Genomic DNA, 57,671 nt, shown 5'->3' with positions numbered 1-57,671 from the left:
GCGCTGCAGTTCCTGCCATTTCCCCAAAATACACCCCTAACCTTACACCCATCTTCAAACAAAATGCACTAAACCCCTTTTTTACTGTAAAAAACGCAATAGTTTAGTTTGCATAATTCAGATTTAAAAAACTATCTTTGCACTCGGAAAAAACAGGTTTTTCCGCAATCGATAAATAGCTGTTTAATAAATACATAAGCAATGTCTAAAGTAGCAGGAAAAGTTGCACAGATTATCGGGCCGGTGGTAGACGTGGTGTTTGACACCCAAATTGCCGCGCTTCCTAAAATTTATGATTCACTTGAAATCACTAAACATGACGGTTCTAAATTAGTACTTGAAGTACAGTCTCACGTAGGACAGGATACTGTACGTACTATATCTATGGACTCTACTGACGGTCTTAGCCGCGGCCAGGAGGTTACCGCTACAGGTGCACCTATCCAGATGCCGGTAGGCAACGACATCTACGGACGTTTGTTTAATGTTGTGGGTGATGCTATCGACGGCCTTGGCAACCTTCCTAAAGAAGGTGCGGCAGGTCTTCCTATTCACCGTTCAGCACCTCGTTTCGACGAACTATCTACATCTTCTGAAGTACTTTTTACAGGTATCAAAGTAATCGACCTTATTGAGCCTTATGCAAAAGGTGGTAAAATTGGTCTTTTTGGTGGTGCCGGTGTAGGTAAAACAGTACTTATCCAGGAGCTTATTAACAATATTGCAAAAGGCCACGGTGGTCTTTCAGTTTTCGCCGGTGTGGGCGAGCGTACCCGTGAGGGTAACGACCTTATGCGTGAGATGCTTGAATCAGGCATTATCAAGTATGGCGAAGACTTTATGCACTCTATGGAAAACGGCGGTTGGGACCTTAGTAAGGTTGACAAAGCCGGTATGAGGGACAGTAAAGCTACCTTTGTGTTCGGACAGATGAACGAACCACCAGGAGCACGTGCACGTGTTGCGCTTTCGGGCCTTACTATTGCAGAGTACTTCCGTGATGGTGCCGGAGACGGACAGGGTAAAGACGTTCTTTTCTTCGTAGACAACATCTTCCGTTTTACACAGGCGGGTTCAGAGGTATCGGCACTTCTTGGCCGTATGCCATCTGCGGTAGGTTACCAGCCTACGCTTGCAACTGAAATGGGTGTTATGCAGGAGCGTATTACTTCAACTAAAAAAGGTTCAATTACTTCAGTTCAGGCGGTATACGTACCTGCGGATGACTTAACTGACCCTGCGCCTGCTACAACTTTTGCCCACCTTGATGCAACAACGGTACTTAGCCGTAAAATTGCTGAGCTTGGTATTTATCCTGCGGTAGACCCTCTTGACTCTACTTCAAGGATTCTTACCCCGCAAATTCTTGGTGATGAGCACTACAACACAGCACAGCGTGTTAAAGAGATACTTCAAAAATACAAGCAGCTACAGGACATCATTGCCATTCTTGGTATGGAAGAACTTAGCGAAGAAGATAAGCTTGTGGTATTCCGTGCACGCCGCGTGCAGCGTTTCCTTTCTCAGCCGTTCCACGTTGCTGAGCAGTTTACAGGTATACCGGGCGTTCTTGTAGATATTAAAGATACCATCAAAGGCTTTAACATGATTATTGATGGCGAGCTTGACCACCTTCCTGAATCGGCCTTTAACCTTAAAGGTACTATTGAAGACGTAATCGAGGCCGGCCGTAAAATGTTAGCTGAAGCGTAATCAGTTTTACTGTTCAGGGTTCAGTGTTCATGGTTCAGAGTTGGGCCGCCCGAAACACTGAACTCTGACATTGAACTATAAACAAAAAAAAGCATGTTATCATTAGAAATCGTATCGCCTGAGGGGCACCTTTTTAAAGGCAATGTAACATCGGTTACGGTGCCGGGTGTTGACGGCGAATTCCAGATGCTTAACAACCACGCCAATATAGTATCTATACTGGCTAAGGGCAATGTAAAAATTGCCGTGCCTGATTTTAAAACCATTGAAGTTGGTGCACGTTTTGTAAAATCTGATAAAGACCAAAAGATCCTCCTGCCTATTAACAGCGGCACGCTGGAGCTTAAAGACAACAAGGTTATTATACTTGTTGACTAATTTTCATCTATACTTAAAAAGAAGCCCTTCACAGCAATGCGAAGGGCTCTTTTATTATTGTATCAAATTTGTTATCTCAAGAAGTTCAAGTGTTGCCAGTATAAATGCAGCTACGCCAATTGCAATAAACAACCAGGGAGAGAAAGCCATTGCCGAAGCTGCTTCAGCCTCACGAGGATTAGCCGGATCATAAAGCAATTCAATTTCCCCGCCCTCACTCATAGGTGGATACCTCCCGAAATTAAGCTCCTTAGTAATAATGTCGCCACTTTCGGTAGTAAACCTCACAACAGGATAATAATATCCCTTGTTAACACTGCCATAAGACGTGTTTTTCTTATAATTATTACGCATTACAATAGCCACCGCCGTTTTGCCCACTTTTTTAAGATGCCTGACTTTTAGTAAATATTTGTTACCAGCCAAAATAAAAGCACAAGCGAATATTAAAAGTATAATATCAGTTATCATAAGTGAAGCTAAGGAGAATACTAATGTATAAAATTATTCTTAATCTAAAATGAGTTGAATTTACTCCTCTACAAACTCCATAATATCGCCGGGCTGGCAGTCGAGCTCACGGCAAATGGCCTCAAGGGTACTAAAGCGAATGGCCTTTGCCTTGCCTGTTTTAAGTATACTGAGGTTGGCCGTAGTAATGCCTACCTTATCGGCCAACTCATTGCTGCGCATTTTGCGTTTGGCCAGCATTACATCAAGGTTAATAATAATGGGCATGGCTTAAATGGTTAGTTCGTTTTCCTCGCGCAAAAAAGCACCTTTCTCGGCCATGTGGTATAATACCAGCACCAGTTTTCCAACAAAATAAAACAGTAAAAATACCGGTATTTCGGTAACAAACAACTGTAAGGCCTTAAAACAAATAGCACCAAAGGCACACATAAGCAGGTAGCGGCATTTGGCAAATATAATAATGCCCCCACCCGCACGCCTAAACTCGCGCGCCTGTTCTTCATAAAAAATATCGCCTTTTTTAAGCCTTGCAAAACATTTGCGCAGGGTTATTAAAACACGTGTAAGATATATTAGCAATAAACCGTAAGTTGCCAGGTAATAAGGCATAAACTGTGCTTCATAAACTGAGTATTTATATCCGGAACCAATCGGGCTAAAGCTTTGGTTTAAAAACACCAGGCCTGTTTCAGTATCATAAACCGAAACCCCCGCACAAATAAAGTTGTAACCGGCCATGCATGCGGCAACTACAATCATAATGCGCAGCGCCAGTAATATAATATTTAAATGATGCTTCATAATTTATACGGTTAAGTCATTTTCTTCCTTAAGTTGTTTTGCCATGGCAAAAACATCGCCAAGCACTATAAAAAACAGGCCAAGCCCGAGGATTAACAGCGTAGAATCAAGCATATTTTCAATACTCGATTCAAAAGAGCCTTCAACAACGGCATCAAATACTATTATGCTCACAGCATCTATAACACAGCCTGCAACAATGGCTTTACCTGTTTTGTTTAGCAATGCTATTACTTCAACACTAAATATGCGTTTCTTTTCAAAAAGCACGAGTGTTTTCTTAAACAGGTACAAAGCATATACAAAACACAACATAGCAACATACTCGGCCAGATAAAGCAGGATTTCTGCCAACCCAGCCTCGGTAGCCGGGCGGTCATCTATTGGGAACGGAATTTTTTCAGGGAAAAGGCCCAGCATGATTATAAGCGGCAGGCCAAAAAAGAGCCCCACCATACAAAGCACAAAAAATATTGAAACAATGTTTTTTAGCAGAGATAAGCGTTTCATAGAATTGGTTTAAAGTTTCGACAAATATATAAATTATTGTTTATCGATAAATAAATACCGAAAAAAAATATTTAACAAATGTAGTGCTTTAACATCTGTTTGTTAAATTTGATATATGCAACAACTGCCCCCACACCTTTTAGAAAAACTTGAAGAGCGAAAAGCCGCAAATGCTTTACTTGAAACCCGCGCCTCCAATAGCCTTGTAGACTTTAGCAGCAGCGATTACCTGGGCATGGCAGCATCGACAGCATTGTTTGAGGCCGCTAACCAATACCTGCTTGACAAAAACATTACAGCCAATGGCGCTACGGGCACACGCATAAGCACCGGCAACTATAGCCTTTATGACGAAGCAGAGGCCATGCTGGCAACTTTTCATAAAACAGAAAGCGCACTGATATTCAATTCGCGTTATGACGCAAATCTGGGCTTTTTTAGCAGCGTTCCGCAAAAGGGTGATGTGATTGTATATGATGAGCAGGTTCATGCCTCTATACGCGACGGGATACGGCTTAGCGGGGCAGCATCGTTTAAGTTTCCGCATAATGATGTAAAGGCGCTCTATAAACTGGTAGAAAAACACCGCAGTAAGGCTGCCGAGCTATATATAGTAACCGAATCGGTTTTTTACATAGACGGCGACTGCCCTAACCTGCTGGGCATGGCCGGGGTGGCGCGCCGCTATAAGTGCCGCCTGGTGGTAGACGAAGCCCATGCAGTGGGTGTTTTTGGCGAACAGGGCGAAGGCCTTGCCCTTACCCACCTGCAACCGGATGAGATTTTTGCAAAAATTGTAACCTTTGGCAAGGCTTTGGGCTGTCATGGGGCTGCCGTTTTGGGCAGTAACGGCCTGCGCAGCTATCTTGTAAATTTTGCACGCAGCTTTATATATACCACTGCCCTGCCCCCGCATGCTTTGGCTACGATTATCTGTGCCTATAAGATGCTTTGGGAAGATGAAGAAAACCGCACGGCATTGCACAACACCATTATGCATTTTAAATGGGAAACAGAAAGGCTAAAGCTTACCAGCTTTATACTGAGTTTTAGTGGCATACACAGCATTGTAATTCCCGGGAGCGGGAATGCGAAGAAAATTGCCGCCGTATTGCAGCGCGATGGCTATGATGTAAGACCCATACTCCCCCCCGCTGTGCCTGAAGGCCAGGAACGCCTGCGTTTTTGCGTACATACCTTTAATACCCGCAGCCACATAACCCACGTGCTCGAAATATTGCGGGCTACCCTTTTTTCTTTAAAACTCGTTTAGCCTCGGCATCTGCCTTTTCGGTACGCTCCTTTTCGGCCGCAGGTTGTTTGGATTTTCGTTCGCGCCGTTTAAACCAGTTATTGTCTTCTTCGCCAAAAAGGTAGGCATAAGGCTGTGTATCTGGGCTTAACTCAAACAGCTGTTTCATTATGGCAATAGTAGGTATAATAAGTATCATGCCCACAACACCCCATATAGCCCCGCCTATAAGCAGGCCTATAAATGTAACCAGCGCATTGAGGTTTACATTGCTGCCTGTGATTTTTGGGGTAAGGAATGCCCCCTCCAAAAGCTGGACAAATGTAAAGGCCACCACCACTGCAAACGGGTAAAACAGGTTGTCTTTGGTTATGAGCGCAAATAAAAACGGCAGTACTGCACCCAGCGTTGGCCCCAGGTAAGGAATGATATTAAGCATACCGGCCAGCACTCCAAAGAAAATAGCATGCTCTATACCAAGGGCAAATAAAATGCCTGTATTTACTACTGCAAGTATGGCCATTACCTTACCGGCACCCGCTATATAGGCATGTACAATTTTGCGTATTGAAGTAAGCTTTTGCAACAGGAAATCGTTATCCTGCCTGCGGAACACCTTGGTTACAAACACCGCAAGGTGGTCTCGGTATATAAGCAGGAAAAACACAAATACCGGCAGCAGCAGTATATCGGCCACAGTATCTAAAGCCGAGAAAATCAATTTTGTAGGGCTGGTATTTTCGGGGCCGACTATTTGTACGGCCCGGCTCATTTCAAAGCCGTTTGGCATACCCAGGTCAAACCCAAAGGTTTCCTTGCTCCACTTATTGGCTGTAACCACAAAAGTGTTTATTTTGGCAGAGAGGTCGCCACCAAGATCGGCCATAAAGCTGCGCACCTGAAGATAAATAAACAGCAGTACCCCACCTATAATTAAACAGAAAACCAGCACACAGATAGCGGCACTAAGCGAGCGCGGAATCTTTCGCCTTTCGAGCGCGTTGCACGATGAAGTAAGCAGCATGGCTATAAAGCCTGATATCAATAAAGGCACGAGTATACCCTTGGCTATTATCATAAAAAAAACGATTATGATAATGAGCAGCGATATTATGAGCGACTTAATATAGGGTGGTACTTTTAGTTCCATGCTGTTGAACGTGCGTTAAAAATTTTAGGCTACGTTCAAAATTAGTAAGAATAAACCCCTGTAACTGATAACGTTTTATTAAAATAACGATAATATGCACGCATGGATTTTAACTAAAACCTATCATTCTCTTGGTGCTCGTTTACTCTCCGGAATGTTAACAATGCCGCAACCGTCTACCAGCCACTTGCCGTTTTCCTGCTTCAGCTTCATTACCAGCTCAAAATCAGCCCAGTCTTTCCCTTTCAAAAGAATATAACCGTTTTTATCTACAGATTTCAGTTCCATACGTTCCGGCGCGTCCTGTCCATCGATAAGAGGGTCAAAGCCAAGCCCCAACTCAGGGTCGGCCTTATAGGCTTCATCAATTATCCTTTTCACTTCAGTTTTAAAGCCTTTTGTTGCATCAGTACGTGCAGAGAGCCATTCGGTAAGGCCTGTAGCCTCATTCATTTTATTGATGTTATCAAGGTAATCGTTAATAAACGTTAGCGCCACCTTAGCATCTGGTTGAGAATTTGCAGATACAGCCGTCTCTATACCTTCAGGCTTAACTTCAGTAACACCGGTATCGTTTTTACAACTTGTAAACAGGGTTAATGCGCTTACTAATACAAGGAAATATTTCATATTTGGAACAATTGGATTTTTGAATGCCAAAACTACTAAAAAACAAAAGCCGCAGGAATAATCCTGCGGCTTGTAATATATAATTTTACTGTAATTTATTCTACCGTAACTGATTTTGCAAGGTTCCTTGGCTGGTCTACATTACAGCCGCGCATTACAGCAATGTGGTAAGCCAGCAGCTGTAGCGGTATGGTAGTAATAAGCGGGCTAAGGGCATCGCTGGTTTCAGGGATTTCAATAACGTAGTCGGCCAGTTTTTTAACCTGAACGTCGCCCGCGGTAACCACGGCAATAATTTTACCGTTACGCGCCTTTATTTCCTGTATGTTACTTACAATTTTGTCATAATGCTCCTGCTTAGGCGCAATAATAACTACCGGCATGTGCTCATCTATAAGCGCAATAGGGCCGTGCTTCATTTCGGCAGCAGGGTAGCCCTCGGCGTGTATGTATGATATTTCCTTAAGCTTAAGGGCACCTTCAAGCGCTACAGGGTAATTGTAGCCCCTGCCCAGATACAGGCAGTTAGGTGCATCTTTATATTTAGAAGCTATAGCCTGTATTTCAAGGTTGTGCTCCAGCGCCTGCTCAACTTTTTGCGGCACGTGGTCAAGCTCCTGCAGGTAACGGTGAAAATCTGCCCTTGAAAGGGTTCCTTTAGCCTGGCCTATGCGCAGCGCCATAAGGGTAAGCACCGTAATTTGTGTGGTAAACGCCTTTGTAGAGGCAACACCAATTTCCGGCCCCGCGTGGGTGTAAGACCCCGTATGTGTTTCACGCGAAATAGACGAACCCACAACATTACACACACCATAAACAAATGCACCCTGCTCTTTAGCCAGCTTAATGGCTGCAAGGGTATCGGCCGTTTCGCCGGATTGTGATATGGCTATTATAATATCGTTTTTACGGATAATAGGGTTACGGTAGCGGAACTCAGATGCATATTCTACCTCTACCGGTATTCGGGTAAATTCTTCAAGAATATATTCTGCCACAAGGCCGGCGTGCCAAGAAGTACCACAGGCCACTATAAGGATCCTGTCGGCATTTAAAAACTTTTGCAGGTTTTCTTCCACACTGCTCAGCTTTACAATACCTTCATCGGCCCTAAGCCTGCCACGGAACGTATCTTTAATGGCGTTAGGCTGCTCGTATATTTCCTTAAGCATAAAGTGGTCAAAACCGCCTTTTTCAATCTGCTCAAGGTTCATTTGCAGCTCCTGTATGTAAGGGTCTACAATAGAGTCGTCTTTTATTTTGCGGATGGTAACCGGCTTGTCAAGGCTTACAATAGCCATTTCTTCATCATCAAGATATACTGCATTGCTGGTATACTCAATAAACGGAGAAGCGTCTGAAGCCACAAAAAACTCGCCTTCGCCCACACCTATCGCAAGCGGGCTGCCCAGGCGGGCTGCCACAATTTCATCAGGATTTTGCTTATCAAACACCGCAATGGCATAAGCGCCCACCACCTGGTTAAGGGCTATTTGCACAGCCTTGCCCAGTTTAATGTGCTCCTGCTTTTTAACCTCTTCTATAAGGTTAACCAAAACCTCGGTATCGGTATCGCTATGAAAAACATAACCACGCTTGATAAGTTCTTTTTTGATAGGGTCGTAGTTCTCTATAATCCCGTTGTGCACAATAACCAGGTTACCCGAGTTACTAACGTGCGGGTGCGAGTTTACGTCATTCGGCACACCGTGGGTAGCCCATCGGGTGTGGCCTATGCCTATGCTGCCGTTAAGGGTTATTTCTTTTTCGGCACGTTCTTCAAGATCAGAAACTTTGCCTTTGGTTTTACTCAGTTTAAGATTACCGTTGTCATACAGCACCACACCGGCGCTGTCATAACCGCGGTATTCCAGCCTTTTAAGGCCTTTTATTATAACAGGATAGGCCTCTCTGTGGCCTATGTAGCCTACAATTCCGCACATAAATTAATCAGGTTTTGTGTAAAAAATTTCAAGCCTGGCACGTTTTTCCTCGGGCACAGCCGGGTTTGTACCATATAGTATAATACCAAACGGATGCGTTACAGAGCCTACCGGCAGCCTACTAACGTTAGTGCTGGTTGGGTCTACAATTCCGCTTGGGTCTGTACGTGCATATTTAACCTGCTCCGTAAAGCCGGTTTGCAATGCAGCGTTGCCTGTTTCGCCAATGTTTTCGGTTACCACAAGGGCAAGTTTAACATTGGTAGAATCTTTGGTTATAATGTTATTAATATGGTTTGTAAGCCTTATTTTATACTGAACGGTGCGCCCATCGGCACCTTTCTGGGCTATACCACCATGAATATACTTTGCATATTTGTTACCTAACAGTGTGTTTGTGGTAATATCTGTACTATAGTCATACAACGGGCGCTTGTTGTTTACATCATACAGGTAAACCCTTAGCGGCTCTACAGCCTGCCTGCCGGTTGTACCTGTTGCTGCCATGGCGCTCCTGTCTACATAAAACACAAGGTTAGCCTCGTTTATCAATGCATTTTCAGATTGCAGCTGGGCAATATCTGCCGGGCTAAGAATATCTATAAATGCCATTGAGCCCTGGCCGCCTTTAATGTATAGCTTTTCATCGCCCTCATCAAGGTTAGTGGTTGCAAGGGCAGTAGCATAAGGCTGTGTGGTTGTGGTTTCAAGCAGGTTAATGCTGTTACCGCCAAGGCTTATGGTAAGTTCTTTGTCTTCCCTTAAAATGGTTGTACCATCATCTTCATACTGAAGTTCCCCATCGCTGTCAAGGTCGTCCTGGCTGTAAATAAGCTTTATTTCGCCTTCGCTCCAGTTAGGCACACCCATAACACTCTGGCTGCCTATTTGCTCTACCTCAAAATAAATACCCCTCAAAAAGTTGTGGAACACGTTGTTGTTAACAAGGTTGCCCGTGCCGCCCTGGTCGAGTATATTTTGCTGGAAGAAAGCCCTGTCAAGGTATAAAAATATACCCGGGGCCATAAGCTCTACTTCGGCATTGGTTTGTACCTCGCCCTCATCATTAGTATAAGTGGCAGTACGCCTTATCTGGGCAGCGCTATACCTAAAATCAACATAAGGCACATCGGCAAGCAGGTTTCCTGTGGCCTGATTGTCTATCATTGCCTTATCGGTATTGTAGTATTTTTGCCCGTCTGCACCACCGCTACCGGCATCTGCATCGCGCAGGTAGTAGTTGTTTTTCTTAAGCCTCAGCCTGAATTTATGCACGGTATCGCCATAAATTGAGTCAAGGGTATATTTACTGTGGCCGTCAGAATCAGTTTCAGTAAGCGTATTGTAATACGGTATGTACAACCAAACCGAGTCTAACTGCGGGTTGCTCGTTATAGTAGGGTTTGGGCTGTCAAGGTTAAGCTGCGTAACATAATGCGCTATGGTCTTGCCAAAAACGGGGTTATCATACACCCCCAGCACGTTTACATCAAGGTTATTGGCCTGCACGGCACCTGTTGCCCTGTCATAAGCCACAAGCGAACCCTGTTTCCTTATAATACTGCTGTGCTCGTCTCCGCCTATTATATCAGAACCTACTTCGTTGTAATCATCATCGCACGAAACAAGGCCTACAAAACTTAAAGCTATAAGAAATCTCGTAAAGAGGGAAAAATTATTCATTTAGCGTTTTTATTAGATTTACTATAAAACCTGCGTTTTATAGAATTTAGTATATGCCTCTGCAAAATTATCTTTTGATACATAAGGCAAAAACGGCTTACCTGTAGCTTCGGCAAACTTTATAAGCTCGGCATCAGTATCTTCAGAAGCTATAATAACAGCATCTGAATGTGCCATGGCCACCTTCATAAAGTTATTGTAATCAGGTACCGAAAGCAGGTTTATATCGCCCTCGGGCACGTTGTCGAACAGCACCTTGCCCAGCATATTGCTGTCAAGCGTACCTTCATAGCCCTGGCTGTAAACAGAAGTAACAATTTTAGTATCGGCAAAAAGGGCCTCGTTTTTATAGTAGTGCTTCATGTACACCGGCAGCAGCGATGCCAGCCAGCCGTGCACGTGTATAATATCGGGCACCCAGTTTAGCTTTTTAACGGTTTCTACCACGCCTTTTGCAAAAAATATGGCGCGCTCGTCGTTATCAGGATACAGGGTTCCGTCTTCGTCGCTAAACGTAGCTTTGCGTTTAAAATATTCGTCGTTATCAATAAAGTAAACCTGTATGCGCTCTTTAGGAATACTGGCTACCTTAATAATAAGGGGCATATCCATATCATTTACCACAAGGTTCATACCGCTAAGGCGTATTACTTCGTGCAGCTGGTGCCTCCTCTCGTTAATATTACCATAGCGCGGCATAAATATGCGTATCTGCCCGCCCTGGTCATTAATCATCTTAGGCACTTCATACGACATTAACGATACTTCATTCTCAGCCAAATAAGGCACTAGTTCAGATGATACATACAATATCCTCTTATCCTCCATCTTCAGTTTTTAATTTTGTTTGGGTATAAAAACATGCAAAATTAAACATTTTTGCTCATTTTATAACTATATATTACTTTTGCCTGCTCATAATAACGGTATTAATGCCTATTTTCACTAAAAAAGATGCCCTGAAAGCGCATTTGCAGCACTACCGCGACAGTGGTAAAGCTATAGGGTTTGTGCCCACCATGGGCGCACTGCACCAGGGCCACCTTGCCCTTGTAAAACAGTCTGTTGCACAAAACGGCGCAACGGTTGTAAGCATATTTGTAAACCCCACCCAGTTTAACAATCCGGATGATTTATTAAAATATCCGCGTACGCTGGATGCCGATGTACAAAAAATTGCAACGGTACACCCAGATGTGGTTGTTTTTGCACCAGAGGTTGACGAAATGTATGATGGCAACACCCAATCAAAGCATTATGATTTTGACGGGCTTGAAACCAAAATGGAAGGTGCACACCGCCCCGGCCATTTTGACGGCGTGGGCACCATAGTAAAAAAACTGTTTGATATTGTGCAGCCCACCAATGCCTATTTTGGCGAAAAAGACTTCCAGCAGCTGCAGATTGTAAAAAAACTGGTTGAAAAAGAAAGCCTTGGCATTAACATTGTAGGTTGCCCTATAAGCCGTGAAGAAAGCGGCCTGGCCATGAGCTCGCGCAATGAGAGGCTTACCGAAAAAGAACGCAAAGACGCCGCCATAATATACCGGATATTACAGGAAGCGCGCGAGCATTTTAAAACCGAAAGCATAGCCGAAGTTAGAGAGCACGCCCTTGAGGCTTTTGAAACACATCCGGAATTTAAGCCGGAGTATTTTGAAATAGCTGAGGAAAGCACCCTTGAAACCGCAACTTTAAAAGAAAACAGGAAATACAGGGCTTTTATTGCGGTTTTTTTAGGTAACGTTAGGTTAATAGACAATATTTCATTAAATTAATTACCTTTGCGTCATGCAAATTCAAGTTGTCAAGTCAAAAATACACCGCGTGTCGGTTACGGGCGCCGATTTAAATTATATCGGTAGCATTACTATTGACGAAGCCCTTATGGAAGCGTCTAATATTATTGAAGGTGAAAAGGTTTCTATAGTTAACATTAACAACGGAGAGCGTTTAGAAACTTATGCTATTAAAGGAAACAGGAACAGCGGCGATATAACCCTTAACGGCCCTGCTGCCCGCAAGGTGCAAAAAGGCGATATAATTATTATTATATCTTACGGAATCCTTGATTTTGAGGAAGCCAAAACTTTTAAGCCGGCTATAATCTTTCCTAACGAAAAAGACAATTCTCTTACCTAAACGCCTTGAAGCAAAAAATAACACGGTTATTAAGTATAATACTCCCGCTTGCGCTGGGAGTTTTTTTAATTATATACAGTTATAACCAGTTTACCCCACAGCAGCTTAACGATGTGTTTTCGCACTTTAAGAATGCTGATTATACCTACATATACATATCGCTTTTTATAGGCCTTAGCAGCCACATGTCGCGCGCATACCACTGGAAATATACCCTGGAGCACATGGGCTACAAAACCCCGTTTGGCCTGCGCTTTTTTGCCGTGTGCATTGCTAACTTTATGAACATGACTATACCCCGATCGGGCGAAGTGGCGCGTGCACTGGTAGTAAAAGAACGCCGCGATGTTCCGCTTGATGAGGGTATAGGAACTATAGTATCTGAAAGGGTTATAGACCTTATAATTATGCTGTTTTGCACATCGGTAGCCGTATTGCTGCAATTTGGCACCCTTAAAGACTACCTGGTAAAGCAAATACCGCTTGACAAGCTACTTATTTATGGCCTTACCGGACTGGCTTTTTTTATTGCTGCAGTGCTTATGTTTTTATACAGCCGCATGCAGTGGGTGCAAAAACTTAAGCTAAAAATTTCGGGCTTCACAAAAGGCGTACTCAGCGTGTTTAAAATGCGTAATAAATGGCCGTTTTTGCTGCACTCTGCCTACATCTGGACCAGCTATGTGCTTATGTTTTATGTAACCATTTACTCACTGCCCGAAACCGCAGGCCTAAGCTTTGGCGTTGTGGCCATTGCCTTTGTTGTGGGCAGTTTTGCCGTTACCTTTAGCAACGGTGGTTTTGGCGTATACCCCATTGCCGTAGGGGCTATATTAAAGCTTTATGGCATACCTGCCGAGGCCGGTACCGCCTTTGGGTGGATAGTGTGGGCATCGCAAACAATTATGGTTGTTTTGCTGGGTTGTTTGTCATTTTTATTACTCCCTTTACTTTACAGAAAAAAATAATTGTTATCTTGCTAAGCATTTTTCTCCCTACCCAAATGTAACGCAATGAAAAACAAACTATTACTAATCGCTTTATTGCTGGCAACATCATTACTGGCCCAGGTAAAGCATGAAGAAGTAGCATCACGCAAGCTTGGCGGCCCAAGAAGCATATCTGTAGCGCTGCCCGAGTTTTACAACCAGGACAAAAACAAAAAATATCCGCTAATCATTTTACTTGACGGCGAATATATGCTATACCCCTTTGAAGGGGCTTTGCGTTATGCCAATTACTGGGATGACCTTCCGGAGGCTATTATTGTGGCCGTTGATGAAGAAGGCCCCGAACAGCGCGATAAAGATACCGAGGTTAGCGAGCTTGATAATATGCCCACAGGTGCAGGGTTACAGTTCTTTGAATTTATAAAAGACGAGCTGCTGCCCCACCTGCAAAAAAACTACCGTGTTTCGCCTTTTAAAATAATAGCAGGGCATGATGTTACTGCGGGCTTTATTAACTTTTTCCTGTACCAGAACGACCCTGTTTTTAACGGGTTTGTGTGCTTTAGCCCTGAGCTTTCGCCGGAAATGGATGAAATACTGCCACAGCGTATTGCAAGCCTTAACAAGCCCGTGTTTTATTACCTTGCCACAGCAGGCGGCGATGTAGAAAAACTGCAAAAAAGCACTAAAAAGCTTGACGAAAGCATTAAGGCTGTACAAAACCCTAACTTTAGGTATTTTTTTGAAAACCTGGGCGATGCATCACATTACTCATTAGTAACCTATGGTGTGCCGGGTGCATTGTACAGTATTTTTTCTGCCTACCAGCCTATCAGCAATATTGAATATAAAGACAATATTGTTACCATGCCATCGGGCTATGTAGCGTATCTTAAAACAAAATACGACATTATAGAGAAAGACCTTGGGGTAAAAATGAAGGTGCGCCTTAACGACTTTAGGGCCATAGAAGCCGCCATACTTAAAAACGCCATGTATGACGAATTTAAAGACCTGGCAGATGTGGCACGCAAAAACTACCCCAAAACCACTATTGGAGAATATTATGAAGGCATGTACTATGAAATGACAGGCGAGCTGCGTAAGGCTAAAAAAACCTACCTTAACAGTTACAGTTATGAAGGTATAGGCGACTGGACTAAAGATTTTATGATAAGTAAGGCAGAAAGCCTTAATGTTGATTGATGGCAAAACTTAAAACGGCTTTTTATTGCCAAAATTGCGGCACGCAATATGCCAAATGGCAGGGACAATGCAACGCATGCAAACAGTGGAACACCATTGTTGAAGAACTAATACAAAAAGAAGATAAACCGGCCTGGAACACCTCAGCGCCTGAAACAAAGAGGGCCAGTAAACCACTGCTTGTCGCCGAGATAGACTCTGCACAAGAGATAAGGCTTAATACCGGCGATGGCGAACTTAACCGCGTGCTGGGCGGCGGGCTTGTGCCCGGGTCATTAACGCTGCTGGGCGGTGAGCCGGGCATAGGCAAAAGTACACTGCTGTTGCAAATATCATTGCGCCTGCCCTACCGCACACTTTACGTTAGCGGCGAGGAAAGCCAGAAGCAGATAAAAATGCGGGCAGAACGCATTGATAAGTCGGCCAGCAACTGCTACATCCTTACCGAGACCAAAACGCAGAACATCTTTAAGCAAATACAGGCGCTGGAGCCCGAGGTGGTTATTATAGATTCCATTCAAACCCTGCATTCTGATTATATAGAGAGCAGTGCAGGCAGCATAAGCCAGATTCGCGAAACCACGGCAGAACTTATTAAGTTTGCCAAAGAAAGTAACGTTCCGGTAATACTTATAGGCCACATAACAAAAGATGGCGCTATTGCAGGCCCCAAGATACTGGAGCACATGGTTGATACCGTACTGCAGTTTGAAGGCGACCGCAACCACGTGTACCGCATACTGCGCGCACTTAAAAACCGTTTTGGCTCTACCGCCGAACTGGGCATTTATGAAATGCTGGGCAGCGGCCTGCGCGAAGTGGCAAACCCCAGCGAGATACTTATATCACACAAAGAAGAAGAACTTAGCGGTACTGCCATTGCCACTACCCTTGAGGGCATGCGTCCGTTATTGGTAGAAATACAGGCCTTGGTAAGTACGGCAGTGTATGGCACACCTCAGCGCAGCACCACCGGCTACAATGCCAAGCGCCTTAACATGGTGCTGGCCGTGCTGGAAAAACGCGCGGGTTTCCGCCTGGGGGCGAAAGACGTGTTCCTGAACATAACAGGCGGCATAAATGTAGACGACCCTGCCATAGACCTTGCTGTTGTGGCCGCCATACTAAGTAGTAACGAAGATATACCGGTGCCAAAAGGCTACTGTTTTGCCGGCGAAATAGGCCTAAGCGGCGAGGTGCGCCCCGTAAACCGGGTAGACCAACGCATACTGGAAGCGGAGAAGTTAGGATTTTCTGCTATTTTTGTATCTAAATACAACAAGGTTTCGCTTAAGAATACAATGATTGACATAAAACTGGTGGCAAAGATTGAAGATGTTGCGGCCCACCTTTTTGGTTAACACATGCAAAAAATAAAATTCAATACTAAAAAAATACTGCGCTGGGGGCTCATCTCTGTCGCAACTATTGTTGTGCTTGCTGTAGTGGGCTTTTTCGGTTTCCGTAATATGGTGCTGCAAAAGGTTATTGCAAAAGTACAGCACAAAATGGAGGCCGACTACAACAGCACCTTTACCGTTAAGGAAGCCAAATTCAGCGGGCTTAACGGCATAAGCGTTAAAGGCATTACCCTTGTGCCCAAAGGGGCAGACACCCTGCTTAACATACAGGAGCTGAATACCAGCGTAAGCCTTGGCAAAATTATTTTTGGCAATGTGCAGCTGGGTACCCTTACCATGAAAAACGGCTATGTGCAGATTGTAAAAAAAGACAGCCTGGGCTGGAATTTCAGGGCGTTTTTAAAATCACCAAAAAAAGACGAAGACTCATCTGACACCGAACGCGATTATGCCGACCGCGCCTACAACATTATCAACAAAGCACTAAACCTTATCCCTACCGATATGGTGCTGCAAAACCTGGCGCTGCGCGTAGACGATATGGGCCGCAAGGTAAACCTTAACCTCAGCACCCTTAAGCTGGCCGATGAACAGCTGGAAAGCAGCATTACTGTAGTCGAGGACAGCCTTACCCAGCATTGGAAGGTTAAAGGCCTGGCCGACCCGCGCGGACACAAATGCGACCTTAAATTTTTTAATACCGACACCACCCGAATAATGGTGCCCTACATTAGCCAGCGCTACAACCTTAAATCAGGGTTTAAGGCCATACAGCTAAAGGTAGACGGCATAGAAATGGACGGCGGCGAACTGCACGTAGACGGCTTTGCAGCCATTGAAAACTTTATGGTAAACCACCCGCGCGTGGCACAGAAAGATGTGGTTATAGATAACGCCCGTTTTGACTACCACATACTTTTTGGCGGCGATTTTATAGCGCTCGACAGTACCAGTACCGTGCAGCTCAACAAGCTTAAGGTGCACCCGTTTGCCAAATACAGCGTTGAAGAAGACACCATATACCAGCTTAAGGTAAACATACCCAAAACCGCTGCGCAGGATTTTATAGTATCGCTGCCCCGCGGATTATTTACCAATTTTGAGGGTATGGAGGCCGAAGGCAGCTTTAGCTACCGCCTTGACTTTTTATACAATAAGAACAAACCAAGCGCCCTTGTGTTTGACAGCAGCCTGCAAAAAGACGGGCTTAAAATTACAAAATATGGCGAGGCCGACCTGGGCAAGCTGAACGGCACCTTTACCTATCGTGCCATGGAAGACGGCCGTGCACAACGCGCCGTGCTTGTAGGGCCTGAAAACCCTAACTACACATCGTTTGACCAGATTCCGGAGGCTATGCGGGCGGCAGTACTTACCAGTGAAGACCCGTCGTTTTTTAACCACCGTGGGTTTATAACCGAGGCATTCCGACAGAGTATTATCAAAAACATAAAGACCAAGAAATTTGCACGCGGGGCGAGTACCATAAGTATGCAGCTGGTTAAAAACGTATTCCTCACCCGGGAGAAAACCCTTTCGCGCAAGCTGGAAGAAATACTGTTGGTTTACATTTTAGAAAACAACCGCATTGCCAGCAAACAGCGCATGCTTGAAGTGTATTTTAACGTAATAGAATGGGGGCCTGACGTGTATGGTATTGGCGAGGCTTCGCACTACTATTTTGAGAAAGCACCAATGTCCCTTACGCTTGATGAATGCATTTACCTGGCCAGCATTATACCCAGCCCGAAGAAATTCAACTGGAAGTTTGACACTGCCGGCGACCTGAAACCCTATGCCGTTAAACACAACAAATACATACGGGACCTTATGCTACGCCGCGGCCTTATTACCCCGGAAGATACCTTAGGCCAAAACGGGCAGGTAGCCATTACCGGACCCGGAAGGAGCCGCATAAAAATTGACTATGAAAACCTTTTTGCCGCCGACTCGATTGATATGGACGAGTTTTTCTTTGACCTGGGCAAGAAGGTGTATTAGGATGATTTGGTTATTCGGAAATCCGGTGATTTGTGAGCTTCGCTAAAGCTAATCGAAAAAATCCGTAATTATCCGTTAAATCCGTGTCATCCGTGTTCCCCCACTATTAAAAACAAACAAATGGAATTCGCAAAAGTTATATTAAATAAAGGAAAAGAGAAATCAGTATTGCGCAAGCACCCGTGGATTTTTAGCGGGGCGGTGTATGGCGTAAGCGAGGAGCTGGAGGACGGCCAAATGGTTAACGTTACAGACCACAGCGGCACGCACCTTGCCACAGGCTTTTACAGCGATAAAGGCAGCATTGCTGTGCGCGTACTTACCTTTGGCGATGAAGCATTTGATGGGGCTTTCTGGGCCAACCGCCTTAAAGCCGCATGGGAACTGCGCACCAAACTGTTTTCTTTTGAAGATACCAACGCTTTCCGCCTGATACATGGTGAGGGCGACGGTATTCCAGGGCTTATAATTGATTACTACAACAAAACGTTTGTAATACAGGCGCACAGCACGGGGATTTACCTTAAGGTGCGCGAAATTGCCGATGCCCTGCAGGCTGCCTTTCCGGAGTATTGCGAAAACGTATACTGCAAGAGCGCGCAAACGCTGCCTAAAACGGGTACGGATTTTCACCTGATTGGTTCAGCTAATGAAACCATTGCTAAAGAGAATAACATACAGTTTCATGTAAACTGGGTTGAGGGGCAAAAAACAGGCTTCTTTTTAGACCAGCGCGAAAACCGCGATTTACTGAAACGCTATTCGGCAGGTAAAAAGGTGCTGAATACTTTTTGCTACACGGGCGGTTTTTCCATCTACGCCATGAGTGCCGGTGCACAGCTGGTTACATCGGTAGACATATCAGACAAAGCCGTAAAACTGGCCGATGAAAATATGCAGCTTAACTTCCCGGGGAGTAACCACCAGGCTGTGGCCGATGACGTGTTTAACTTCCTTAAGGAAAACAAAAACCTGTATGATGTTATAGTGCTCGACCCACCTGCTTTTGCCAAGAACATAAAAAGCAAGCACACCGCCACACAGGCCTACAAGCGCCTTAACATTGCGGGGCTTAAAACCATAACCAAAGGCGGCTTTTTGTTCACGTTTTCGTGCTCGCAGGTTATTGATGATGTGCTGTTTTACAACACCGTTTCGGCGGCAGCCATAGAATCAGGAAGAAAAGTACGCGTGCTGCACAAGCTCTCGCAGGGGCCGGACCACCCGGTAAATATTTTCCACCCAGAAGGGTCTTACCTTAAAGGGTTGGTACTTTATATAGAAGAATAGTTTTCAGTCGCAGTCACAGTTTTCAGTAAACAGCCAATCATGCTCATTTTTTTTGCCATACTCGTTGTATGCATCATACTTGTAGTGGTGCTGTTGCCCCGTAAGGAGCTAAAAGAAGACTTTATTCCACAACAGGAGTACATACCTTTTTTGTGGGAAGACGCTTATAACCAGAAAGAAATACTGCCTATTGCCAATAAGCCCCACATTTTAAATGAATTCAGGGAGATTGAAGCGTTTGCCAAAGAGCACAACACGGGCATGGGCTATAACGGCATCTATGTAAGAACGGAAAAGCCTACTACCATACAATCGCTTGGAATCAGTGTGGATGCGTTTTCGTCGATATTTGATGAGTACGGCTTTAAACGCGCCGGCTGGATAAATTATTGGGGCAACATTATAGCTACGGGCAGTACGCTGGCTTTTGGCAAATCGGTTTTTACGGTATTTGCAGAACAAGAAAATGGATATATAAAAGCGATATGTGTGTTTTTGTTCGGTATTATTGGTAAGGAACAGGATAAGAAATCTATTGCAGAGGCACTGCATTTTTTGGGCACACAGTATAATTTGACCCTTACCGACTGGGATACCCTTACATTTTTCAACCTTTCTGAACCGGCTGATATCGAGGCATTTTTAAGCGAATACTGCCCATGAGGTAGTTTTCAGTCGCAGTCTCAGTTTTCAGTTTAGATTCTGAAAATCGTCACCCTCTGAAAACTGAGACTGCGACTGAAAACTAAAAAATTTTACTTCCCTTCCAACCTTTACCCCAACATAATGCTCTTTATATAAAAAGAGACGTATGAAAAGAGCATTTTTATGGTTGGTTTTACTTAGCGGGGCGCTGTTTGCACAAAAGCCTGCGTTTACATCGGCCAAGCCTACTGCTGCCACCGTATATTTTAACGCCGCTGAAATTACCCAGCGTGCCACCGTTACACTTCCGGCAGGTACGAGTGAAGTGGTAGTAAAAAACGTGGCCGACTATTTGTATGAAAGCACGGTGCAAATAGGCGCACCCAGCACACTAACCGTACTATCGGTACAATTTACAAACAACTACATATCAGAATTTGAGGTAGACGAGTCATCGCCCGCCCTTAAAAAAGTGCGCGACAGTATTATCATCGTACAGAAAGAGCTCGAAAAAAACCGCACGCTTCGTGTTGCCGAGCAAAACACACTGCAAATGCTGGACAAGGCATCGCAGCAATACGGCAGCCAAACTGGGCTTAGCGTGGCAGAGCTTACCAAGATGGTTGATTACTACAAGGTAAAGCGCAACGAGTGCGCACTGGCTATAAACACCTTTAACGAGAAAGAACAAAAACTGAACGAAAGGCTTACCGACCTCAACGGCAGGCTTACGGTTACTGAAAAGAATACCGAAAAAACGTCATCGGGCAAACTGGTATTGCAAGTGATGAATGATGTGGCGGGGCCGGTAGAGCTCAACATTACCTACCTGACCAACAACGCATCATGGACACCTTTTTATGACCTGAGGGCCGAAGGCACTGCACAGCCTATTGATATGCTGTATAAGGCACAGGTGGTACAAAATACCGGCATAGACTGGAAAAAAGTAAAACTAACCCTGAGCAGTGGTACCCCTAACCAAAACAGCCAGGCGCCCCTCCTCAGTGCGTGGCTGCTACGGTTTGGGCAGGCTATGATGGGATATAACAATAGTAATAGGGTAATGAATACCCTTCAGGGCAAGGTTGCAGGAGTAAATGTTGAAGCAGCGGAAGAGTTAGAGGAAGTAGTTGTAGCTGGCTATGGCATTAGGGACAAACAGGGTATTGATGATTTTACCTCTATATCAGAAAACCAGCTGGCCGTTACGTTTGATATTGATATTCCGTATGATATACTGAGCAACGGCAAGCGCCACAGCGTTACCCTTAAAGAAATTAAGCTGCCGGCCACCTACAGGCACTACAGCGTACCTAAAGTTGAAAAAGAAGCCTTTTTGTTAGCTGAACTGAGCGACTATTCTAAATACAACCTATTGCGAGGAGAGGCCAATATTATCTTCGACGGTATGTACATTGGCAAAACCTACATAGACCCTAACCAGGTTACCGATACCCTAAACCTGAGCATGGGCAGGGATAAGAAAATATCGGTGAAGCGTGAGAAGATTGTAGACAAGAGCGGCACTAAATTCCTTTCAGGATTTAAGGAGCAGACGTTTACATACGAGATAACTATACGTAACAATAAGAAAGATGCTGTAGAAATTATGGTGAAAGACCAGTACCCTATAAGCACCGATAAAGAAATTGAAGCCGAGCTGCTGCAAAGCGACAAAGCCACGGTAAATGCCGAAACCGGCATACTTACCTGGCAGCTGAAGCTGGCACCGGGCGAAACTAAAAAGGTACGGATAAGCTACCGTGTAAAATATCCTAAGGACAAAGTGATTGATAACTTATAATATCCCTCGCAAACCCTGAAATCTCCTCACAAATGTAATTCCTCACAAACCCCGAAGGCGCCGCTACTGATTATAGCGGCGCTTTCATTTTGTATAATTTTTTGTTAACCAAAAAGTTACACAATCGTTTTATAAGTAACTTTATACTAACAACTTATACCAACCGCTATGAAAAAAACTTTACTTAGTGCCCTGTTGCTGTGTGGCAGCATGGCGTTTGCACAAACCATTGCACTTCAATCATTCGCTACAGGCTTTACCAATCCTGTTGAAATTACCAATGCCGGAGACGGCCGCCTGTTTGTGGTGCAGCAGGGCGGGCAGATTAAAATACTTAACGAAGACGGCAGTGTAAACAGCACCAATTTTCTTGATATTTCAACCCTTATAACTGAAGGCGGCGAGCAGGGGTTGCTTGGCCTTGCCTTTGCGCCTGATTATGAAACTTCGGGCCATTTTTATGTGTACTATAATAATACCGATGGCGATACCGTAGTGGCGCGCTACTCCCGCAGCAGTACCAATGAAGATGTTGCCGATGCAGCAAGTGCAGAAATAGTACTTACTATGGACCAGCCACAAACCAACCACAACGGCGGCTGCATACGCTTTGGGCAGGACGGCTACCTGTACATAGCCAAAGGCGATGGTGGCGGGGGTGGCGACCAGGACAATAATGCCCAGAATGTAAACTCGCTGTTGGGCAAACTGCTACGCATTGACGTGACGGGTACCGATACCTACACCATACCCGAAGACAACCCATTTGTGGGCGTAGACGGCGAAGATGAAATTTGGGCTACAGGCCTGCGCAACCCATGGAAGTTTTCATTCAACAGGCTTAACGGCGATTTATGGATTGCCGATGTGGGCCAGGAAGAAATTGAGGAAATAAACAAGGTGGCGCCAGATGCAGCAGGCATTAATTATGGCTGGCGCTGCTTTGAAGGCAGTGAGGTATACAACAGCGATGGCTGCTCGCTGGTTGAAATGTACACCCCGCCCTTTGCCGAATATACACATAATGAAAGCGATGGATGCAGCATTACCGGCGGTTATGTATATACCGGCGACACCTACACCGCGCTACAGGGCAAGTATGTTTTTGCCGATTATTGTAATGATAAAATAGGTATTGTGGCTACCGATGGCACCATTAGCTGGTCTGCTGAATTTAGCGGCAGCCTGGCTACTTTTGGCGAAGACATAGACGGCGAACTGTATGTGGCCGGAAAAAACAACGGCACCGTTTATAAAATTACCGACAGCACCGCAGGCCTTGAAAACGTAACTAATGCTGTATTTAGCCTGTATCCTAACCCGGCAAAAAACCAGGTAACCGTTAACCTGAATGCAGAGAGCGCCACACTTGCCGTGTATGACCTGGGTGGTAAAATACTTATGCAGCAGGAACTACACAATGCTGAAAACAGTGTAGATACGGCCGCATTGCAACAGGGCATATACTTTGTGCAGGTAAGCCACAACGGAGGCAGCACCCTGCAAAAGCTGGCCATAAACTAAAAAAACACCCTTCTGAATATAAAGCCATGCCTGCGGGTATGGTTTTTGTGTTTAAAAATGGCTAATGACATTACAAACCAACATTAACGGCCACAGCTTTGTGCTGCATTGCAGCGGTGCGCTGTACTGGGCAGAGCGCCGGATGCTGCTTATTGCCGATGCGCACCTGGGCAAGATATCGCACTTCCGCAAGTTTGGGGCGGCACTGCCGGATAATGCACTATTCAGCAATTTCAGGAAGCTTGATGCCGCCGTAGATTTTTTTAGCCCCGAGAGCATCTGCTTTTTGGGCGACTTATTTCACAGCACGCTCAATAACGAGTGGCAGCTGTTTGCCGAGTGGGCAGAACGCACGGGTATTCCCATAATATTAATAGCAGGCAATCACGATATTATTGCGCCACAGCAGTATCATAATATTAACATAACGGTTGTGAGTGAATGGGTTACGGGCGGTTTTTTGCTTACCCACCACCCCGAAGAGCGTGAGGGTTTGTTTACGCTATCGGGCCATATACACCCTGCGGTGCGCCTTATGGGCATGGGGAGGCAAAGCATGAAGCTGCCGTGTTTTTTTCGCACGCAACATCAAATGATACTGCCTGCCTTTGGCGAATTTACCGGCACTTATGTTATGGAAATGCAGGAAAATGACATTGCCTATGCCATAATTAAAGACGATGTGGTACAAATAAACGCCCGCCCCCGGGTACACGCCAAGTAACGTTGCACATAACAGGGCGTTACGGCAAAAGAAGTGTTAATTCAATAAAAAAAACGGCAAAGGTTAACGTTTAAGGATTATTGTTATCTTTGTTTTCCGCCGAAACACGATAATGTAGATGAGTTTAGTTACCCCTAAAGAGGTTGCAAAAGCAATTAAGACAGACAAATACGGTTTTTTAGGGACATTCTCAGGATGGCTCCTGATGAAAATCCTCAAGATATCTACAATGAACAAGATATATGACCGTCAGAAACACCTGAGCGACCTGGAGTTTCTAAACGCCATACTTGATGAGTTTGAGATAAAGTTTGAAATACCTGAAGAAGACCTGAAGCGCCTGCCTAAAAGCGGTGCTTATATAACCGTTTCTAACCACCCCCTTGGTGGCATAGACGGTATTCTCCTTTTAAAGCTAATGGTAGAAAAGGAGCCTAACTTTAAAATTATAGCCAACTTTTTACTGCACCGCATAGAGCCGCTTAAGCCTTATGTAATGCCCGTTAACCCGTTTGAAAACCACAAGGATGCCAAGAGCAGCGTGGCCGGTATTAAAGATGCCCTGCGCCACCTGAGCGACGGCAAGCCCCTGGGGATTTTTCCGGCCGGTGAGGTTAGTACTTACAAAGACGGCAAGCTTATGGTAGACCGCCCGTGGGAGGAAGGTGCCATAAAGCTGATTAAAAAGGCTAAGGTTCCGGTAGTGCCCATTTATTTCCACGCTAAGAACAGCAGGCTGTTTTACTGGCTGAGTCGTTTAAGCGACACCCTGCGCACGGCCAAGCTGCCCAGCGAGCTGTTAACACAAAAAAAGAGGGTTATAAAGGTGCGCATTGGCAAACCCATATCGGTTGCAGAGCAGGATGAATTCCAGAATGCTGAAGAGTATGGCGAATTCCTGAGAAAGAAAACCTATATGCTGGCCAACCCGTTTGAGAAAGAAACCAAGCTTATAGATACCAGCAACCTTAACCTGAAGCTAACCACTACTAAAGAGCCCAAGCAAATTGCAGGCCCTGCACAGGCAGACAAGATTCTTGAAGAGATTGCAAAATTACGCAAAGGCGATTCGAGGCTGTTACAAAGCAAAAATTATGAGGTATTTTTTACCTCTGCCGATAAAATCCCCACCATACTGCATGAACTGGGCCGCCTGCGCGAAATTACCTTCCGCGAGGTAGGCGAAGGCACTAATGAGAGCCTTGATATAGACCAGTATGACAGGTATTACCACCACATGTTTTTATGGGATGATGATGCCAAGCAAATTGCCGGTGCCTACCGCATGGGCCTTGGCAGCGAGATATACAAAAAATATGGTATAGACGGGTTTTACCTGCACGACCTTTTCCGTTTTGAGCCTGAGCTGTATGATATGATGAGCAAGAGCATAGAAATGGGCCGTGCCTTTATTATAAAAGACTACCAGCAAAAGCCCATGCCGCTGTTTTTGCTATGGAAAGGCATTGTGCATTTAACGCTACACTACCCTGAACATAAATTTCTTATAGGTGGCGTAAGCATAAGCAACCAGTTTAGCGATTTTAGTAAATCGCTTATGATTGAGTTTATGAAATCGCACTACTATGACCCTTACATTGCGCAGTATGTGCACCCTAAAAAGGAATATAAGGTAAAGCTTAAGGATGCCGATAAAGATTTTGTGTTTGAAGAGGCTGAGGCCGACCTGAACAAGTTTGACAAGTTTATTGAGGAGGTAGAGCCGGGCAACCTGCGCCTGCCGGTACTTATTAAAAAATACATTAAGCAAAACGCCCGCGTTATTGCCTTTAACGTAGACCCGCTGTTTAATAACGCCATAGACGGGCTTATGTATATACGAATTGCCGACCTGCCGGAGAGCACTGTGCGCCCCGTTATGGAGGAGTTTCAGGCTGAGCTGGAGCGCAAACTGGCCGAAAAGGGAGAAGCGCTGTAAAAACAAAGAATATAAAAAAGTCCCGCCATGTGGCGGGACTTTTAGTTTATTAATATACATCGGGCCTGCCGATATCGTTAAGCTCGTTATATGGGTTAACAGGGTCAGGGCCAAACTCGTTAGGGCCGTTTTGGCCTTCGGTGGCTAACAGTACAATATTATAAATAGGTATCAGCACGTACCATCCGCTTTTACCAACATCATGTATCCTTCTCACTGCTGCAGCAATACTTGGCACCAATACTGCTAATGAATATAAATAACTTACGTACATAACAATGGGCACTATAGCACCTATAAAGCCTAAAATAAAGCCTACAAGAAAGTTAGCTAAAAAGAAATACCAGTACTCCGGCCTTGAAGCGCGGCCTTCAAAATTGGCATAATTGTCTCTTACTGCCTTTAAATACCATTCAATCATAATTGTAAAATTTAGTTGGATTGGCCCTACTCTTTTAAGGATTTTCGGGTAATACTCCTGTTTTGAGTATTCTAAATTAACCAATCTGTATTTTACAATAATGTTTTATAACACTTCTATAACAAATGTTTGTCGTTTGGTTCCCAGAGTTCTATCTTGTTTCCTTCGGGGTCGAGCACCCATGCAAACTTACCGTAATCGTAGGTTTCGGGTTCGCCCGCAAGGGTAACGCCTTCTGCTGTTAGTTTTACCAGCAGGCTGTCTAAATCCCTTACACGGAAGTTTTGCATAAACTGCTTTTCAGACGGGGCAAAATAGGTAGTATCAGCGGTAAAGGGCGACCACTGTGTACTGGCGGCGTTGCCTTTTTCGTCTGTCCACCAAAAGGTACTGCCGTAATTATCGGTCTTAAGCCCCAGGTGTTTGCTGTACCATTCGCGTAAAGCGGCCGGGTTAGCCGACTTAAAGAAAAACCCGCCAATACCGGTAACGCGTTCTTCGGCTACATCGCTTGCTGTATTGCCAAAGTATACTGCCTTAATTTTATCTACAATAACCTGTGCCAGGCCGCGGTGGCTTTCAAATGTCCACCCTGCCACGTGTGGGGTTAATAGTACATTTTGTGCATTGAGCAGGTATTGAAATGCTTCCGGGATTCCGCCATCGGTAAACAGGGTTTCAAAAGACAGCTTTTCATACTCCAGCACATCGAGTGCCGCACCTAATACCTTACCATTCTTAAGCGCTTCGGCCAAATTGGCCGTTACCACGCTTTTACCACGGGCGGTATTAATAAGCCAGAACGGCTTGGCAAATGCGTTTATGAAGTCGGTGTTCACCATTTTATCAGTCAGTTCCGTCCACGGGGTGTGCAGGCTCAGCACATCGGCCTTTTGCTGTAGTTCTTCAAGGGTAACCTGTTTTGCATTGGCATCGCCCACAAAAGGCTTTATATCATAGCACAGCACCTCAACGTCAAACCCGCGCAATTTCTTCGCAAAGCTTTTGCCCATGTTGCCATAGCCTATAATGCCCACGGTTTTACCGTCGAGCTCGTGCCCGCGGTTGCCCTCGCGCACCCACTGCCCGGAGCGTATTTCCCTGTCGGCCTTGTTCAGGTTGTTGAATAAAGACAGCAGCATACCCAGCGCCTGTTCGCCCACGGCATTGCGGTTGCCTTCGGGCGCGGCTATAAGGTGTATACCCTTGCTTTCGGCATAATCGCAGTCAATGCTTTCGAGGCCGGCCCCTACGCGTGCAATAAACTGCAGGTTGGTGGCGGCATCTAAAAACGTATGGTCTATTTTAAAACGGCTGCGGATAACAATGCCGTTGTACCCGGCTATTTTTGCCTCTACTTCTTGTTTTGTAGATGTATAATCGGCTTCATTGGTAAACCCGGCGTCTTCCAGCTGCTGCCACAGCGTGGGGTGGTTAGAGTCTATATGGAGGATTTTAACTGTTTGCTGTTCGTTGTTCATAGTTCAGTGTTGAAGTACAAAGTTATGCATTACAGAATTTTTCGGGCAGATATTCGTTACTTTAGTATAAACCAACCCTTATGAAACAACTACTCCTCATACTGCTTTTCGGCATTACCTGTTTCGGACAGGAAAAAATGCACCTGACAGCTTATCGGCTTATTGATGAACTTACCGATGGTCCCTGCTCAGTTGTAACCTTTGTGAAATATCCGTCTGAAGCATTCTTGTTTACTTATATTACTGCCGAAAGCAGTAACCAGGATTTTATAAATAAATTACTTAATTTAAAAAAGGCGGCGTTAAAGTGGAAATCACGCGAATTTTATTGTGAGGAAGGTATACTGGGCGGCGAAACAATTCCACATATGTTTGTAATTTCAGGAACTTTTACTGATACCATCTTTACAGACAAAACCAATCAATGGATTATATTTCCAGATAAACAAAAAGCCTACTTCAACAAAGACCGGTTATTAAACAATGCTTTTACCGGTAGCTGCAAAGATCTTTTTGGAGAATTTTTGAACAGGCAAATCAATGCAGTTTATCGTGATGATTATGAGCAAGATTCAATACCTGCAAATTCTATTTCATATCAAGGTAAACCTTTAGATATGTTTATTGATAATTTTAATAATGACCACGGTACTTTTAAATTATTAGAACCGGAAGCTAATAAATGGGCAGCTTTTGATACTGCATATTATTCAGAAAGTGATACTATTTATTTTAGCCGAGACCTTATTGCAGTTGTGATTACCAATCCTGATTCTGGTTGGGATATAAACGGTATTAAACAAGGAGACGCAGAAAAGAAACTGATTGACAAATATCCCGTTTCAACACAAATCCCATTGTTTTCTTTAAGCACAATACGTATTGAAGACATAAAAAGGCTTTATTATTACCGAATAAGGCTTAAAGATGAATTTGGCAGCCTGATATATGATATTAAAGATAACAAAATCGAAAAAGTTACTATTTATATTTGGCATGGTATTTAATCCTTATATAGCTTAAAACCCAAGTATCATTTTGGCTATCGTAAAATAGATAAGGATACCGCAAATATCGTTACTGGTGGTAATAAACGGCCCGGTGGCAAGGGCGGGGTCTATGCCAAAACGGTTGAGCAATATGGGCACAAACGTACCAATGAGCGAAGCAATTATAATAACCGAAATAAGCGATATGCTTACGGTAATACCCACATCATAGCCCATATCGAGCAGCAGGTGGCTGCCTATGATGAGTATAAGCGCCAGTATGGTTCCGTTTAGCAGGCTCAGCAAAACCTCTTTAATAAGGCGGTTCCACAACGAGCCGGAGATGCTGTTGTTTGCCAAACCCTGAACGATGATTGCGCTACTCTGTACGCCCACGTTACCGGCCATCGCGGCAATAAGCGGGGTAAAGAAAAACAGCTCTTTATGGTTGTTCATAGCGCCGCTAAACCCGTTGAGCAGCTTTACACTGATAAAGCCCCCCAACAGCGCTAAAACAAGCCACGGAAGGCGCGCACGGGTAAGGTCTAATATGCTGTCATCGGCCTCTACGTCCTGGCTGATACCCGCTGCCAGCTGGTAATCCTTGTCGGCTTCTTCCTTAATTACGTCTACAATGTCATCAATGGTAATACGGCCCACAAGCCTGCCCAGTTCATCTACCACGGGTATGGCTTCAAGGTCATAACGCTGCATGATACGCGCCACCTCTACACCGGGGGTATTTACCTTTACAAAATCTACCTTGCGGATGTATACCTCGCTAATGGGCGTTTTGGTACTGGTAACCAGCAGGTCTTTTAATGAAAGGCGGCCCTTAAGGCGGTCTTCATCATCAATAACATATATGGAGTGTACGCGCTGCACGTTTGCTGCCTGTTCGCGCATTTCGCGCACGCAGGTAAGCACGTTCCAGTTTTCGTTAACTCTTACAAGCTCCTTACCCATCAAACCACCGGCGGTATCTTCGTCATAACGCAACAGGTCTACAATGTCTTTGGCGTGCTCAACGTCCTGGATTTCGCTGATTACCTCCTCCTTCACTTCGGCAGGAAGCTCGGCTATAATATCGGCCGCGTCGTCGGTACTCAGCTCATCAAGCTCTTCGGCAATTTCCTTGGGCGAAAGGTTGCGGAGTATCTTTTCACGCACCTCTTCGTCAAGCTCCAGTAGTATTTCGGCCGTTTTCTCACTGTCGAGGATGTGGAAAATGTATGAAGCATCAGCGTCATCCAGCTCGCCCATAATTTCGGCAATATCGGCATAGTGCAGCTCGTTGAGAAGCTGGTACAGCTCCTGTTCACGGTTTTCGCTAACCAATTGCTCTATCTGGGCAAGAAAGTCCCTGCTGATTTTAAACTCCATAGGCGGCTGTTTTTAAGGGTAATGTCTATAAAGTGCCTACACGCAAAAGCACCGTAAGGCAGCCCAAAGATACTACCTTCTGTTAAATTACAGCCTGCCTGTATTTAAAGAAAATGTGGTTTTAGGATTTAATTATAATCTTTTGCGTTTCAACCTGCTGCCCGCTTACAAGCTTAACCAGGTAGGTACCGGTAGCAATACCCGACAGGGAAACAGACTGATTAACGTTATGATACTGGCTTACCACCCTGCCTGAAAAATCTATAATTTGAAGCGATGCCCCTTCGGGTGCATTTACGTACAAAATACCGCTGGCCGGGTTAGGATATATTGATATTTTGGCAGCTATATCATCAATACCCATAATACACTCGGCAGCATAATTATAAGACCTGTTTATGTGTTGTATGGTCCATTCAGAATAAGGTGCACCGCCATTTTGGGCTGTTGGTGCATCATCAACTTCAATACAGGTATTGCCTACAATTACTTCCGGAGGAAGGCCCCATCCGCCAGCGCTTACGTTAATGAGCATATCGGGATTGTTGTTTCCGTTTCTCAGGTCAATCTTACCAATGCCAATAGCAATTATTTGTTTAATAAGCGGATTATTACTAAGATCAATTTCACTTATGGAATTAAGCGGCAATACATCTCCACCCCCGTTAACCATTATTATTTCAAGCAGCGGGTTATTGGAGACATCTATGCTTTCCAGCATATTATCGGCACAATTTAGGTCTTTTAACTTTACAAGCGCACTTACATCAAGATTATCTATCATAGTTCCGCGTATTGTAAGGTTTTCCAGGTTTACAAAAGCTTCAAGGCCGGTTACATCCTGAATATAATCTTCCGGATTGCCAGACCATCCAAACAGATAGCTAATATCAAGCGTAGTTACCGCTTCGGCATCTGCTGTTGCTATTTGCCCGTTTACCAAACCATCTGTATCAATTTCCATATCTACAAGTGCCTGTTCAAAAAGCGGATCAGGTACTAAGGTGGTTTGGGCTATGGCAGTAACACCTGCAAGCAGGGTAAGGGAAAGGAGTATTTTTTTCATTGTGTAAGGATAATTAATTTGGTGCACTAATGTAGGAAAATTTCTCAACCTGTATTAGTTAGCGCTTGTTATCTTTACTGTATACTATATGTACTCTGCTTCTGCATAAGAAACAGAGTAGACACCTAAGCTTTTGAGAAATCCGATATAATTGTCGTTTATATGCCGTCCCTACGGGACTCAAGCCTCTAACACAGACATTATTATGCTATAGATATGTCGCTCCTACGGAGCTTAAACCGGTTATGAGTTTTTAAGAAACAATCCGTTAAAACCTTATGCACTATTGCTGCGAATGCGCTGCTATTTTTTGCGTAAGTTCTAAAAACTGTTCCACTGATAGCTGCTCAGGGCGCAGGTCGAAAACCGGGTCGGCTTTCAGTTCCGGCGTGTGCAGGTGGGCTTTTAGGCTGTTGCGCAGGGTTTTGCGGCGCTGGTTAAAGGCTTCTTTTACCACACGGAAAAACAGTTTTTCGTCTACCGGAAGGGTGTAGTTTTCTTTACGGCGCAGGCGCAGTACACCGCTTTTTACCTTTGGCGGCGGGTTAAATACATGCTCAGGCACGGTAAAAAGATATTCGGCATCATAAAACGCCTGGGTAAGCACCGAGAGGATTCCGTATGCCTTGGTGCCTTTCTTTTCGCAAATGCGCTCGGCCACTTCTTTCTGGAACATACCGGCAAACTCCGGTATGCGGTCGCGCAGCTCTATAGCACGGAATACTATTTGCGACGAAATGTTATACGGGAAGTTGCCGATGATGGCCAGGGGTTCCTGCCCGAAATCTTCGGCTATGTTGTATTTTAAAAAGTCTTTGGATATAATGTGCCCGTGCAGCTTGGGGTAATGCGCATTGAGGTAGTCTACCGATTCGGTATCGATTTCAATAACAAATGTTTCTACATCCTTATCCAGCAGGTACTTGGTAAGCACACCCATACCGGGGCCTATTTCCAGTACTTTAGTGTACCCGTTAAGGGTAAGTGTATCGGCAATATCGCGGGCTATGCCTTCGTCTTTTAAAAAGTGTTGCCCCAGGTGCTTTTTGGCTTTAACTTTATCCATTGTGCAAATATCGGGGTTTTTTATGGTTTTGCCACTAACTCTAAAAATTAGCGTTTTTTGCCACGAATTACACAAATTTACACAAATTAATAACCTTGATAACCCACCTTAAGCACAGGCCATAAATAGCTAACCATCAATAAAATAAACAATACAATTAGTGTGAATTTGTGAAATTAGTGGCTAATGTAGTCTAAACCATTTTAAATTCCTGCACCACTTCAAGCTCGGTGCGGAACTGCAATACCTTCTCACCAAATTTGGCATACGATTCTGCACGGAAACCCGGTGCGTGGTTGTTATAATACTCCTCAAGCTTCTCGCGGTTTTCGGCGGTATACTGAACCGAGTAGGTTGTAGTACCGGGATGGTGGTGGTCGCCCAGCACTTTTACAATCTTGATTTTGTAGAACTTGCCCGTTTGCATAATGGCCGGTATGTGGCTGTCCATCATCCAGGCCATCCAGGCATCGATTATGCTGTCGTCTACATTGCTGGTTACGTTATAGATTATCATTTTTGGTTTGATTGTTAGATTTTTCGATTATTGGATTTTTCGACGAAAAAACCATAACAAAGGTAGTGCGAAGCGGGGTTAGGGCGTTATAATTTTGTGGTAAATTTTTATGGGCTAAAGCTGTAATCAGCAGCCGTATAAAATACTTATTACAACATACTTTGTCTCAACCTTTTTACCTTTACTAAACCGTTCAATTTTAAACAAATACGCATCATACATATAGCCATACAGCTTTTTGTTCCGGGTTAGGGTAGCTACGGTATCATACTCGCCCGGAATAACCACAAGGGTGTCGTTAAGTGCGTACTTATACTTAATTCGTGCCACCTCATCTTCCCATTGTTTTTGTTCCTGGTTTACCTGTTCTTTGGTATTGGGCTTGTTAACCGGTTTTACAGCGCCATTTACCACGGTTACAGCCTGCATATCGGCCGTGTGGGGCAACGCCCTGAAGTATAGTCCTAATGAATCTTTTATAGTAACATAAGGGGTTTGCTCTTTAACCATGTGGCTTTCTGCCGCCAGGTACAAAGCCTCCAGTTCTTCATCTTTATAATTCCTCCTGTCAACTATTTGGTTAAGGGTAGAAAGGTAGCAAAACGAGACTTTAAAGGTGTCTTTCCTGTTGCCGGGCAGTATTTGTATCAGGGTGTTGTTTATACGGCTGTCGTTAGGATCACCAAAGTCTTCGTTAAGGCCAATGGTATCTTTAAGTACAATGAGGGTTTCTTTATAATTTGCCGAATCGCGCTCGCCTATGTTAAGCAAGGCGTGGGCATTACGGCGGTTTTCTTCCTGATCATCAGAATAAAAAGGATAGTACAGGTTTTCGCCTTCAGGATATACCTGGCGCGCCTCATTAAAGTCGAAATCATGTATAACTACCGTAAAGTTTTTATAGCGCAGGCGGGTTTCTTTGCGCGGAAGGCTATCGGGTTCAGATACTTCACTACCCTCTCCTGTATCTGCCAACAGAACCGAATCTGCAACCTCACGCTGATGCAAGGCTACCGCTTTTTCACGGCAAGATGAAAACAGCAATACAAGCAACAGGAGGTATAGGCTTTTCATGTTAAGGGCTAAGGGTTAACTGTTAGTATCGCCCCTTAGTGCACGGAACTGCTTGCGGGCTTCAACAAAGTAAATACTGTCTTGGTGCTCAAAGATTACCTTTTCGTAGAGTGGCTTGGCCTTCTCCGGGTCGTTTAGTTTTTTGTTGTAAATCTCTGCCGAAAAATACAACGCCTCGTCTACATAAATACCTTCTTTATACTTTTCGATAATCTCGGCATAGTTTTTAAGTGCCAGGTCATACTGGCCCTGTTTTTCGTAGATTTCGCCAATGCGGAGCAGGGTCACATCCTGTATGCTCTCGGTTTTATCCGTCGCCAATAGCTCCTGGAAATCGGCCAGCGCCTCTGCCCTTTTGTTTTGGTACAGCTTAAAATCGGCCTTAGCGAATTTTTTAAGTGCGGTTTGCAGGCTGTCTTCGGCGGTGTTGTCTATAATGAGGAGGTAAATTTCGAGCGCATCATTAGCAATTAGCTGCGATGCATTGCTTTTAAGCACCTTAAGCTGTTTGCCCGCCCAGTCGAAATCGCCTTTAAAGTAGCTGCTGCGCGCCATTTTAAAGCTGGCCTGGTGGCCTACGGGGTCGTTTTTAAGGTCTTCCTCTACCTGGGCGTAGTATATTATGGCCTGGTTGAATTTTTGCTCCAGCAGCAGTACATCGCTAAGTTTCATCTTAACCTCTGCCACCTGGTATTTGTTAAGCTGCAGCTTAAGCGCGGCATCGAGCGTGGCAATGGCGCCCTTGGTATCTTTTAGGTAAAACGCCTGGAAATCGGCTTTCATAACCTGCACATCAAGCGAATACGGGCTTACGCCAAAATCGGCCAGGAGGCTGTCTATGCGCTGCTGTATGGCGGGGTAGTCTTTTTCCTGTGCGGTTTTAATATCCATAAGCAGCAGGCTGTAGTTGGCATCCATAAGCACATCTGCATTGGTGGTATTTTGTAAAACAAAAGCATAAATTTCGCGGGCGGTGGCATCTTCGTTTTCATCGGCTGCCATTTTTGCCAGGTTTACTATGTTGCCAAACAGCTGGGGTTCGCGCTTAAAGATGGCCTTTTCCTGTATGAATGCCTTGCCGTAGTCTTTCTTCTGCACAAAATACCAGCTTAAAAACTGGTTCCAGAAGATGTCCTGCGTTTTTTGGGTGTTGACCAGCAACGCCTTGCGCAGTGCATCGTTAAACGCGTCTGACCCATCCTCCTCCATAAACCGGGAAAGCTGGTTTTGCACCATCATGAGGTTTTGCGGGTTGGCATAAGCATAGGCCAGTAGCTTGTCTATCATTTTAGCCATGTTGCCCTGCTGGCCCTCAAGCAGCGCCGTTTGGTAATCGAAATTCATTTGCGGGTTGGCGGCGGTGGCGGTTTCATAGGCCTTTAGCGCCTGTGGAAGCAGCACCTTTTGCTCAAACGCATTGGCCACGCTATACACGTGCGATGCGTTTTTCTTTATCTCGTCTATGGCCAGGTTGTAGTATTTCTCGGCATTCGGAAGGTCTTTTTGCAGCTGGTAGTTATAGCCCAGTTCCACCAGCAACAGCGGCTGCGGGTTTTTATCTACGCGTGCCTTAAGGGTTGCCGCAGCCTTATCATACTGCTGCATTTGCTGGTAGCAGGCGGCTACCTTTTGCGTAAAAAAGGTATTGTAAGGCTGGGCTTTTTCAAGGTCCTGATAGATTACCAGGGCTTTTTCATACTCGCCTTTTTCGAAATAGTTATAGGCCAGCTGCTCGTTTTGGGCAAAGGCCGCAACCGAGAGCAGGAAGGTTATATACAGGAATAGTTTTTTCATTTAGCAACACTCATAGAACGCGGATGCCGCGGATTGGGCGGATTTACGCAGATTATTATCTTAATAACGCAAAGTACGCAGATTTACGTTTGTGTGCTGCATTTTTAGTGCCAAAATTTGTATGATGGAACGCGGATAACGCGGATTGGGCGGATTTACGCAGATTAAAAGTGCTATATATTCAGAATGAGGTATCGTGCAGGATAAATACACAACGCGGATGAAACAGATTTTTATGGATTACCCGGATATAAAAATCCGTGAAAATCCGCCCAATCCGCGTCATCCGCGTTCCAAAAATATCGCTTAAAAACTTAGTCTATAATATCAAAACCGGTATATGGCCTTAGCACCTCGGGTATTACAATACCCTCCGGGGTCTGGTAGTTTTCTATGATGCCTGCCAATACGCGCGGCAGTGCAAGCGAGCTGCCGTTTAGGGTGTGTGCCAGCTGGTTTTTGCCTTCTTTATCACGGTAACGCAGCTTAAGCCTGTTGCTCTGGAAGGTTTCGAAGTTTGACACCGAGCTTATTTCAAGCCAGCGGTCCTGTGCGGTTGAGAACACCTCAAAATCGTAGGTTAATGCCGAAGCAAAGCCCATATCGCCACCGCAAAGGCGCAATACACGGTATGGCAGCTTAAGCTCGTCAAGAATGCCTTTTACGTGTTCTACCATGCCGTCAAGGGCTTCGTAAGAGTTCTCAGGTTTTTCTATGCGAACGATTTCTACCTTGTCAAACTGGTGCAGGCGGTTAAGGCCGCGCACGTGCGAACCGTAAGAACCGGCCTCGCGGCGGAAACACGGCGTATAGCCTGTGCACAGCACCGGAAGGTCTTTCTCTTCTACAATCACATCGCGGAACAGGTTGGTAACCGGAACCTCGGCCGTTGGGATAAGGTACAGGTTGTCTTCGCCCACAAAATACATCTGGCCTTCTTTATCGGGCAGCTGGCCTGTGCCATAGCCCGAAGCTTCGTTTACAAGGTGCGGCACCTGGTATTCTTTATAACCGGCGGCTGTATTTTTATCTAAAAAGTAAGAAATAAGCGCGCGTTGCAGCCTGGCCCCCTTGCCTTTGTATACCGGGAAACCCGCACCGGTAATTTTGGTGCCCAGCTCAAAATCTATAATATCATACTTGCTTACCAGCTCCCAGTGGGGCTGTGCGCCTTCGTGCAGGGCAGGTATTTCGCCACTTTTAAACACCTCAAGGTTTTCCTCGGGCGTTTTGCCCACCGGCACAATATCGGCCGGGGCGTTAGGCAGCTTGTACAGCGCCTGCAGCAGGTCGTTTTCAAGAACGGTTATCTTTTCCTTTAGCGATGCCTCATCGGCCTTAAGCTGTACGGTTTTCTCCTTAATAATAGCCGCTTTTGCTTTTTCGCCGGCTTTCATGAGTTCGCCAATGTCTTTGGACAGCTTATTGGATTCTGCACGAACGGTATCAAGCTCCACCTGTGTGTGCCTGCGCTGCTCATCGAGCGCTATGACCTCATCTACAAGCGGGGCAAAATCAACGTTGCGCTTGGCAAGCGCCGCCACTACTTTGTCCCTGTTTTCTCTAATAAATGCTGTTTGTAACATTGTTATGGTTTTTATAAGTCGGGCAAATTTAACGGTTTTGATTTAATTTGTTAAGGGTTTACGGTTTAAAGTTTAATGGCAGCCCGTGCTAATAAGTGGTTATATCAAACATAGGGTTTTACCTTTTATAAAAAAGGCATTTACCTGGCTTTAATAATTTAAAAATTACTATTTTAGTTTTTACTCAACCTTAAAATACTTGGAGTAAGCTGCACTGTAGTTATTGATGCAGCACAATGGTATATCATAAACTTTGTTAGTATGTTTCCTCAATAGTAATAAATATGAAATATTGCCTTTTTTTATTATCTCTGTTTTTATTTTCAAGTGCCTATTCACAGGTTAAAAATGATTCTCTGCCGCCGGTAAAAAAAGACCTGACAGCGGAAGAATGTAAAATTGCCGCAAAGCGTTATGCCGAAATGACGGACACAGAAACGTATAAACAATTTACCAGTCACACCATAAAAATGGTAAAAATGTTGCATGGCGCAACACCTCCTGACTTGCACATAAGCGACAAAGAAGCTGTTAGAACCTGGCTAACCACCAACATAGCACAAACAGATTTTGCTTCTGTAGACGAAGGTGTTGAGATGATTCATGACCAATATGTATTGATGGAGAAGGTTTATAGTGAAAATGCTGACGTATACACATACATGCGCAGGGCAACACGCAGGCAGTTAGGCCAAATAACTGCTGCCCATAAACAAGATGCCTTTGACCGATTATATGAGGAAAGCGACAAACAGTAAAACAAGATAATTTTAGATACATCCCGCAATACGGTTATTGCGGGATTTTTTATATCATAGTACGAAACCCGGGCTATACGCAGTCCATTCAGGATTGGGTTTTTAAACTATTTCCCATATAAAGCTGCACTGGCTTATTTTTTGACACCAGGGACACCAAGATTTTCACTAAGGGCACAAAGTCTTTAGTGTTATAGGCCACACCCGAGGGCGAAGACCGAACTGACGAAGTAAAGATTTGTGTTGCTTGTAGTTAGGCTACATTTTTTAAAACACAAAGGCACAAAGGACACAAAGCCTTTGACAACCAATAGCTTGTGACCTATAAAAATCTTTGTGTTTTTCCCTTTGTGGACTTGGTGGGCTTTGTGTTTAAAATTATTCTCAAAAACAGGCATTTACCTCACCGCGCCCTACGTCCCGATAGCTATCGGGACCTCCGAGGGAGGGGAATCCTCACTCTGGCGTGAAAAACGGAATCTACTGCATACGCCCCTGTCGAAAAATCTAACCATCCAAAAATCTAAAAATCCTTTCTTAAACCAGTTTAAGAATATTGTGGTGTAGCGAAACGAAATTTGTATCAGACAATTAGAGATAACAAATCAATACATTTTTCAAACTAATAACTTTTAAATTAATACACCATGGAAACCAGATTCAACCTACAGCAAACCCAACCCGAAGCGTTTAAAGCCATGTTTGGCCTTGAAAAATACCTTGGCGGCACGGCGCTTAGCCATACCCACAAGGAGCTTATTAAAATTCGCACCTCTCAAATAAACGCGTGTGCCTACTGTCTTGACATGCACACTAAAGATGCCCTTAAGTATGGCGAAACCCAGCAGCGCATTTTTGTACTGCCCGCCTGGCGCGAAACCACCCTGTTTACGCCTGAGGAACGCGCCATACTGGCCCTGGCCGAAGAGGTTACGCTAATAAGCAACGGCGGTGTTAAAACCGAAACCTACCAAAATGCCGTGGGCATACTGGGCGAAGAATATACTGCACAGGCGCTGATGGCCATAATAACCATAAATGCATGGAACCGTATTGCCATAAGCACCCTGCTACAACCGGGACAGTGATTTTAGAATTTTAAATTGGTTAACTATGGAAGGGCCGCACGCAAGTGTGGCTTTTTCTTTTTACATTAGCGTATGGACTCAATACTGACAGACAAAGTGCAGCTGGCCTGGAACATGGCTTCTGCGGCGCACAACGGCCAGTTTTACACTAATAACGATGGCCTTGAGCTGCCTTACCTGAACCATATAGGCGCGGTTGTTAATGAGGTGTATGCTGTGCTTATGGGCAACCCGGAGGTGTATAATGCCGAGCTGGCACTGCTGTGTGCCATACTGCACGACACGGTTGAAGACACCGCCCTTACGCTAACCGATATAGAAACGGCTTTTGGCACCCCTGTAGCCGATGGTGTGGCGGCACTGACCAAAGACAGCACCATTGCCGATAAGCAGGAGAAAATGGCACACTCTATAACCCGCATATTAGGGCAGCCCCGCGAGGTAGCCATGGTTAAAATGGCCGACCGTATTGTAAACCTGCAACCGCCACCCAAACATTGGCCCATTGAAAAGGTGCAAAGCTACCGTGGCGAAGCAGCTTTTTTATATGAAGCCTTACGCAACCTGTGCCCCACCCTGGCCGAACGGCTTTATAAAAAGATTGAAAACTACAGCCTGTATTGTTAAGGCATGATTGATGATGAACCTCGCTGCAAAGTTACGAATAAAATTTAATATACTAAGAAAATAATCTTAATTATTTTTTTGATACATTTTTGCGCAAAAAAAACCCGGACAAAAAACTTCATCCGGGACTTTATGACTTTCGACTTTTACACTTTTGACTTTAAAATTGAATTTCAAACTCCAAAAGTGAAAAATTAGCCCTTTTTGCAATTATTGTTGTAAGATATTTTTTACGACTTTAATCAGGCCATTGGTGTCTGTTTTGTTTGTGTCAACCGCAATATTTTTTCCGCCATAGGGCCCAAAACGGTTTGGGTCGGTTGGGTTAAAAAGGCCCACGGTGGGCACGCCGCTGGCCGCTGCCAGGTGCATAATGCCGCTGTCAGCCCCTATAAACACTGAGGTACAAGCCATTAGGGCTCCTATTTCGCGCACATCGCGGCTGTAATAGGTAGGCGCTGCAAAGCCTATTTGCGAAACGTTCTCGGCAGGCAATACCTCTACGATATTATATCCTGAAAATTCAGCCATAAGTTGCTCATATACAGGATTCCACCACTCAGGCGGGTAGCATTTACCACCCGTTGCAAAGGTAAAGATGCAGATAGTAGGCTTGTCGTTTTTAACCAGTTCCTGAAGGTCTGATTTACCCTTAACCAACTCATTATCATCAAGTTTAAGGTTTAGTTCAGGCATAGGAACATTGGCATCTATATTAAGGAAATGGCGCAGGTTGTACACCGGATACTTACCAAGATGCAGGTAGTCAGGGTGTTGTGCTGTGATTTCGGCAGGAAGTTCACCAAAAACCTTGTACTTACCGCGGGCTATGCCGGTGCTTAACTTGCCTGATGATGAGCTGGTTGCCACGTTGATTACCAGGTCATAACGGTGTTTCTTAAGGCCTACCCAGCTGCCCAGGTATTTGCCCAGCTGCTTAAAATGCTTCTTGGGCAACGCAAGTACCTGACCTATAGAGGTATAGTTCTTAAAAACAATGGGGCCAAGACCGCCTTTTATAAACAGGTCTACTTTTGCATCGGGGTAAAGGCGTTCAATTTCCTGCACTAATGGCGTGATTAGCAGCAGGTTGCCCAGCCTGTGGTTGGGGCGCGACACTAAGACACGTTTTACCGGGTGGCTTGGGTTAAACGGCTTTTGGTTACTGCCTATGTTTTTGGTAAGGCCATGGGTAATGGCGCGGCGCAATACGTTGATTTTGCTCTTAAATCCCATTGGTTCATTAGTTTACTAAAGGGCAAATGTAGTAAATATGCGGGCTATACGCACAAAAAAATCCCCAATGCAACCATCAGGGATTCAAACGAATAAACTAAAAACGGAAAATTAAAAAGCAAAATTAAGGCTAATCCCGGAGTGGAACGGGTTGTATTTCAGGCGTTTCTTCTCCGGAAAAAGGTTAAGCTGGCCCAGGTGGTAGCTCATGTGGGCAGTGCGTGCCAGTAGTGCCGTTAGCCTGTTGCGGTGAGGTTCGGCGGCAAAGGCGGCCTCGCTCACGGCGGTATGGCGCTCCAGCCACTGTTGCGGCTCAAGGCTGTTAAAGTGCTTGTTTAGAATACCTTGCTGGGTTTCCCACTTTTGGCGCAGCTCTAAAAGCGATGGCATTGCAGCATGGGGGTTATCAGCATTGGTAATAAACTGTTCCTCAAGCTCAGGGAACAGCTTCTGGCCAAAGCCCAACAGCGGCATAAGTACATCATTAGCAGCTATTAAGTGGCCCAGTATGTATATGGGGCGGTTACGGTTAGGGGCTATAGGCTTAAGGTAATCGGCATCGGTATATTTTTCAAAGAAGGCCGTTATGCCTTTAACCTGTGTATGCCAGGCATTTATAAAACCACCTGCAAGCAGGGCATCGGTTTGTGGGGTTAGCTGGGTTTGCATGAGTATTCGTTTTTTGATTGATGATATATATAAATATTTCGATTAATTATAAAACGGCAAAGCCGCAAAATATTGTGTTAGTGCGGTAAAAGCCTGTTAAATTAAGGCTAAACCGCAGGCATAAAATTATTTGATGGAGCAAATGTACAAATTAAATCGAAACATCCAAATATTTCGATTTAAAAAATTAGCTGGCAAAAGGCTGCAGGAAGCTTACATAGGCGTTAAACACCTCTTTGTTAATGGTATACTTGGCATTGCGGCCTTCTTTTTCGGCAATAAGCAAATCAGCATCTACAAGCTGCTTAATATGGTGAGACACTGTACTTTGGGCAAGGTCTATCATTTCCACAAGGTTACTGCACGGCATGCTGCACGTGCCCTTTTGGGCTTTTTCCATCTTCATTATGGCATGCATAATCTTAAGGCGGTAGGGGTCGCCCAAGGCTTTGCTTATCCTCTCTATCTTCTTGTTATCAAGTGTCATTGCGAAACTATTTTGATGCAAATGTATCGATAATTTTAGATATATCAAAATCCTGCACTAAAAGATGATGAAATACTGTACTTTATTGCTTTGTAAATTTCAGGCTAACAACTCCTTGAGCGGTTTTAAGCCTTAAAAAATAAGTGCCCTGCGCAAGGCCGGAAACATTCCACACCGGCTGTGTACCGCCCTGTATTACTTTTTGGCCCAGGTTGTTATATACCTCGCTGTTTAGCAACGTAATACCCTGCGGCAACTGTACATTAAGCAAATCGCTTACCGGATTAGGATATAGCTTTATACTGCTTAACAACTCATTATCAAGAGCATTAAGGGTAGATGTATCATTTGCCGAAATAATATCATAGGTAGCATTAACCTGTACCTCAGCCACTTCAAATGGTACCGACAGTGTAAACGTTTCGCCGTTAACGGTATTATCTACAACAGTATCATACAGTAAGCCGGTTGTTGATATAAACCGCAGTGGCACAAGCCCTTCAAAAAAGCTGACGGACGGGTGAGACTGCGTTTGCGTAAGCGTAACAACAGCCTGAAAATCAGCCGGAAATTCGGCATGCACATGATAAGTTGGGTATCCCTGCCCATACACCCAGTCGGCAAAAAAGCCATCGAGCTCAACCCCTGATTCCGACTCTAAATGTGCCTGGAGATCAGGTGTTTTGGCATAATCAAAAGCGAGGTTCTCGTCGGCCAGGTAGTTGCGCACACCCTGGTAAAACACGTCCTGCCCCAGCTTTTGGCGCAGCATGTGCAATACCATGGCCCCTTTGTTATACGTAAGCCTGCTGCTAAACACACGGCTTACATTAAGTGTATCATTAGCAGGCACATAAACCGATCCCCAGCTTTCAGATGTTATATCCCACACATTGTCTTGCCTCCATTGCTGAAACACAGCGCCACCGTCTAAATGATCTATCACGAGTCCGGAAAGGTAGGTAGCAAAGCCTTCGTTAAGCCATATATCCTGCCATGAGCCGCAGGTTATTTTATCGCCAAACCACTGGTGTGCAAGCTCGTGCGCTATAAGGTTGCGGTAAAAGCCCCCCATAAACGATACGGTAGTGTGCTCCATACCACCGCCAAAACCACACTGTGCATGGCCGTATTTTTCGGTATGATAAGGGTAGGTTTCAAACGTATCTTCAAAAAAGTCCATAATACCGGGGGTTACAGCCAGTTCGGCCTGGCTTTGGGCGGCAGTTTCCGGATACAGGTAATTTACTATAGGGAAGTCATTTGGCGCAGTACCGGCCTGCTGGTTGTAAATCTGGTAGTTAGTAACCGCAATGGCCACGAGATAAGCCGGTATAGGAAACCCATGGTGAAAATGTGTAGTGGTGGTGCCGTCTTCATTTTGCTGTTGCGACTGCTCTACACCGTTGCTTACGCCCACATACTGGCTGGGGGCGGTAACATATATATCTATGCTGTCTATTTTATCGTTAAGGTCCTGTTTGCAGGGCCACCACTCTTTTGCGCCATACGGTTCAGATAATGTCCAGAGCACGGGTATGCCGTTGTGCTGGTCTGCCACAAATGAGTCTTCATCATCAAACGGGGCACCGTTGTAATTAACTGTTATTGTGGCCTCTGCCCCTGCAGCAACAGTAGTGGGCAGGGTTATAACCAGCTCGTTATTACCACTGCTAAAAGACAGGTTGTTGCCATTTTGGGTAACCGATGTAGCGGTCAGATTGCTGCTCATATCAAAGGTAATGGCCCCCATGTTTTCGAGTGCGGTAAAAGTGGTGGTAACGCTGCCGGTAATGTATTGTACAGCAGGGTCTACTGTAAACTCAAGTGTATGATGGGTAACGTTATAATTGCCTGTATTTTCGTTGGCCGTAAAATTAGCAATGTTGTAGGCCGATTTCATTTCGGCTTCCACCAGCCTGTCAAAAGCAGCCTGCTGGCCAAAAGCAGTAGTTACTGATAACAGCAACAGGGCACGTAAAGTATTCTTCATCAGGGCAAAAGTTTTTTCAAAGATAGCCATAAACACCTTTTGTGCAGAATGAAATTTTGTATTGAATTATTCTTAGGTTTTTCGTGGTTTTGTTGTTTTTTAGATAAATATTTACAAAATGAATTAACAGGAAATTTTTGTTTATATTTGTAATATCCACATCTACAGCTAAATAATTACAAACCGCTTTAGTTTATGCAGTATTTCACCAGGAATACCTATCTGATTTTTGCACTCCTCTTATTGTTTTTGCATCCCGTAGCAGGTTTTTCGCAAACCACCCGGGCAGATTCGTTATTGGCTAAACTCCAGAAGTTTGAGAAAGAAAAAAAGTCCATGGGCAGGAGTTTCCCTAAAATGCGCGATACCCTTAAGGCTGATATGCTGAGCAGCCTTGCCATATACTACAGCCACAATAACCCCCAAAAAGCACTGGCTTATACCAATGAGCAAATGGCTCTTTCTGAAAAGATTGGCTATAAATTTGGCATTGCCAATGCATGCGAAATGCTGGCATTTGTAAACGAATATGAGGGCCGTTATGAAAAAGCGCTGGAGCAGCTCATCCGCGCACGGGGGCTATATATGGAAATAGGCAGCAAGGGCCACGCCATAAATGTAGACAACGGTATTGGGGTGCAATATGCCAAGCAGGGCATTTATAGCGAGGCGCTTAAATATCTTTTCAGGGCGCTGGCTGAATCTAAAAAAGAAAACGACTACTGGGGTATTATGAGCACCTGCAACAACATAGGCCTGGTATATACCAAGCATAAAGACTATGACCGTGCCCTGAAGTACTACCTGGAGTCGCTCACTATACAGCTTAAACATAAAGAAAACCGCGCCATACCCTACACATACATGAATATGGGCGAGATTTACGGGCGCAAGAAAATGAACGACCTGAGCAGCAAATACTTTAAGCTGGGCATAGAAAGCGCTAAAGTGGCAGGAGACAGTATTGCCCTGGCTAACAACTACTGCGGCCTGGGAATTTTACGCATAAAGCAACAGCAATATACTGATGCCGAAGCACTTTTACTAAAAGCCAAGGGCATTATGGAAGGCGTGGGAGACCGCGGCGGGCTGTTTACCGTATACCTCTCGTTAGCCGATGTAGAGGCTAAAAAGGGCAATAGCCAAACGGCGCTGGCCTACAACAACCATGCGCTGGAAATTGTAAAGCAATCGGGTGAGCTGGATATGTACCGCCAGGTGTACAACCAGTTTTCTGAAATATATGCCGGTATGGGCAACTACAAGGCGGCTTATGATAACCATGTATTATACAAAAAGTTTAACGACTCGCTTTTTAATGCCGAAAACCAGCAAAAACTAACCGAACAGCGCATGAACTTTGAGTTTAAGGCCGTTCAGGATAAAAAAGACCATGAGGCAAGAGCAGCCCTTGAACGCCAAAAAACCATACGCAATGCCACAGCAGGCGGGGTAGTGGTTGCAGCGCTTTCCGGCTTTATATTCCTGATGCGACGCCAGCACAGGAGCAACGCCAAAAAACTAAAGGCCTACAACAAACTACAGGATAAGCTGGCTCGAAAAAACCTGGAGGCACAAGCCCTTCAGGTAGAAAAAGAAAACATAGAGCTCAAAAATAACCTTATGCTGAAAGAAAAGGAACAAGAGCTGCTTGAAAAAGAAACCCTTCAGGAAAAGCTGGACTTTAACCGCCGCGAGCTGGCATCGGCCACGCTGTACCTGTACCAGAAAAACGAACTGCTTTCGGCCCTTAAGGCAGAGATTGATGCCGTATCCCAGGGCGATGCATCGCCACAGCAAATAAGCCGCATTAAAAGCACCATACAGCAAAACCTGTATATGGATGCCGACTGGGATAAATTTAAACTGCACTTTGAGCAGGTGCACCCTGATTTCTTTAAAGAGCTTACCGAAAAACACCCCGGGCTTACGGCTTATGAGGTGCGCCTGTGTGCCTATTTACACCTTAAGCTTTCTACCAAAGAAATAGCCGCACTGCTAAACATTACCCCTGCAAGTGTTACCAAAGCCAAGGTGCGCCTTAACAAAAAGCTTAACCGCACCGATGTTGAGGAAACCGAACCCGAAATGGTTAAAATGGACTGATGTCCTCCTGCCTTCAAACTATACAATTCCTATACTAAAAGCCGTTTTTAGCGTAACCCTTTTGTTTTAAAGGGGTTGAGTTTACTGGCCTATCTGCACTTTTTTACAGGTGTCCCTACTTTGTCCCTACCTGTTTTTAGGCTGCAAGGCATAAATTAACGTGCTTTGTGGGTATAAACCTATTTTAGTAATTGTTTATAAGGGGGTATTTACAGCAGGCATCTACCGGGCTTGTGCAAAGGGGGACATTTTACACAGCCCCGCCGCTTAAATACTCCTGACAACGCGGGGACTGTTTACAAAAAACCGCAATCACAGTAAAACGGTTCATTCTAACGGAATCGTTTTTTATCTATTTTTTTGAGCTCCCGTTCCGGCGGGGGCTTTTTTATTGATTTGATTTTTAGGTAACCTTCATTTTGGTTATTTTTGAGAACCTAAAAATAAATCATGAAAATTATTTCATACAATGTAAACGGCATACGCGCCGCATTTAACAAAGGCTTTATAGAATGGCTAAAACAGGCCAACCCAGATATTATTTGCCTGCAGGAAACCAAGGCCACGTTTGAGCAGGTAGCCACAGATATGATTGAGGAGGCAGGCTATCCCTACCACTACTGGTTTTCGGCACAAAAAAAAGGCTACAGCGGTGTGGCTATATTCAGTAAACATAAGCCCAACCACGTGGCCTATGGCACCGGTATAGACCACATGGATTTTGAGGGCCGAAACATCCGCCTGGATTTTGATACCTTTAGCGTTATGAGCCTGTACCTGCCATCAGGAACAAATATAGAGCGCCATACCTACAAGTTTCAGTATATGGCCGAGTTTACCCAATATATTGCCGAACTGAGGAAAGAAATACCCAACCTCATAGTCTGTGGCGACTTTAACATTTGCCACGAAGCCATTGATATCTGGGACCCGGTGCGCAACGCAAAGGTTTCGGGCTTTTTGCCAAACGAAAGGCTGTGGATAACCGAGTTTATGCAGGCGGGCTTTATAGACAGTTTCCGCCACTTTAATAAAGAGCCCCATAACTATACCTGGTGGAGCAATTTTGCCAATGCCCGCGGCAATAACAAAGGCTGGCGTATAGATTATGCCATGGTTAGCGAACCCATGCGCGACCGCCTTACCCGTGCGCTTATACTGCCCGAAGCCAAACACAGCGACCACTGCCCTATTGTGGTAGAATTTGACTAAGACATTTTTTTAAGGCAAGGTTATTGCGGTAACCTGCTAACCAATAAAACGACTACCTATGAGGATTAAAAACATTTCTGCCGGTGTGCTTGCCCTGGCGCTTACCACAAGCTGCGTAAGCAAAAAGGTGTACACCGACCTTGAAAACAAATATGCCGGCCTGAAAAAGGAAAACCGCCAGTTGAGCGATGAAAACACGGCACTTACCAAAGAGAAGAACGCACTCGACCTGAAATCGAAAGACCTGCAAACACAGCTGGATAAGCTTAAGGCAGAACGCGATAAACTGGCTACTGACTATGCCGCTACCAAAAACAGCCTTGATGCACTAAAAACCAGCTATTCTGCACTTGAAAAAGACAGCAGTGCCGCGCTGGACAGCAACGTAAAAAAGAACCGCGAACTGCTTGCCCAGCTTGAAGCCAAGGAAAAAGCCCTGGCAGCCGAGCAGGAAAGGCTAAACAAGCTTAGCGCTGAACTTAAAGAACGCAGTGCCCGTGTAGACGAGCTTGAGGGCATTATGTCTGCACAGCAGCAAAACCTTCAGGCGCTTAAAGATAAGCTTAGCAAGGCGCTTAACAGCTTTGAGGGCAAAGGCCTTACCGTAGAGCAGAAGAACGGAAAGGTTTACGTTTCTATGGAAAACAAGCTACTGTTTGGCTCCGGAAGCTGGGTTGTAGGGCCTGAAGGTAAAAAAGCCGTGGTAGAAGTAGGTAAGGTACTTGCAGACAACCCTGATATTACCGTACTTATTGAAGGCCATACCGATAATGTGCCCTACCAGGGTGGTGGGCAGATAAACAACAACTGGGACCTTTCTACCAAGCGTGCCACAGCTATTGTAAATATTATTCAGGAAAATAAGGGTGTTGACCCCAAAAACCTTACCGCCGCCGGGCGCAGCGAATATTCGCCTATTGCAGATAATGCAACAGCCGAAGGCAAGGGCAAAAACCGCAGGATAGAAATTATCCTTACGCCTAAGCTTGACGAAATCAGTAAGCTGCTTAACGAGCTGTAATTACAAATACATCTAACTAAAATTACTATGGAATACAGAAAAATTGGCAACTCAGACCTTGAACTATCCGTTATTACTTTTGGCGCCTGGGCAGCAGGCGGCTGGATGTGGGGCGGTACAGAGCGCAAGGATGCTGTAGCGGCCATTCGCAAATCATATGACGAAGGCGTTACCAGTATAGACACCGCACCCATTTACGGGCAGGGCGACAGCGAGGAGATTGTGGCCGAGGCCATTGCCCCGTTTAGCCGCGATAAAGTGCAGATTATAACCAAATTCGGCATGCGCTGGGATCTTGCCAGGGGCGATTTTGGCTTTAAGAGCAAGAACAACCAGGGCCAGGATATAGACATTTACAAATATGCCGGGCGCGAAAGCATTATAAAAGAATGCGAAGACAGCCTGCGCCGCCTGAAAACGGATTATATTGACCTGTACCAGATTCACTGGCCGGAGAGCACTACGCCCATCCAGGAGACGTTTGAAACCGTTGCCGAGCTGATTAAGCAGGGCAAGGTGCGCCATGCAGGTGTGTGCAACTACAGCGCCGCACAGGTGCAGGAAGCCAATAAATATGCCACTATTTTGAGCGACCAGGTGCCTTACAGCATGGTGAAGCGCGATATAGAAAAAGAGCTGGTGCCGTATGTGCTTGATGCCGGTAAGTCTATTTTGGCATACAGCCCGCTGGAGCGCGGCCTTTTAAGTGGCAAAATGCAGCCGGGCCACAAATTTGAAGAGGGCGACCACCGTGCCAACATTTATTTCTATAAAGATGAAAACCTGAAGCGTACCGCTGCATTTTTAGACAAGCTTCGCCCTATGGCAGCTGAAAAAGGCGCTACGCTATCGCAGCTTGTTTTACGCTGGACGGTAGAGCAACCGGGTATTACCATTGCCCTTGCCGGTGCACGAAATGCAGAACAATCTGTACAAAACGCTAAAGCCATTAATGTAAAGCTGAGTAAAGACGAGATTGGGTTTATCAACACCGCACTTGCTGAGCTGGAGTTGGTAAAATCTTAAAGCTACTTAGTTGCTGAGCAACTTAGCTTCTTAGCGAAAAAATACAAAATCCCGGAGTGTATTGATGCTCCGGGATTTTTATTGTTACGCACAAACTACTTTATAACCAGCCTGCCGGTGGTTGTACCGTGGTTATGGCTCACTTTATAAATGTAAACCCCGGCGCTAATTCCTGAAATATCAATAGTATTACCGGCCAGTTTTTCAGAATCAATAGTCAACACCTGTTGCCCTGTAATAGAAAGTAATTCAAAACCGTTAATAGCTGCCTGCCCAAAATCAACAGAAACAACATCAACAGCCGGGTTAGGATATATTTTCAGCACCTGCATTTCCTGTTGGCCTAAAAATGCTGTAGGCTCATCACATTCCCAGTATACATCGGCACTGCCGTTTCCTGTATAGCTGTTTTGCCCAATGGTTGTATTGGTTACCGCATAAGTACAGTTCCTTATGCGTATGCCGTTTTGGCTGCTGTTGTTAATGGTATTATTGGTAATAACGCAGCCGTCTTCTCCACCCACATTATTCTGAAAGGTAATACCATGCAGGTTGTGGGTATCGTTAATGGTGCAGTACTGTATGGTAGCATTGTTTACATCATCTATACCTATACCGCCCACGCCGCGGGTACTCACGTTATTTTCGTTAAACAACGAGTTGGTAACCACACAATTGTGGCTGCCCAAATCAATGGTAAGGCCTTCACCATGGTTTAAAAAGCAGTCGGCTCCGGTTATGGTTGTACCGGGGCTGCTGTGCTGCGATATACCCACCCAGCTGTTGTGGTGCGATTTTACATCGGTAAGTACATTATCTTCTGCGCCTTCAAGCAATATGCCCGCACGCCAGCTGCCGGGGCCGTTAGCGCTGTTATTTCCACAATCTGAAACATTTACGTTTATCAGGCTGTTGCTGTTGCTAAACACCATAATGCCGGGGCCGCCCTGGTCCTGCCCCAACAGGCGGAAATCTTTTAGCGTACAGCCGTTAACACCATTGGGTATTACTATGGCCGCAACATCGGCCGCTGCGCCGTTTGTTTTCTGGATTATGGTGCCCATGCCCACACCTTGTAGTGTTATTTGCTTGTTGAGCGTAATAGTAGACGACACAAAGTAAGTACCGGCCTGAAGGTTAAGTGTTTCACCCGGGGCAGCACTGTTTATAGCCGCCTGGAGGTTGTTAGTGCCCGGTGGCACATCTACAGCAAAGGCACTAAAGCCCATGCTAAGCATTAAAAGGGTAATTTTTTTCATATAAGGAATGGTTTAGTTAGCGGATGCAGTTAGCCCAAACAGGCAACTACAACGTTTTCAAAGATAGGATGAAACCAAAACCGGGGTGTGCAAAAACGTTTCAATAACTGTTCAAAATGTGCCAGGGTATTTTTTGAACAGATTGGTAGAATAGTAAGATTGTTTGATTATTAGATGGTTCGATTTTTCGACTGTCAGATGTGCTCTTATCTGTTAATCAAATTATCGCCTGTTGCGTATTTCGCTAAGGTATTCGGGTGTAAAGCCCAGGAATGAAGCCAGAAGATACTGTGGCACACGCTGTACAAACTGAGGGTATTGTTTAGCAAACTGATGGTACAGCTCTTCGCGGCTAAGGCCATACAGGTAGCGGATGCGCTGCTGCGATGCGCCATAGCCTTTTTGATATATAAGCCTGAAGTATTTTTCAAGATACGGATAATTATCCAGCAGCTTTTCATGCTGCGTATGGCTCAGGGCAAGGGCTTCTGTTTTTTCAACCGCCTGTATGTAAAATACAGCAGGGCGTGGCCCGCCAAAGGCAAGGAAATCACTCATCCACCAGTTTTCAAGGGCAAATTGTGTGGTTTGCTCTCCTCCTTTTTCGTTAATAAAAAACAGGCGCAGGCAACCGCTTACAACAAAGTAGCTGTGGTTGCAATGCTGGCCTTCTTCCAGCAGGTTTTGTTTTTTAGAAAGTGTTACGGTTTCAAAATACGACAGTATACCCGCCACATCTTCATCGGGCACGGCAACATACCGGCGTATATGGTTAATAATGAGGTGTGTCATAACCTTAATTACAGTTTTAAAGCCCTTGAGCAGATGCTTTCATATTCCTGCAAGGTAAGAATGTTTGCGGTTTTCAGGAAATCATTATAATCATACCCGCCATGAAAAAACTCAAAGCCCTTAACCGGGTCTTGTGTGGTGGTGCCATTGCTGTTATTTATAAACCGGGTTTTAGTGGCAGTGCCGTTTTGTTTTACCCGGGTTACATAGCTTCCGCCTTCAATCGGCTCGCGTATGGTTGCTTCCTGAAGCTGCCCTAAAGAGTACCCTATTTCAATAGTACGGCCGGGCTGGGTTATTGCTATGCTACCCACACGCCCGCCAGATGCGCACACTTTAAGGCTAATGCTGCCGTTGCCTGCATATTCGCAATATTCAAAATAATCTTCGTGCTTAACTTCAAATACCTGCTGCGACCTTTTGTATAGTTTTGAATGTGTAAGCCCACCTTCTGCATCCCACAAAAAACGCGTGGTTTCAGACCAGTACTGCCTTAGCCTGCCGTTTGCATAATACTTGTATGCCATAACTGTCCCGCGGTGCATTGCATAAAGCGTGTCATTTTTAAGAACCACTCCATTGGCCGGCTCTGCTGCAAGGGTATCGCCTAAAAACTCTGGCATACCGTTATGGTATTCTAACCTAAATAGTTCCTTGCCGCCTTCATAATAGTGCTGGCTGCTTATTTCAAAATACTTTTCATACACAACCTTTTTAGCCAAAGAGCCGTCTTCATTACATTCTTCTTCGGCTACTGAATTAAACATACCGTCAAAATACTTTTTTGTAATCCGGGTGCCGTAGGTTTCCATTACATAGCCACTGGGTGTTTTATAAAGCCGCGAAAGCAGCCCTCCCTGCTTGTCATAACACATACGCCCGGTAACAACACCCGCTTCTACAACCGTATAACAATCGCCTTTTTTTACAGTGCCCTGTATTACTCCATCATCCATATTTTTAAAAATCAACCTGTTATGCACCGTGTCCCTTACCTGGTAATAATGTGTAAGCTTCAGGGTATCGTTCTGGGCATAGAGCGTGTTGATAAAAAGCAGGATGAGGAGCAGTCTTTTCATTCAGGAGGTTTTACACAAAGTAACAAAAAAGACTCAATATATGGCACCTGATATAAAATACTGTTGCACACCAAAATACAATTTTTAAATATTTATAATTATAAATATTATATTCATAATTTATGTAACTTTAATTAGCTTTTTGACAATTAACAAACACCTCAAACAACATGAAAACAATTACCTTATTAATTGCCTGCGCCCTAACCTGGGGCAAAATAATGGCGCAAACACCGGTTATAGAATGGAAACATTCTTATGGTGGTTCCGGCCACGACGGCCTGGCTGCAATAGAGCCCCTGCCAGAGGGAGGATATATTGTAGCCGGATATACCGATTCGACAGACGGCACTGTTACAGAGCCCATAGTGGGCATGCAGGATGCCTGGCTGCTTAAAACAGATAATACCGGTGCCATACTCTGGCAAAAAACTATAGGCGGGCTATATGCCGATATGCCTAATGACATTGCCCTTACACCCGATGGCGGCTTTGTAATTGCCGGTACCAACAACAACCCGGGCAGCTCTCACGGTTATGATTTTCTTATCATGAAAACCGATAGCGAAGGGACACTTGAATGGCAACAGATTTTAGGCGGTACAGGCTTTGATGTTGCCCACAGCATACACCCTACTGCCGATGGCGGCTACATGGTGGCAGGCGAAAGTACCTCTAACGACGGCGATGCAATAGCAGGCAAAGGCATGTCTGACTTTTGGGTGCTCAAATTAACAAGCGAGGGCACTATAGAATGGCAAAAAAAGCTGGGCGGCAGCCTTAATGACGGTGCCTGGGCCATGCAGCCTACATCAGATGGTGGCTGGGTAGTGGCCGGCATGACAGAATCTAACAACCTTGATGTTACCGGTAACCACGGTATGGGCGATTACTGGCTGGTAAAGCTTAATGCCAGCGGCAATATACAATGGCAAAAAACCTATGGCGGCACCAGTATAGACTATGGTATTGTAATGGCAGCGGCACCTGATGGCGGATACCTGCTTTCGGGTTTTGCTTTTTCTAATGATGGCGATGTTAGCGGCAACCACGGGGCCGGCGATATGTGGGTGGTTAAAACCAGCGCCACAGGAGCTGTAGAATGGCAAAAGTGCCTGGGCGGTATAAGTAACGAAGTAGCTTATGATGTAGTTGTGACACAAGACGGCGGTTATCTTTTGGGCGGTTATGCCATGTCTGCCGATGGCGACCTGACCGCTAACCAGGGTAATGCGGATTGCTGGGTGGTAAAACTGGATGCTACCGGCACACTGCTGTGGCAAAAAAGCCTGGGTGGCTCTAACCTTGATTATGTAAAAGGCCTGCGCGAAACAGCCGACGGTATGTGCATTATGGCCGGAAACAGTATATCTGGCGATGGCGACGTAGACAGTAACCTGGGGAACGAAGATTTTTGGATTGTAAAACTGGGCGAAGAAGTAACGGGTATAAATACACCTTTATTTAAAAACCTGGTGGCATACCCTAATCCGGCTGCTGACGTACTTAGTTTTTCTGAAAATACAGATATCATAACAGTATTTACACCCGATGGCAAAGCGGTTTTAAACAGTGCAAACACGCAAAGCATTAACATAAGCCACCTTGCAACCGGTATGTATTTTGCAGAAGCGCAAATAAACGGTGTTACGCAACGCCTCTCTTTTGCAAAGCAATAGAAATTGCTATAAAACATAAAAAGCAGTACTTAGGTACTGCTTTTTATGTTTAAGCTGCTTTGAATTCCAACTATACTACCAAGGGCTGATTTTACTGTCGTCTTTAATATCGGGGCTGAAAAACTTGCCGGTTGGGGCATCAGCCAGGGTATCAGTATGTGTAATAATGAATGATGCGGCATCGTGCACGCTGCCCGGCCCCTGATGGTGGTTAAAGTCGGTTGCCGTGTAGCCCGGGTCTATGGCGTTTACCTTAAACGGAAGGTCTCGCAATTCATAATTAAGGGCGATGGTGTACATATTAAGGGCGGCCTTACTGGTAATGTAAGCAGTAGCTTTAAATGGATAATACGGCCACTCGGGGTTGCTGTGCAGCGTGAGCGACCCAAGGCCCGATGTAATATTGCTAATGCGTGGCATGGCACTCTTTTTAAGCAGTGGCAGGAATGCCTGTGTAACCTGTATTATACCAAACAGGTTGGTTTCAAACACGTCTTTAATCATGTTTACATCGGCTTCGGTTGCCGTTTGCGGAATGCTACCCAGTATGCCCGCGTTGTTTATAAGGATGTCAAGACTGCCTTTTTCCTGTTCTACAACTTCAGCTGCTGCCGATATAGTGCCGGGGTTGGTAACATCAAGTTCAATGGCTTTCAGGTTAGCCAGGCCTTGTGCTTTAAGCTGGTTTACCACTTCTTCGCCTTTGGCAAGGTTGCGGCTTCCTATGTAAATAAAATAGCCTTTTGCGGCAAGCTGTTTGGCAATTTCAAGGCCTATACTGCGGTTTGCACCGGTAATGAGTACGGTTTTCATTATATACTGTTTTGTGGTTTAACAGTACAAAGTTCGGGTAGCGCCACCACGTAACTTTTGCCATATGGCAAAAAGCGATTAGCTAAGCCCCTTTCTTATACGGCTTAATGAAGACTGCGTTATGCCCAGGTAACTGGCCAGTTGCGACAGCGGTATGCGGTTTATAAGCCCCGGGTATTTTTCCATAAACGAAAGGTAACGCGTAGTGGCATCTTCGCTTACCAGCGGGGTGCGGCGCTCAATTTTTTGTTGCAGTGCCCGCTGGGTTATTTTAAACATAATGATTTCAAACCCAACAATGGTTTGCATAAGGTATTGCCAGTTGGCATAGCTAAAGGTAATTATGGTACAGTCGGTTACGGCCTCTACATATTCTGATGCCGGCACGCGGTTTTCAAAGCTCACCAGGTCTACCAGCAGGTTGTTTTCGTCTATAAAGTATCGGGTAATTTCTTCGCCCTTGTTGTTGTAAAAGCATACGCGCATAATGCCTTCCAGTATAAAGCCCACGGTGTTGGCCACCTTACCGGCTTCGCTCAGGTAGTCGCCTTTTTTAAAATGGGTTAGCTGTGCTTTTTGTGTAATAAGCTCCTGCTGCTGCGGGTTAAGGCTGCCAAATTGCAGGAAAAAGTTCATGAGTTGTTCCATGCCTTAAAGGTAGGGGTTATTGGGTTTACGTAATTTGCCATATGGCAAAAACGGCACGGTTTCAATGTGGTTTACCACGCTCCGTTAAACACGGTTATAACGTGTATACCCAGCAGCAAAAGCCCTATGGAATGTATTATGGCAATGCGCCGCTGTTTATCGCGCCGGGCAAAGTACAAAGCCGCCAGGTGCAGCAGCAGGCATAACGGCCCTGTAAGCGTAACGCTGATAAACAGTTCAAAACCAGCCCAACCCGGCTTTATATCCTGGCTGAAATATTCTTTTTCTACCCACTGCCACATATAATTACCATAAAGCGCTGCCACAAGCGCGGCATGGTACTGCCACCTGTACCCAAACCAACGGTACAGCACAAGGCCTATTGCCAGTATAATAAAGAAAGCCTCCATAGTTAACCCTTCTCAGTATATTCTGCGTTAAGCAATGTATTGGGTTTCAGGTATACTATGTTCTCTTTAAAATCAAAGATGGTGTTGTAGCGTTTCAGTACCTCGTTACCCAGTATATGTATGCCCGGCCAGGCAGGGTTAACACCCGTCATGAGCTGCACAGGGATATCCTTCAGCGAAAGCTTCCCTAAATTCAGCTTTTCGTTACTAACGGTAATTACGGGCACTTCCTCGCCCATGCCGTTGTGCATTATTACCTTTTTTATAACCGGCAATTCATCTTTAGGATAGTGTTGCTGGGCAATCCAGCCGCTATCAAGCATAATGGTGCGCTGGTAACCGGTGTCGAACAAAAATTTGTTGGGGTATTTTTTACCATTAATTTCAAGGTTACCGTTAATGCAAAACAGGGTATTGCTGTACTCAATGGCAAACTTCTCCCAGCCCCTGCCCGGTTTAGGCAGGGTGTTGTGCACTATAAACAGGCTTTTGTCATAATCAATTTCCAGCACCTTCCCGGCAAACAAATCCCACCCGAAACGGCCGTCTGTTCCCTGGCCCGACAGTACTACCGGATATACGCGCTGCTTATCCCAAAACTGGCCACCCATTTTTATAGTGTTGGTTCTTTTTATAGTATCAATACCGCGGGTTTTAGCAAGGGCGTCATAGGTTAGCAGTACACCCGTAGTGCCGCTGTCAAACTTTAGGCTTAGCGTATCCTGGTTAACAACACATTGCAGTTTTATGTTGTTGTATTCGGTCAGGGTAAAGGGTATGGTATCGTGCACGGCGGGTTGTTGTGCAAAGAGCGGGGTTGCCATTAAAAGCAATAACAGTTTTTTCATTACTATGTTTTGATGATTGATTGTATAAAAATAGTTAAAATCATTTTACCTAAATGGCAAAAACCCGCGCTATTGTTAAACTATAGTTATATGATGCTAAAGTTTTATTAAGGCGTTTCCTCACAAAAAACAAACTACATAATTTTAGGTAACTAAAGAACCTAAAAAACCAAACGCTATGCACATTACTATTTTTCGCACCCTGTACAAAAACGTAACCGATAACAACCGTATTGAGCGCCTGCTTGGCCGCCACGGTATTTCTTTTGAAAAAACAACCTATGAAAAAGGCTCGCGCTACAAAATAGCATCTGATACAGAAGAGTCTATCAACATCTTTAAAAAACACCTTGGTATGATATACCCGCAGATAACATTTTAATCTAACCCCCTTAGATTGTATAAGCCGCTCAGCAATGA

Annotated in this window: 55 protein-coding genes and 1 pseudogene (1 of these 56 cut by a window edge); 26 read left to right on the top strand and 30 right to left on the bottom strand. The window is 44.9% G+C overall.

All coding sequences use genetic code 11. From position 1 onward, the window contains the following. The 3 genes from AM279_RS15535 to AM279_RS15525 form a co-directional block, all read left to right on the top strand. Window position 1, top strand: partial view of a hypothetical protein gene (locus AM279_RS15535; RefSeq protein WP_054408943.1) — a 1-nt sliver only. The gene continues 884 nt to the left of window position 1, outside the view; just 1 of its 885 coding nucleotides falls inside the window; its start codon lies beyond the left edge, outside the window; its stop codon straddles the left edge of the window (only 1 of its three bases is visible, at window position 1). Window positions 2-201: 200 nt separating this feature from the next. After that, window positions 202-1,713, top strand: coding sequence for a F0F1 ATP synthase subunit beta (gene atpD / locus AM279_RS15530; protein ID WP_054408942.1), 1,512 nt, complete (start codon window positions 202-204; stop codon window positions 1,711-1,713). A gap of 93 nt (window positions 1,714-1,806) precedes the next feature. Beyond that, window positions 1,807-2,091 (top strand): F0F1 ATP synthase subunit epsilon, encoded by a 285-nt coding sequence (locus AM279_RS15525; protein WP_054408941.1) that lies wholly within the window; start codon window positions 1,807-1,809, stop codon window positions 2,089-2,091. A gap of 54 nt (window positions 2,092-2,145) precedes the next feature. On the opposite strand, the gene AM279_RS15520 is transcribed toward AM279_RS15525, so the two are convergent. The 4 genes from AM279_RS15520 to AM279_RS15505 are packed head-to-tail and all read right to left on the bottom strand — an operon-like array spanning window position 2,146 to window position 3,876. Next, window positions 2,146-2,562, bottom strand: a complete 417-nt coding sequence (locus AM279_RS15520) for a DUF3592 domain-containing protein (protein WP_054408940.1) — start codon at window positions 2,560-2,562, stop codon at window positions 2,146-2,148. 60 nt (window positions 2,563-2,622) lie between these two features. Then, entirely contained in the window at window positions 2,623-2,829 is a 207-nt protein-coding gene (locus tag AM279_RS15515) for a helix-turn-helix domain-containing protein (RefSeq protein WP_054408939.1), read from the bottom strand. 3 nt (window positions 2,830-2,832) lie between these two features. After that, window positions 2,833-3,366, bottom strand: a complete 534-nt coding sequence (locus tag AM279_RS15510) for a DUF2975 domain-containing protein (protein WP_082344243.1) — start codon at window positions 3,364-3,366, stop codon at window positions 2,833-2,835. Window positions 3,367-3,369: 3 nt separating this feature from the next. Next, window positions 3,370-3,876, bottom strand: a complete 507-nt coding sequence (locus AM279_RS15505) for a DUF2975 domain-containing protein (RefSeq protein ID WP_054408937.1) — start codon at window positions 3,874-3,876, stop codon at window positions 3,370-3,372. 115 nt (window positions 3,877-3,991) lie between these two features. Between AM279_RS15505 and AM279_RS15500 the strand changes: the two genes are divergently transcribed. Then, complete coding sequence (locus tag AM279_RS15500) at window positions 3,992-5,149, top strand: aminotransferase class I/II-fold pyridoxal phosphate-dependent enzyme (RefSeq protein ID WP_054408936.1); 1,158 nt, start codon at window positions 3,992-3,994, stop codon at window positions 5,147-5,149. Here AM279_RS15500 and AM279_RS15495 read toward each other — a convergent pair. The 5 genes from AM279_RS15495 to AM279_RS15475 all read right to left on the bottom strand — a co-directional run bounded on the left by AM279_RS15495 (window position 5,121) and on the right by AM279_RS15475 (window position 11,362). Continuing rightward, window positions 5,121-6,278 (bottom strand): AI-2E family transporter, encoded by a 1,158-nt coding sequence (locus AM279_RS15495; protein ID WP_054408935.1) that lies wholly within the window; start codon window positions 6,276-6,278, stop codon window positions 5,121-5,123. The two genes, AM279_RS15500 and AM279_RS15495, sit on opposite strands and share 29 nt — an antisense overlap. 123 nt (window positions 6,279-6,401) lie before the next feature. After that, window positions 6,402-6,908: a hypothetical protein gene (locus AM279_RS15490; protein ID WP_054408934.1), complete on the bottom strand. Its 507-nt coding sequence runs from the start codon at window positions 6,906-6,908 to the stop codon at window positions 6,402-6,404. 95 nt (window positions 6,909-7,003) lie between these two features. Next, complete coding sequence (gene glmS / locus AM279_RS15485; RefSeq protein ID WP_054408933.1) at window positions 7,004-8,851, bottom strand: glutamine--fructose-6-phosphate transaminase (isomerizing); 1,848 nt, start codon at window positions 8,849-8,851, stop codon at window positions 7,004-7,006. A gap of 3 nt (window positions 8,852-8,854) precedes the next feature. Beyond that, entirely contained in the window at window positions 8,855-10,534 is a 1,680-nt protein-coding gene (locus tag AM279_RS15480) for a DUF4270 domain-containing protein (protein ID WP_054408932.1), read from the bottom strand. Between the two features lie 21 nt (window positions 10,535-10,555). Continuing rightward, a complete protein-coding gene (locus AM279_RS15475; RefSeq protein WP_054408931.1) occupies window positions 10,556-11,362 on the bottom strand; it encodes a glycogen/starch synthase in 807 nt (268 codons plus the stop codon). A 104-nt stretch (window positions 11,363-11,466) separates the two neighbouring features. Here AM279_RS15475 and panC point away from each other — a divergent pair, with 104 nt between their 5' ends. The 12 genes from panC (at window position 11,467) to AM279_RS15415 (ending at window position 26,123) form a co-directional block, all read left to right on the top strand. Next, window positions 11,467-12,312 (top strand): pantoate--beta-alanine ligase, encoded by an 846-nt coding sequence (gene panC, locus AM279_RS15470; protein ID WP_054408930.1) that lies wholly within the window; start codon window positions 11,467-11,469, stop codon window positions 12,310-12,312. 13 nt (window positions 12,313-12,325) lie between these two features. Next, window positions 12,326-12,676 (top strand): aspartate 1-decarboxylase, encoded by a 351-nt coding sequence (gene panD, locus AM279_RS15465; protein WP_054408929.1) that lies wholly within the window; start codon window positions 12,326-12,328, stop codon window positions 12,674-12,676. A gap of 5 nt (window positions 12,677-12,681) precedes the next feature. Next, window positions 12,682-13,644, top strand: a complete 963-nt coding sequence (locus tag AM279_RS15460; protein ID WP_054408928.1) for a lysylphosphatidylglycerol synthase transmembrane domain-containing protein — start codon at window positions 12,682-12,684, stop codon at window positions 13,642-13,644. Window positions 13,645-13,689: 45 nt separating this feature from the next. Beyond that, the gene (locus AM279_RS15455; RefSeq protein ID WP_054408927.1) at window positions 13,690-14,832 is read left to right on the top strand and encodes an alpha/beta hydrolase; all 1,143 of its coding nucleotides are present in this window, start codon (window positions 13,690-13,692) and stop codon (window positions 14,830-14,832) included. Continuing rightward, on the top strand, window positions 14,832-16,193 hold the full coding sequence (gene radA / locus AM279_RS15450) for a DNA repair protein RadA (protein WP_054408926.1): 1,362 nt from the start codon (window positions 14,832-14,834) through the stop codon (window positions 16,191-16,193). The genes AM279_RS15455 and radA overlap by 1 nt, the downstream gene beginning before the upstream one ends. A 3-nt stretch (window positions 16,194-16,196) precedes the next feature. Then, entirely contained in the window at window positions 16,197-18,194 is a 1,998-nt protein-coding gene (locus AM279_RS15445; RefSeq protein WP_143090361.1) for a transglycosylase domain-containing protein, read from the top strand. Between the two features lie 120 nt (window positions 18,195-18,314). Continuing rightward, window positions 18,315-19,484 carry a class I SAM-dependent rRNA methyltransferase gene (locus tag AM279_RS15440; RefSeq protein WP_054408925.1) on the top strand — a complete coding sequence of 390 codons (1,170 nt, stop codon included), beginning with the start codon at window positions 18,315-18,317 and terminating at the stop codon, window positions 19,482-19,484. Between the two features lie 39 nt (window positions 19,485-19,523). Next, window positions 19,524-20,147: a hypothetical protein gene (locus AM279_RS15435; protein ID WP_054408924.1), complete on the top strand. Its 624-nt coding sequence runs from the start codon at window positions 19,524-19,526 to the stop codon at window positions 20,145-20,147. A gap of 148 nt (window positions 20,148-20,295) precedes the next feature. After that, entirely contained in the window at window positions 20,296-21,936 is a 1,641-nt protein-coding gene (locus AM279_RS15430) for a DUF4139 domain-containing protein (RefSeq protein ID WP_054408923.1), read from the top strand. A 168-nt stretch (window positions 21,937-22,104) separates the two neighbouring features. After that, window positions 22,105-23,460: a PQQ-dependent sugar dehydrogenase gene (locus tag AM279_RS15425; protein WP_054408922.1), complete on the top strand. Its 1,356-nt coding sequence runs from the start codon at window positions 22,105-22,107 to the stop codon at window positions 23,458-23,460. A gap of 64 nt (window positions 23,461-23,524) precedes the next feature. Next, window positions 23,525-24,184, top strand: a complete 660-nt coding sequence (gene pdeM, locus AM279_RS15420) for a ligase-associated DNA damage response endonuclease PdeM (RefSeq protein WP_054408921.1) — start codon at window positions 23,525-23,527, stop codon at window positions 24,182-24,184. A 118-nt stretch (window positions 24,185-24,302) separates the two neighbouring features. After that, on the top strand, window positions 24,303-26,123 hold the full coding sequence (locus AM279_RS15415) for a GNAT family N-acyltransferase (protein ID WP_054408920.1): 1,821 nt from the start codon (window positions 24,303-24,305) through the stop codon (window positions 26,121-26,123). Window positions 26,124-26,172: 49 nt separating this feature from the next. Here the strand turns inward: AM279_RS15415 and AM279_RS15410 are convergent, their stop codons facing one another. The 3 genes and pseudogenes from AM279_RS15410 to AM279_RS15405 all read right to left on the bottom strand — a co-directional run. After that, window positions 26,173-26,544: a DUF805 domain-containing protein gene (locus AM279_RS15410; RefSeq protein ID WP_054408919.1), complete on the bottom strand. Its 372-nt coding sequence runs from the start codon at window positions 26,542-26,544 to the stop codon at window positions 26,173-26,175. A 116-nt stretch (window positions 26,545-26,660) separates the two neighbouring features. After that, complete coding sequence (locus tag AM279_RS21065) at window positions 26,661-27,026, bottom strand: VOC family protein (protein WP_342351372.1); 366 nt, start codon at window positions 27,024-27,026, stop codon at window positions 26,661-26,663. Between the two features lie 42 nt (window positions 27,027-27,068). Continuing rightward, window positions 27,069-28,025 (bottom strand): annotated as a pseudogene (locus AM279_RS15405) (2-hydroxyacid dehydrogenase); the annotation flags it as partial. 80 nt (window positions 28,026-28,105) lie between these two features. Between AM279_RS15405 and AM279_RS15400 the strand changes: the two are divergent. Then, on the top strand, window positions 28,106-29,032 hold the full coding sequence (locus AM279_RS15400; RefSeq protein WP_074961508.1) for a hypothetical protein: 927 nt from the start codon (window positions 28,106-28,108) through the stop codon (window positions 29,030-29,032). Between the two features lie 12 nt (window positions 29,033-29,044). Here the strand turns inward: AM279_RS15400 and mgtE are convergent, their stop codons facing one another. The 7 genes from mgtE to serS form a co-directional block, all read right to left on the bottom strand. Further along, complete coding sequence (gene mgtE, locus AM279_RS15395) at window positions 29,045-30,397, bottom strand: magnesium transporter (protein WP_054408917.1); 1,353 nt, start codon at window positions 30,395-30,397, stop codon at window positions 29,045-29,047. A 121-nt stretch (window positions 30,398-30,518) separates the two neighbouring features. Then, window positions 30,519-31,463: a T9SS type A sorting domain-containing protein gene (locus AM279_RS15390; RefSeq protein ID WP_054408916.1), complete on the bottom strand. Its 945-nt coding sequence runs from the start codon at window positions 31,461-31,463 to the stop codon at window positions 30,519-30,521. Window positions 31,464-31,746: 283 nt separating this feature from the next. Beyond that, the gene (gene rsmA, locus AM279_RS15385) at window positions 31,747-32,529 is read right to left on the bottom strand and encodes a 16S rRNA (adenine(1518)-N(6)/adenine(1519)-N(6))-dimethyltransferase RsmA (protein WP_054408915.1); all 783 of its coding nucleotides are present in this window, start codon (window positions 32,527-32,529) and stop codon (window positions 31,747-31,749) included. A 193-nt stretch (window positions 32,530-32,722) separates the two neighbouring features. After that, window positions 32,723-33,046: a DUF4286 family protein gene (locus AM279_RS15380; protein ID WP_054408914.1), complete on the bottom strand. Its 324-nt coding sequence runs from the start codon at window positions 33,044-33,046 to the stop codon at window positions 32,723-32,725. A gap of 126 nt (window positions 33,047-33,172) precedes the next feature. Next, a complete protein-coding gene (locus tag AM279_RS15375) occupies window positions 33,173-34,120 on the bottom strand; it encodes a hypothetical protein (protein ID WP_054408913.1) in 948 nt (315 codons plus the stop codon). Window positions 34,121-34,135: 15 nt separating this feature from the next. Next, window positions 34,136-35,914 (bottom strand): tetratricopeptide repeat protein, encoded by a 1,779-nt coding sequence (locus tag AM279_RS15370; RefSeq protein ID WP_054408912.1) that lies wholly within the window; start codon window positions 35,912-35,914, stop codon window positions 34,136-34,138. Window positions 35,915-36,228: 314 nt separating this feature from the next. Beyond that, window positions 36,229-37,500 (bottom strand): serine--tRNA ligase, encoded by a 1,272-nt coding sequence (gene serS / locus AM279_RS15365; protein ID WP_054408911.1) that lies wholly within the window; start codon window positions 37,498-37,500, stop codon window positions 36,229-36,231. 284 nt (window positions 37,501-37,784) lie between these two features. Here serS and AM279_RS15360 point away from each other — a divergent pair, with 284 nt between their 5' ends. The 3 genes from AM279_RS15360 to AM279_RS15350 all read left to right on the top strand — a co-directional run bounded on the left by AM279_RS15360 (window position 37,785) and on the right by AM279_RS15350 (window position 39,973). Then, a complete protein-coding gene (locus AM279_RS15360) occupies window positions 37,785-38,258 on the top strand; it encodes a hypothetical protein (protein WP_054408910.1) in 474 nt (157 codons plus the stop codon). A 647-nt stretch (window positions 38,259-38,905) separates the two neighbouring features. Then, window positions 38,906-39,346 (top strand): carboxymuconolactone decarboxylase family protein, encoded by a 441-nt coding sequence (locus tag AM279_RS15355; protein ID WP_054408909.1) that lies wholly within the window; start codon window positions 38,906-38,908, stop codon window positions 39,344-39,346. A 72-nt stretch (window positions 39,347-39,418) separates the two neighbouring features. Beyond that, window positions 39,419-39,973, top strand: coding sequence for an HD domain-containing protein (locus tag AM279_RS15350; RefSeq protein ID WP_054408908.1), 555 nt, complete (start codon window positions 39,419-39,421; stop codon window positions 39,971-39,973). A gap of 210 nt (window positions 39,974-40,183) precedes the next feature. Here the strand turns inward: AM279_RS15350 and AM279_RS15345 are convergent, their stop codons facing one another. The 4 genes from AM279_RS15345 to AM279_RS15330 form a co-directional block, all read right to left on the bottom strand. Beyond that, complete coding sequence (locus AM279_RS15345) at window positions 40,184-41,209, bottom strand: glycosyltransferase family 9 protein (protein ID WP_054408907.1); 1,026 nt, start codon at window positions 41,207-41,209, stop codon at window positions 40,184-40,186. Between the two features lie 111 nt (window positions 41,210-41,320). Beyond that, the gene (locus tag AM279_RS15340; protein WP_054408906.1) at window positions 41,321-41,878 is read right to left on the bottom strand and encodes a DinB family protein; all 558 of its coding nucleotides are present in this window, start codon (window positions 41,876-41,878) and stop codon (window positions 41,321-41,323) included. Between the two features lie 187 nt (window positions 41,879-42,065). Next, complete coding sequence (locus AM279_RS15335; protein WP_054408905.1) at window positions 42,066-42,365, bottom strand: ArsR/SmtB family transcription factor; 300 nt, start codon at window positions 42,363-42,365, stop codon at window positions 42,066-42,068. Between the two features lie 82 nt (window positions 42,366-42,447). Continuing rightward, complete coding sequence (locus AM279_RS15330; RefSeq protein ID WP_054410363.1) at window positions 42,448-44,358, bottom strand: M1 family aminopeptidase; 1,911 nt, start codon at window positions 44,356-44,358, stop codon at window positions 42,448-42,450. Between the two features lie 195 nt (window positions 44,359-44,553). On the opposite strand from AM279_RS15330, the gene AM279_RS15325 reads away from it, so the two are divergent. From AM279_RS15325 to AM279_RS15310, 4 genes are all read left to right on the top strand, one after another. Beyond that, window positions 44,554-46,464 (top strand): tetratricopeptide repeat protein, encoded by a 1,911-nt coding sequence (locus AM279_RS15325; protein WP_143090360.1) that lies wholly within the window; start codon window positions 44,554-44,556, stop codon window positions 46,462-46,464. Window positions 46,465-46,914: 450 nt separating this feature from the next. Further along, window positions 46,915-47,676, top strand: coding sequence for an exodeoxyribonuclease III (locus AM279_RS15320; protein WP_054408903.1), 762 nt, complete (start codon window positions 46,915-46,917; stop codon window positions 47,674-47,676). A 58-nt stretch (window positions 47,677-47,734) separates the two neighbouring features. Next, complete coding sequence (locus tag AM279_RS15315; protein WP_054408902.1) at window positions 47,735-48,697, top strand: OmpA/MotB family protein; 963 nt, start codon at window positions 47,735-47,737, stop codon at window positions 48,695-48,697. Between the two features lie 27 nt (window positions 48,698-48,724). Continuing rightward, window positions 48,725-49,723 carry an aldo/keto reductase gene (locus tag AM279_RS15310; protein ID WP_054408901.1) on the top strand — a complete coding sequence of 333 codons (999 nt, stop codon included), beginning with the start codon at window positions 48,725-48,727 and terminating at the stop codon, window positions 49,721-49,723. Window positions 49,724-49,818: 95 nt separating this feature from the next. On the opposite strand, the gene AM279_RS15305 is transcribed toward AM279_RS15310, so the two are convergent. The 3 genes from AM279_RS15305 to AM279_RS15295 form a co-directional block, all read right to left on the bottom strand. After that, the gene (locus tag AM279_RS15305; protein WP_054408900.1) at window positions 49,819-50,982 is read right to left on the bottom strand and encodes a T9SS type A sorting domain-containing protein; all 1,164 of its coding nucleotides are present in this window, start codon (window positions 50,980-50,982) and stop codon (window positions 49,819-49,821) included. A gap of 222 nt (window positions 50,983-51,204) precedes the next feature. Beyond that, window positions 51,205-51,774: a Crp/Fnr family transcriptional regulator gene (locus AM279_RS15300; RefSeq protein WP_054408899.1), complete on the bottom strand. Its 570-nt coding sequence runs from the start codon at window positions 51,772-51,774 to the stop codon at window positions 51,205-51,207. An 8-nt stretch (window positions 51,775-51,782) separates the two neighbouring features. Then, window positions 51,783-52,853, bottom strand: coding sequence for a hypothetical protein (locus AM279_RS15295; RefSeq protein ID WP_054408898.1), 1,071 nt, complete (start codon window positions 52,851-52,853; stop codon window positions 51,783-51,785). A 170-nt stretch (window positions 52,854-53,023) separates the two neighbouring features. Here AM279_RS15295 and AM279_RS15290 point away from each other — a divergent pair, with 170 nt between their 5' ends. After that, on the top strand, window positions 53,024-54,532 hold the full coding sequence (locus AM279_RS15290; RefSeq protein WP_054408897.1) for a T9SS type A sorting domain-containing protein: 1,509 nt from the start codon (window positions 53,024-53,026) through the stop codon (window positions 54,530-54,532). Window positions 54,533-54,607: 75 nt separating this feature from the next. Here AM279_RS15290 and AM279_RS15285 read toward each other — a convergent pair whose 3' ends face one another. From AM279_RS15285 to AM279_RS15270, 4 genes are all read right to left on the bottom strand, one after another. Further along, entirely contained in the window at window positions 54,608-55,345 is a 738-nt protein-coding gene (locus AM279_RS15285) for an SDR family oxidoreductase (RefSeq protein ID WP_054408896.1), read from the bottom strand. 78 nt (window positions 55,346-55,423) lie between these two features. Next, entirely contained in the window at window positions 55,424-55,993 is a 570-nt protein-coding gene (locus AM279_RS15280) for a Crp/Fnr family transcriptional regulator (protein WP_054408895.1), read from the bottom strand. Between the two features lie 71 nt (window positions 55,994-56,064). Next, window positions 56,065-56,403, bottom strand: a complete 339-nt coding sequence (locus AM279_RS15275) for a hypothetical protein (RefSeq protein WP_054408894.1) — start codon at window positions 56,401-56,403, stop codon at window positions 56,065-56,067. A gap of 2 nt (window positions 56,404-56,405) precedes the next feature. Next, window positions 56,406-57,251: a pepsin/retropepsin-like aspartic protease family protein gene (locus AM279_RS15270; RefSeq protein ID WP_054408893.1), complete on the bottom strand. Its 846-nt coding sequence runs from the start codon at window positions 57,249-57,251 to the stop codon at window positions 56,406-56,408. Between the two features lie 178 nt (window positions 57,252-57,429). Between AM279_RS15270 and AM279_RS15265 the strand changes: the two genes are divergently transcribed. Further along, window positions 57,430-57,633, top strand: a complete 204-nt coding sequence (locus AM279_RS15265) for a hypothetical protein (protein WP_054408892.1) — start codon at window positions 57,430-57,432, stop codon at window positions 57,631-57,633. The last annotated feature ends 38 nt before the right edge of the window (window positions 57,634-57,671 follow it).

Source organism: Flavobacterium akiainvivens, assembly GCF_001278115.1.
GTDB classification, from domain to species: Bacteria; Bacteroidota; Bacteroidia; order Flavobacteriales; family Flavobacteriaceae; genus Flavobacterium; species Flavobacterium akiainvivens.
Note: the sequence above shows the minus strand (reverse complement) of the source record. Positions and strands in the feature narration are given on the sequence as shown.

What these genes read in the sequence shown, in the direction of transcription:
- panC (WP_054408930.1), top strand. Translation starts at nt 11,467, where the DNA reads ATGCCTATTTTCACTAAAAAAGATGCCCTGAAAGCGCATTTGCAGCAC.
- AM279_RS15500 (WP_054408936.1), top strand. Translation starts at nt 3,992, where the DNA reads ATGCAACAACTGCCCCCACACCTTTTAGAAAAACTTGAAGAGCGAAAA.
- AM279_RS15370 (WP_054408912.1), bottom strand. Translation starts at nt 35,914, where the DNA reads ATGAAAAAACTATTCCTGTATATAACCTTCCTGCTCTCGGTTGCGGCC.
- AM279_RS15275 (WP_054408894.1), bottom strand. Translation starts at nt 56,403, where the DNA reads ATGGAGGCTTTCTTTATTATACTGGCAATAGGCCTTGTGCTGTACCGT.
- AM279_RS15525 (WP_054408941.1), top strand. Translation starts at nt 1,807, where the DNA reads ATGTTATCATTAGAAATCGTATCGCCTGAGGGGCACCTTTTTAAAGGC.
- AM279_RS15270 (WP_054408893.1), bottom strand. Translation starts at nt 57,251, where the DNA reads ATGAAAAAACTGTTATTGCTTTTAATGGCAACCCCGCTCTTTGCACAA.
- AM279_RS15455 (WP_054408927.1), top strand. Translation starts at nt 13,690, where the DNA reads ATGAAAAACAAACTATTACTAATCGCTTTATTGCTGGCAACATCATTA.
- pdeM (WP_054408921.1), top strand. Translation starts at nt 23,525, where the DNA reads ATGACATTACAAACCAACATTAACGGCCACAGCTTTGTGCTGCATTGC.
- AM279_RS15435 (WP_054408924.1), top strand. Translation starts at nt 19,524, where the DNA reads ATGCTCATTTTTTTTGCCATACTCGTTGTATGCATCATACTTGTAGTG.
- glmS (WP_054408933.1), bottom strand. Translation starts at nt 8,851, where the DNA reads ATGTGCGGAATTGTAGGCTACATAGGCCACAGAGAGGCCTATCCTGTT.
- AM279_RS15360 (WP_054408910.1), top strand. Translation starts at nt 37,785, where the DNA reads ATGAAATATTGCCTTTTTTTATTATCTCTGTTTTTATTTTCAAGTGCC.
- AM279_RS15445 (WP_143090361.1), top strand. Translation starts at nt 16,197, where the DNA reads ATGCAAAAAATAAAATTCAATACTAAAAAAATACTGCGCTGGGGGCTC.
- AM279_RS15495 (WP_054408935.1), bottom strand. Translation starts at nt 6,278, where the DNA reads ATGGAACTAAAAGTACCACCCTATATTAAGTCGCTCATAATATCGCTG.
- AM279_RS15375 (WP_054408913.1), bottom strand. Translation starts at nt 34,120, where the DNA reads ATGAAAAGCCTATACCTCCTGTTGCTTGTATTGCTGTTTTCATCTTGC.
- AM279_RS15520 (WP_054408940.1), bottom strand. Translation starts at nt 2,562, where the DNA reads ATGATAACTGATATTATACTTTTAATATTCGCTTGTGCTTTTATTTTG.
- AM279_RS15505 (WP_054408937.1), bottom strand. Translation starts at nt 3,876, where the DNA reads ATGAAACGCTTATCTCTGCTAAAAAACATTGTTTCAATATTTTTTGTG.
- AM279_RS15265 (WP_054408892.1), top strand. Translation starts at nt 57,430, where the DNA reads ATGCACATTACTATTTTTCGCACCCTGTACAAAAACGTAACCGATAAC.
- atpD (WP_054408942.1), top strand. Translation starts at nt 202, where the DNA reads ATGTCTAAAGTAGCAGGAAAAGTTGCACAGATTATCGGGCCGGTGGTA.
- AM279_RS15515 (WP_054408939.1), bottom strand. Translation starts at nt 2,829, where the DNA reads ATGCCCATTATTATTAACCTTGATGTAATGCTGGCCAAACGCAAAATG.
- AM279_RS15425 (WP_054408922.1), top strand. Translation starts at nt 22,105, where the DNA reads ATGAAAAAAACTTTACTTAGTGCCCTGTTGCTGTGTGGCAGCATGGCG.
- AM279_RS15415 (WP_054408920.1), top strand. Translation starts at nt 24,303, where the DNA reads ATGAGTTTAGTTACCCCTAAAGAGGTTGCAAAAGCAATTAAGACAGAC.
- AM279_RS15390 (WP_054408916.1), bottom strand. Translation starts at nt 31,463, where the DNA reads ATGAAAAAAATACTCCTTTCCCTTACCCTGCTTGCAGGTGTTACTGCC.
- AM279_RS15320 (WP_054408903.1), top strand. Translation starts at nt 46,915, where the DNA reads ATGAAAATTATTTCATACAATGTAAACGGCATACGCGCCGCATTTAAC.
- AM279_RS15410 (WP_054408919.1), bottom strand. Translation starts at nt 26,544, where the DNA reads ATGATTGAATGGTATTTAAAGGCAGTAAGAGACAATTATGCCAATTTT.
- AM279_RS15400 (WP_074961508.1), top strand. Translation starts at nt 28,106, where the DNA reads ATGAAACAACTACTCCTCATACTGCTTTTCGGCATTACCTGTTTCGGA.
- AM279_RS15285 (WP_054408896.1), bottom strand. Translation starts at nt 55,345, where the DNA reads ATGAAAACCGTACTCATTACCGGTGCAAACCGCAGTATAGGCCTTGAA.
- AM279_RS15290 (WP_054408897.1), top strand. Translation starts at nt 53,024, where the DNA reads ATGAAAACAATTACCTTATTAATTGCCTGCGCCCTAACCTGGGGCAAA.
- AM279_RS15280 (WP_054408895.1), bottom strand. Translation starts at nt 55,993, where the DNA reads ATGGAACAACTCATGAACTTTTTCCTGCAATTTGGCAGCCTTAACCCG.
- AM279_RS15325 (WP_143090360.1), top strand. Translation starts at nt 44,554, where the DNA reads ATGCAGTATTTCACCAGGAATACCTATCTGATTTTTGCACTCCTCTTA.
- mgtE (WP_054408917.1), bottom strand. Translation starts at nt 30,397, where the DNA reads ATGGAGTTTAAAATCAGCAGGGACTTTCTTGCCCAGATAGAGCAATTG.
- rsmA (WP_054408915.1), bottom strand. Translation starts at nt 32,529, where the DNA reads ATGGATAAAGTTAAAGCCAAAAAGCACCTGGGGCAACACTTTTTAAAA.
- AM279_RS15335 (WP_054408905.1), bottom strand. Translation starts at nt 42,365, where the DNA reads ATGACACTTGATAACAAGAAGATAGAGAGGATAAGCAAAGCCTTGGGC.
- AM279_RS15340 (WP_054408906.1), bottom strand. Translation starts at nt 41,878, where the DNA reads ATGCAAACCCAGCTAACCCCACAAACCGATGCCCTGCTTGCAGGTGGT.
- AM279_RS15440 (WP_054408925.1), top strand. Translation starts at nt 18,315, where the DNA reads ATGGAATTCGCAAAAGTTATATTAAATAAAGGAAAAGAGAAATCAGTA.
- serS (WP_054408911.1), bottom strand. Translation starts at nt 37,500, where the DNA reads ATGTTACAAACAGCATTTATTAGAGAAAACAGGGACAAAGTAGTGGCG.
- AM279_RS15510 (WP_082344243.1), bottom strand. Translation starts at nt 3,366, where the DNA reads ATGAAGCATCATTTAAATATTATATTACTGGCGCTGCGCATTATGATT.
- AM279_RS15345 (WP_054408907.1), bottom strand. Translation starts at nt 41,209, where the DNA reads ATGGGATTTAAGAGCAAAATCAACGTATTGCGCCGCGCCATTACCCAT.
- AM279_RS15310 (WP_054408901.1), top strand. Translation starts at nt 48,725, where the DNA reads ATGGAATACAGAAAAATTGGCAACTCAGACCTTGAACTATCCGTTATT.
- AM279_RS15315 (WP_054408902.1), top strand. Translation starts at nt 47,735, where the DNA reads ATGAGGATTAAAAACATTTCTGCCGGTGTGCTTGCCCTGGCGCTTACC.
- panD (WP_054408929.1), top strand. Translation starts at nt 12,326, where the DNA reads ATGCAAATTCAAGTTGTCAAGTCAAAAATACACCGCGTGTCGGTTACG.
- AM279_RS15305 (WP_054408900.1), bottom strand. Translation starts at nt 50,982, where the DNA reads ATGAAAAAAATTACCCTTTTAATGCTTAGCATGGGCTTTAGTGCCTTT.
- AM279_RS15350 (WP_054408908.1), top strand. Translation starts at nt 39,419, where the DNA reads ATGGACTCAATACTGACAGACAAAGTGCAGCTGGCCTGGAACATGGCT.
- radA (WP_054408926.1), top strand. Translation starts at nt 14,832, where the DNA reads ATGGCAAAACTTAAAACGGCTTTTTATTGCCAAAATTGCGGCACGCAA.
- AM279_RS15380 (WP_054408914.1), bottom strand. Translation starts at nt 33,046, where the DNA reads ATGATAATCTATAACGTAACCAGCAATGTAGACGACAGCATAATCGAT.
- AM279_RS15430 (WP_054408923.1), top strand. Translation starts at nt 20,296, where the DNA reads ATGAAAAGAGCATTTTTATGGTTGGTTTTACTTAGCGGGGCGCTGTTT.
- AM279_RS15490 (WP_054408934.1), bottom strand. Translation starts at nt 6,908, where the DNA reads ATGAAATATTTCCTTGTATTAGTAAGCGCATTAACCCTGTTTACAAGT.
- AM279_RS15300 (WP_054408899.1), bottom strand. Translation starts at nt 51,774, where the DNA reads ATGACACACCTCATTATTAACCATATACGCCGGTATGTTGCCGTGCCC.
- AM279_RS15475 (WP_054408931.1), bottom strand. Translation starts at nt 11,362, where the DNA reads ATGGAGGATAAGAGGATATTGTATGTATCATCTGAACTAGTGCCTTAT.
- AM279_RS15295 (WP_054408898.1), bottom strand. Translation starts at nt 52,853, where the DNA reads ATGAAAAGACTGCTCCTCATCCTGCTTTTTATCAACACGCTCTATGCC.
- AM279_RS15480 (WP_054408932.1), bottom strand. Translation starts at nt 10,534, where the DNA reads ATGAATAATTTTTCCCTCTTTACGAGATTTCTTATAGCTTTAAGTTTT.
- AM279_RS15355 (WP_054408909.1), top strand. Translation starts at nt 38,906, where the DNA reads ATGGAAACCAGATTCAACCTACAGCAAACCCAACCCGAAGCGTTTAAA.
- AM279_RS15330 (WP_054410363.1), bottom strand. Translation starts at nt 44,358, where the DNA reads ATGAAGAATACTTTACGTGCCCTGTTGCTGTTATCAGTAACTACTGCT.